42 protein-coding genes, 2 pseudogenes and 1 riboswitch (1 of these 45 only partly in view) are annotated in these 57,671 nt (G+C 73.0%); of the genes and pseudogenes, 31 read left to right on the forward strand and 13 right to left on the reverse strand.

Features of this window, described 5'->3' with window-relative positions; translation table 11 throughout:
• From QSK22_RS09345 to QSK22_RS09405, 13 genes are all read left to right on the forward strand, one after another.
• A protein-coding gene (locus QSK22_RS09345) for a (2,3-dihydroxybenzoyl)adenylate synthase (protein WP_285493628.1) crosses the window boundary here: on the forward strand, positions 1 to 1,134 show its 3' portion. Its footprint begins 519 nt before the window's first position; 1,134 of the gene's 1,653 nt are visible here — the last part of the coding sequence; its start codon lies beyond the left edge, outside the window; the stop codon is at positions 1,132 to 1,134.
• Between the two features lie 7 nt (positions 1,135 to 1,141).
• Positions 1,142 to 1,810 carry an isochorismatase family protein gene (locus QSK22_RS09350; RefSeq protein ID WP_285493629.1) on the forward strand — a complete coding sequence of 223 codons (669 nt, stop codon included), beginning with the start codon at positions 1,142 to 1,144 and terminating at the stop codon, positions 1,808 to 1,810.
• Positions 1,807 to 2,046 (forward strand): phosphopantetheine-binding protein, encoded by a 240-nt coding sequence (locus QSK22_RS09355; protein ID WP_285493630.1) that lies wholly within the window; start codon positions 1,807 to 1,809, stop codon positions 2,044 to 2,046. The genes QSK22_RS09350 and QSK22_RS09355 overlap by 4 nt, the downstream gene beginning before the upstream one ends.
• Positions 2,043 to 2,915: a siderophore-interacting protein gene (locus tag QSK22_RS09360; protein WP_285493631.1), complete on the forward strand. Its 873-nt coding sequence runs from the start codon at positions 2,043 to 2,045 to the stop codon at positions 2,913 to 2,915. Before QSK22_RS09355 ends, QSK22_RS09360 begins: the two co-directional genes overlap by 4 nt.
• 34 nt (positions 2,916 to 2,949) lie before the next feature.
• Positions 2,950 to 3,951, forward strand: a complete 1,002-nt coding sequence (locus QSK22_RS09365) for an ABC transporter substrate-binding protein (protein ID WP_285493632.1) — start codon at positions 2,950 to 2,952, stop codon at positions 3,949 to 3,951.
• On the forward strand, positions 3,948 to 4,979 hold the full coding sequence (locus QSK22_RS09370) for a FecCD family ABC transporter permease (RefSeq protein WP_285493633.1): 1,032 nt from the start codon (positions 3,948 to 3,950) through the stop codon (positions 4,977 to 4,979). Before QSK22_RS09365 ends, QSK22_RS09370 begins: the two co-directional genes overlap by 4 nt.
• Positions 4,976 to 5,995 (forward strand): FecCD family ABC transporter permease, encoded by a 1,020-nt coding sequence (locus QSK22_RS09375; protein ID WP_285493634.1) that lies wholly within the window; start codon positions 4,976 to 4,978, stop codon positions 5,993 to 5,995. The genes QSK22_RS09370 and QSK22_RS09375 overlap by 4 nt, the downstream gene beginning before the upstream one ends.
• Positions 5,992 to 6,840 carry an ABC transporter ATP-binding protein gene (locus QSK22_RS09380; RefSeq protein WP_285493635.1) on the forward strand — a complete coding sequence of 283 codons (849 nt, stop codon included), beginning with the start codon at positions 5,992 to 5,994 and terminating at the stop codon, positions 6,838 to 6,840. The genes QSK22_RS09375 and QSK22_RS09380 overlap by 4 nt, the downstream gene beginning before the upstream one ends.
• Positions 6,837 to 17,450 (forward strand): non-ribosomal peptide synthetase, encoded by a 10,614-nt coding sequence (locus QSK22_RS09385; protein WP_285493636.1) that lies wholly within the window; start codon positions 6,837 to 6,839, stop codon positions 17,448 to 17,450. Before QSK22_RS09380 ends, QSK22_RS09385 begins: the two co-directional genes overlap by 4 nt.
• Entirely contained in the window at positions 17,447 to 18,862 is a 1,416-nt protein-coding gene (locus QSK22_RS09390; protein WP_285493637.1) for a DHA2 family efflux MFS transporter permease subunit, read from the forward strand. The genes QSK22_RS09385 and QSK22_RS09390 overlap by 4 nt, the downstream gene beginning before the upstream one ends.
• A gap of 264 nt (positions 18,863 to 19,126) precedes the next feature.
• Positions 19,127 to 19,660 (forward strand): NUDIX hydrolase, encoded by a 534-nt coding sequence (locus tag QSK22_RS09395; protein ID WP_285493638.1) that lies wholly within the window; start codon positions 19,127 to 19,129, stop codon positions 19,658 to 19,660.
• A gap of 295 nt (positions 19,661 to 19,955) precedes the next feature.
• Positions 19,956 to 20,117, forward strand: a complete 162-nt coding sequence (locus QSK22_RS09400; RefSeq protein ID WP_285493639.1) for a hypothetical protein — start codon at positions 19,956 to 19,958, stop codon at positions 20,115 to 20,117.
• Between the two features lie 162 nt (positions 20,118 to 20,279).
• Positions 20,280 to 20,786 carry an HAD domain-containing protein gene (locus QSK22_RS09405; protein WP_285493640.1) on the forward strand — a complete coding sequence of 169 codons (507 nt, stop codon included), beginning with the start codon at positions 20,280 to 20,282 and terminating at the stop codon, positions 20,784 to 20,786.
• Between the two features lie 689 nt (positions 20,787 to 21,475).
• Here the strand turns inward: QSK22_RS09405 and metE are convergent.
• Positions 21,476 to 23,722: a 5-methyltetrahydropteroyltriglutamate--homocysteine S-methyltransferase gene (gene metE / locus QSK22_RS09415; protein WP_285493641.1), complete on the reverse strand. Its 2,247-nt coding sequence runs from the start codon at positions 23,720 to 23,722 to the stop codon at positions 21,476 to 21,478.
• A 109-nt stretch (positions 23,723 to 23,831) separates the two neighbouring features.
• Positions 23,832 to 24,055, reverse strand: a riboswitch (cobalamin riboswitch).
• 458 nt (positions 24,056 to 24,513) lie between these two features.
• On the opposite strand from metE, the pseudogene QSK22_RS09420 reads away from it, so the two are divergent.
• A pseudogene (locus tag QSK22_RS09420) lies at positions 24,514 to 25,710 on the forward strand (RNA-guided endonuclease InsQ/TnpB family protein); the annotation flags it as partial.
• A 34-nt stretch (positions 25,711 to 25,744) separates the two neighbouring features.
• On the opposite strand, the gene QSK22_RS09425 reads toward QSK22_RS09420, so the two are convergent.
• Positions 25,745 to 26,743 carry an MBL fold metallo-hydrolase gene (locus QSK22_RS09425; protein ID WP_285493642.1) on the reverse strand — a complete coding sequence of 333 codons (999 nt, stop codon included), beginning with the start codon at positions 26,741 to 26,743 and terminating at the stop codon, positions 25,745 to 25,747.
• A 101-nt stretch (positions 26,744 to 26,844) separates the two neighbouring features.
• Between QSK22_RS09425 and QSK22_RS09430 the strand changes: the two genes are divergently transcribed.
• Positions 26,845 to 27,828, forward strand: coding sequence for an AraC family transcriptional regulator (locus QSK22_RS09430; RefSeq protein WP_285493644.1), 984 nt, complete (start codon positions 26,845 to 26,847; stop codon positions 27,826 to 27,828).
• Between the two features lie 211 nt (positions 27,829 to 28,039).
• On the opposite strand, the gene QSK22_RS09435 is transcribed toward QSK22_RS09430, so the two are convergent.
• The 6 genes from QSK22_RS09435 to QSK22_RS09460 form a co-directional block, all read right to left on the reverse strand.
• The gene (locus tag QSK22_RS09435; RefSeq protein ID WP_502872291.1) at positions 28,040 to 29,449 is read right to left on the reverse strand and encodes a glycosyl hydrolase; all 1,410 of its coding nucleotides are present in this window, start codon (positions 29,447 to 29,449) and stop codon (positions 28,040 to 28,042) included.
• Positions 29,450 to 29,711: 262 nt separating this feature from the next.
• The gene (locus QSK22_RS09440; RefSeq protein WP_285493645.1) at positions 29,712 to 30,593 is read right to left on the reverse strand and encodes an ABC transporter permease; all 882 of its coding nucleotides are present in this window, start codon (positions 30,591 to 30,593) and stop codon (positions 29,712 to 29,714) included.
• Entirely contained in the window at positions 30,590 to 31,762 is a 1,173-nt protein-coding gene (locus QSK22_RS09445) for an ABC transporter substrate-binding protein (protein WP_285493646.1), read from the reverse strand. The genes QSK22_RS09440 and QSK22_RS09445 overlap by 4 nt, the downstream gene beginning before the upstream one ends.
• Entirely contained in the window at positions 31,759 to 32,499 is a 741-nt protein-coding gene (locus QSK22_RS09450) for an ABC transporter ATP-binding protein (protein WP_285493647.1), read from the reverse strand. The genes QSK22_RS09445 and QSK22_RS09450 overlap by 4 nt, the downstream gene beginning before the upstream one ends.
• Positions 32,481 to 33,542 (reverse strand): acyl-CoA dehydrogenase family protein, encoded by a 1,062-nt coding sequence (locus tag QSK22_RS09455; RefSeq protein WP_285493648.1) that lies wholly within the window; start codon positions 33,540 to 33,542, stop codon positions 32,481 to 32,483. The genes QSK22_RS09450 and QSK22_RS09455 overlap by 19 nt, the downstream gene beginning before the upstream one ends.
• Before the next feature lie 15 nt (positions 33,543 to 33,557).
• Positions 33,558 to 34,085: a DUF4242 domain-containing protein gene (locus tag QSK22_RS09460; RefSeq protein ID WP_285493649.1), complete on the reverse strand. Its 528-nt coding sequence runs from the start codon at positions 34,083 to 34,085 to the stop codon at positions 33,558 to 33,560.
• A 112-nt stretch (positions 34,086 to 34,197) separates the two neighbouring features.
• On the opposite strand from QSK22_RS09460, the gene QSK22_RS09465 reads away from it, so the two are divergent.
• Positions 34,198 to 34,587 carry an ArsR/SmtB family transcription factor gene (locus QSK22_RS09465; protein WP_285493650.1) on the forward strand — a complete coding sequence of 130 codons (390 nt, stop codon included), beginning with the start codon at positions 34,198 to 34,200 and terminating at the stop codon, positions 34,585 to 34,587.
• A 376-nt stretch (positions 34,588 to 34,963) separates the two neighbouring features.
• A pseudogene (locus QSK22_RS33720) lies at positions 34,964 to 35,302 on the forward strand (MmyB family transcriptional regulator); the annotation flags it as partial.
• Between the two features lie 176 nt (positions 35,303 to 35,478).
• On the opposite strand, the gene QSK22_RS09470 reads toward QSK22_RS33720, so the two are convergent.
• On the reverse strand, positions 35,479 to 36,537 hold the full coding sequence (locus QSK22_RS09470; RefSeq protein ID WP_285493651.1) for a LacI family DNA-binding transcriptional regulator: 1,059 nt from the start codon (positions 36,535 to 36,537) through the stop codon (positions 35,479 to 35,481).
• A gap of 274 nt (positions 36,538 to 36,811) precedes the next feature.
• Between QSK22_RS09470 and QSK22_RS09475 the strand changes: the two genes are divergently transcribed.
• The 13 genes from QSK22_RS09475 to QSK22_RS09535 all read left to right on the forward strand — a co-directional run bounded on the left by QSK22_RS09475 (position 36,812) and on the right by QSK22_RS09535 (position 51,599).
• Positions 36,812 to 37,972 (forward strand): Gfo/Idh/MocA family protein, encoded by a 1,161-nt coding sequence (locus QSK22_RS09475; RefSeq protein WP_285493652.1) that lies wholly within the window; start codon positions 36,812 to 36,814, stop codon positions 37,970 to 37,972.
• 95 nt (positions 37,973 to 38,067) lie between these two features.
• A complete protein-coding gene (locus QSK22_RS09480; protein ID WP_285493653.1) occupies positions 38,068 to 39,066 on the forward strand; it encodes a sugar phosphate isomerase/epimerase family protein in 999 nt (332 codons plus the stop codon).
• Between the two features lie 113 nt (positions 39,067 to 39,179).
• Entirely contained in the window at positions 39,180 to 40,187 is a 1,008-nt protein-coding gene (locus QSK22_RS09485) for a sugar ABC transporter substrate-binding protein (RefSeq protein ID WP_285493654.1), read from the forward strand.
• Positions 40,188 to 40,239: 52 nt separating this feature from the next.
• Positions 40,240 to 41,229, forward strand: a complete 990-nt coding sequence (gene iolC / locus QSK22_RS09490; RefSeq protein WP_285493656.1) for a 5-dehydro-2-deoxygluconokinase — start codon at positions 40,240 to 40,242, stop codon at positions 41,227 to 41,229.
• A gap of 23 nt (positions 41,230 to 41,252) precedes the next feature.
• On the forward strand, positions 41,253 to 42,116 hold the full coding sequence (locus QSK22_RS09495) for a Cgl0159 family (beta/alpha)8-fold protein (RefSeq protein ID WP_285493722.1): 864 nt from the start codon (positions 41,253 to 41,255) through the stop codon (positions 42,114 to 42,116).
• Positions 42,117 to 42,261: 145 nt separating this feature from the next.
• Entirely contained in the window at positions 42,262 to 44,127 is a 1,866-nt protein-coding gene (gene iolD, locus QSK22_RS09500) for a 3D-(3,5/4)-trihydroxycyclohexane-1,2-dione acylhydrolase (decyclizing) (protein WP_285493657.1), read from the forward strand.
• A 10-nt stretch (positions 44,128 to 44,137) separates the two neighbouring features.
• Positions 44,138 to 45,640: a CoA-acylating methylmalonate-semialdehyde dehydrogenase gene (locus QSK22_RS09505; protein WP_285493658.1), complete on the forward strand. Its 1,503-nt coding sequence runs from the start codon at positions 44,138 to 44,140 to the stop codon at positions 45,638 to 45,640.
• Positions 45,641 to 45,697: 57 nt separating this feature from the next.
• On the forward strand, positions 45,698 to 46,753 hold the full coding sequence (locus QSK22_RS09510) for an ABC transporter permease (protein WP_285493659.1): 1,056 nt from the start codon (positions 45,698 to 45,700) through the stop codon (positions 46,751 to 46,753).
• Complete coding sequence (locus QSK22_RS09515) at positions 46,750 to 47,643, forward strand: ATP-binding cassette domain-containing protein (RefSeq protein WP_285493660.1); 894 nt, start codon at positions 46,750 to 46,752, stop codon at positions 47,641 to 47,643. Before QSK22_RS09510 ends, QSK22_RS09515 begins: the two co-directional genes overlap by 4 nt.
• The gene (locus QSK22_RS09520; protein WP_285493661.1) at positions 47,640 to 48,521 is read left to right on the forward strand and encodes a sugar phosphate isomerase/epimerase family protein; all 882 of its coding nucleotides are present in this window, start codon (positions 47,640 to 47,642) and stop codon (positions 48,519 to 48,521) included. The genes QSK22_RS09515 and QSK22_RS09520 overlap by 4 nt, the downstream gene beginning before the upstream one ends.
• 95 nt (positions 48,522 to 48,616) lie before the next feature.
• Positions 48,617 to 49,807, forward strand: coding sequence for an MFS transporter (locus QSK22_RS09525; protein WP_285493662.1), 1,191 nt, complete (start codon positions 48,617 to 48,619; stop codon positions 49,805 to 49,807).
• A 247-nt stretch (positions 49,808 to 50,054) separates the two neighbouring features.
• Entirely contained in the window at positions 50,055 to 50,198 is a 144-nt protein-coding gene (locus tag QSK22_RS09530; RefSeq protein ID WP_285493664.1) for a hypothetical protein, read from the forward strand.
• A gap of 273 nt (positions 50,199 to 50,471) precedes the next feature.
• Positions 50,472 to 51,599: an FAD-dependent oxidoreductase gene (locus tag QSK22_RS09535; protein WP_285493665.1), complete on the forward strand. Its 1,128-nt coding sequence runs from the start codon at positions 50,472 to 50,474 to the stop codon at positions 51,597 to 51,599.
• Between the two features lie 384 nt (positions 51,600 to 51,983).
• Here QSK22_RS09535 and QSK22_RS09540 read toward each other — a convergent pair whose 3' ends face one another.
• The 4 genes from QSK22_RS09540 to QSK22_RS09555 all read right to left on the reverse strand — a co-directional run bounded on the left by QSK22_RS09540 (position 51,984) and on the right by QSK22_RS09555 (position 56,279).
• Positions 51,984 to 53,156, reverse strand: coding sequence for an alpha/beta hydrolase family protein (locus QSK22_RS09540; RefSeq protein ID WP_285493666.1), 1,173 nt, complete (start codon positions 53,154 to 53,156; stop codon positions 51,984 to 51,986).
• Positions 53,157 to 53,291: 135 nt separating this feature from the next.
• A complete protein-coding gene (locus QSK22_RS09545) occupies positions 53,292 to 54,260 on the reverse strand; it encodes a fumarylacetoacetate hydrolase family protein (RefSeq protein WP_285493667.1) in 969 nt (322 codons plus the stop codon).
• A 4-nt stretch (positions 54,261 to 54,264) separates the two neighbouring features.
• Entirely contained in the window at positions 54,265 to 55,203 is a 939-nt protein-coding gene (locus QSK22_RS09550; RefSeq protein WP_285493668.1) for a VOC family protein, read from the reverse strand.
• A 101-nt stretch (positions 55,204 to 55,304) separates the two neighbouring features.
• Positions 55,305 to 56,279, reverse strand: a complete 975-nt coding sequence (locus tag QSK22_RS09555; protein ID WP_285493669.1) for a cyclase family protein — start codon at positions 56,277 to 56,279, stop codon at positions 55,305 to 55,307.
• 115 nt (positions 56,280 to 56,394) lie between these two features.
• Here QSK22_RS09555 and QSK22_RS09560 point away from each other — a divergent pair, with 115 nt between their 5' ends.
• Positions 56,395 to 57,333, forward strand: coding sequence for a LysR family transcriptional regulator (locus QSK22_RS09560; protein WP_285493670.1), 939 nt, complete (start codon positions 56,395 to 56,397; stop codon positions 57,331 to 57,333).
• Positions 57,334 to 57,671: the final 338 nt, after the last annotated feature.

A 57,671-nucleotide genomic window follows, 5' to 3' on the forward strand; every position in this document is an offset into this window, starting at 1 on the left:
GACCTGGCCGCGACACCGCCGCGCGAGCTGCCCGACCCCGACCCGGAGGGCGTGGCGTTCCTGCAGCTGTCCGGCGGGAGCACGGGCGTGCCCAAGCTCATCCCGCGCACCCACGACGACTACATCTACAGCGTCCGGGAGAGCGCCCGGATCTGCGCGCTGCGCCCTGAGAGCGTCTACATGGCCGCGCTTCCGGTGGCGCACAACTTCCCGCTGAGCTCGCCGGGGGTGCTGGGCGCCCTGCATGCGGGCGCGGCGGCCGTCCTGGCGCCGAGGCCGGACGCCGACACCGCGTTCCGGCTGATCGAGACCGAGCGCGTGACGATCACCGGTGTGGTGCCTCCGCTGGCCGCGGCGTGGGTGCAGGCCGCGGCGCGCACCGAACGCGACCTGTCCAGCCTGCAGGTGCTGCTCGTCGGCGGGGCCAAGTGCGGCCGCGAGCTGGCCGAGCGGATCGGGCCCGCGCTGGGCTGCCGCCTGCAGCAGGTGTTCGGGATGGCCGAGGGGCTGGTCTGCTACACCCGGCTCGACGACCCCGACGACATCGTGCTCGGCACCCAGGGGCGGCCCATCTCGCCCGACGACGAGATTCGCATCGTCGACCCCGACGACCCCGCGGCCCCCTCCGACGCGGAGGTGGAGCCCGGCCGGGTCGGCGCCCTGCTGACCCGCGGCCCCTACACGATCCGCGGCTACTACCGGGCCGCCGAGCACAACGCGGCGGCGTTCACCCCGGACGGCTTCTACCGCACCGGCGACCTGGTGCGCCGGCACCCCTCCGGGCACCTGGAGGTCGTCGGCCGCGCCAAGGAGCAGATCAACCGGGGCGGCGAGAAGGTGGCCGCGGAGGAGGTCGAGAACCATCTGATGGCCCACCCCCAGGTGCTCGACGCCGCCGTCGTCGCCGTGCCCGACGAGTACCTCGGCGAACGGACCTGCGCCTACGTCATCCCCACCGCCGGCGCCCGCCCCACCGGGCCCGAACTGCGCCGCTTCGTCCGCGAGCGCGGCGTCGCGGCGTTCAAGGTGCCGGACCTGGTCATGGTCGTCGAGGAGTTCCCGGTGACCGGGGTCGGCAAGACCAGCAAGCGCGAGCTGCGGGCGGCGCTGGCCGCCCGCACCGAGAAGGGGTGAAGTCCTGGTGTCACTGCCGAGCATTCAGCCCTACCGGCCGCCCACCGCGGACGAGATCCCGGCCGGCCGGGTGGACTGGCGGCCCGACCCGGCCCGGGCGGCGCTGCTGGTCCACGACATGCAGCGCTACTTCCTGGCCCCGTTCGCGGGCGCCCCGGTGCCCGAGGTGACCGTTAACATCGGCAGGCTGCTCGCGGCGGCCCGCGAGCAGCAGATGCCGGTGTTCTACACCGCCCAGCCGGCGCGCCAGGAACCCGCCGATCGGGGCCTGCTCACCGAGTTCTGGGGCGCCGGCATCGGCGCGGTCATCGACGCCGACCCGCGGGCCGCCGACATCGTCCCCGAGCTGGCCCCCGAGCCGGGCGACCGCGTCCTGGTCAAATGGCGCTACAGCGCCTTCCAGCGCAGCACGTTCGCCGAGGAGCTGGCCGCGCGGGGATGCGACCAGCTGCTCGTCACCGGCGTCTACGCGCACATCGGCTGCCAGGCCACGGCCGTCGAGGCGTTCATGCGCGACATCCGCCCGTTCCTGGTGGCCGACGCGGTCGCCGACTTCTCCCGCCAACGGCACGACCAGGCCTGCGAGTACGTCGCGCAGCGCTGCGGCGCCGTGCTCACCACCGCCGACGCCGTGACCGCGCTCACGGCGTCCGCACCGATCGGAGGTACCCGATGAGCGGCACGCCCGCCCTGTCCGCCGACCGCGTCCGGGCCGACGTCGCCGCCCTGCTCGGCTGCGCCCCGGAGGAGATCGCCCCCGACGAGAACCTGTTCGACCGCGGGCTCGACTCCGTCCGGATCATGACGCTGGTCGAGCGGTGGCGCGCGGCCGGCGCCACCCACCTGGAGGTGCCCGACCTGGCCGAGCGGCCCGAGCTGGCGCACTGGACGGCCCTGCTGGAGGGCGCGTGAGCAGGATCGTCTCCCGAGACCGCCACCTGTCCCGAGACCGCCACCTGGAGCGGATCGCGCAGGTCCGGGCCGGAACACGGGCCGAAAAGGTGCCCTACCCGATCCGCATCCGCCGGACCGAGGTGGTGCGCACCGCGATGGTCGGTGCGGGCCTGATCCGGGTGACGCTCGGCGGCCCCGGAACGGCGGGGTTCGAGTCCCACGCCCCCGACGAGCACGTCAAGATCGTCTTCCCCGACCCGGACGGGACGCTGCGCCTGCCCGAACCGGACGGGCTGATGCTGCGGTGGCCGAGGCCGTCCCCCACCACCAGGGAGTACACGGTGCGCAGCTACGACGCGCAGACCGGTGAGCTGGCCATCGACATCGCCCTGCACGACGGCGGCCTGGCCTCGGACTGGGCCCGGTCCGCCGAGCCCGGCGACCCGGTGCACGTCGCGGGCCCGCCCGGCGGGCTGATCGTGCCGCACGCCTACGACCGGTACCTGCTCGCGGGCGACATCACCGCGCTCCCCGCGATCGCGCGGCGCCTGGAGGAACTGCCCCGCACCGCGGCCGGCTGGGCGTTCATCGAGGTCGCCGACGCCGCGGAGGAGATCGAGCTGTCGGCGCCCGAGGACGTCCAGGTGCGCTGGCTGCACCGCGGCGACCGGCCGCCCGGAACCGGCGACCTGCTGGAACGCGCCGTCCGCTCGGTCGCCGTCCCGGACGGGCAGCGCGTCTACGTGTGGATCGCCGGCGAGGCCGGAACGCTCAAACCGCTGCGCCGCTGGGTGCGCGACGAACTGCGCCTCGACAAAGGCGACTACGACATCACCGGCTACTGGAAACGCGGCGTCGCCGACTACGACGACGACCACGAGCACTGAACCCGTCCCCCAACCCCCATTCCCCGAGGAACACATGTTTACTGGTCGAACGGTACGTCGCTGCGCAGCCCTGCTGCTCGCACTCGCCCTGACGGCGACCGGCTGCGGGTCGAGCGGCGACGACGGCACTGCGGCGGCCGAAGGCGGCACCAGGGTGTTCAAGGCCGACAACGGCAGCATCACCATCCCGGCCAAGCCGCAGCGGGTCGTCGCCACCGGCTACGCCGTGCCGCCCCTGATCGAGGCCGGCGCGCCGCTGGTCGGCATCTCGACCTGGAAGCGCGGCGTGCCGATGATGGACGCCCAGACCAAGGCCACCTATGACCGGCTGCCCAAGGTCGCCGGGGAGCAGGCGGCCGAGACCAACTACGAGGCGATCGCCAAGGCCAAGCCCGACCTCATCGTCATCGGCGTGCCGGCACCGGTGCTCGGCGACATCGACGTCAACCGCCTGAAGTCCATCGCGCCCGTCGTGGCGATCGGCCCGACCGTCCCGCGCGCGTGGCGCGAACTGTCGCGCCGCCAGGCCGACGCGGCCGGGGTGCTGCAGAAGTACGACGCCACCAAAACGCAGTACGAGGCCAAGGCCGCCCAGCTCGCCGCCAAGTACAAGGACGTCCTGCCGAAGCTGAAGTTCGCCCACGTCGGCGCGTACGGCGAGGTCAGCAAGGGCAACTTCCAGCGCGAGTTCGACGGGTCCTGGGGCACCAACGTCGCCAACGACATCGGCGCCAAGTACTACGGCCAGGTCAAGCAGAAGGGAACCGGCTCGCGCAGCGTGAGCGAGTACCCCTCGATCGAGGAGCTGCCCAGCGCCTTCGCCGAGGCCGACGCCATCACCTACTCGGTCAACACCGACGGCTCGGTGCCCGAGTCCGTCAAGTACGTGCTCGACTCCGACCTGTGGAAGAACCTTCCCGCGGTCAAGGCCGGCCGCACCTACCCGATCCGCTACACCGAGGCCGCGACCTACCGGCAGGCCATGATGACCCTGGACGCGATCGACAAGTCGTTCGCGCCGCTGCTGAAGCAGTGACGGCCGCGGGCCGCGAGGCCGGAGTGCGGCGGCCCGAGCGGACGGGCGCGGCGGCCGGGCAGGCCGCCGTGCTCGCCGCGGGCGTGGCGCTGCTCGCCGCCGTCGCCGTGGTCAGCATCGGCGTCGGCGCCCACCGGGTCGCGCCCGGCGAGGTGGTGCGCGCCCTGGTCGCCTACGACGGCTCCGCCGACCAGATGATCGTCCGGGACGTCCGCGCGCCCCGGGCGCTGCTGGCCGTCGGCGTGGGCGCCGCGCTGGCCGTGGCGGGCGTGCTGGTCCAGACGCTGTCGCGCAACCCGCTGGCCGAGCCGGGCATCCTCGGCGTCACCGCGGGCGCCGGGTTCGCGGTGACCGTGGGGTCGGCGCTCGGGGCGGCCGCCGCCCCCGCCGGCCAGCTCGCGGTCGCCACGGCCGGGGCGGTGCTGGCCGCCGTGCTGGTGTACGCGGTCGGCCGGTCCTCGCCGCTGCGCCTGGTGCTCACCGGGGTGGCGCTGAGCGCGGTGCTGTCGGGCGTCTCCCTCGGCATGCGGCTGATGCTGCCCGACGTGTTCGACCAGTACCGGTTCTGGTCGGTCGGGTCGCTCGCGGGCCGGGAACGCGCCCCGCTGGCCCTGCCGCTGGCGGCGATCGGCATCGCCGTCGTCGGCGCGCTGCTGCTCGGCCGCGCGCTGAACGCCGTCGCGCTCGGCGACAACGTGGCGCACGCGCTCGGCGTGAGCGTCACGCGGGTCCGGTCCACCGCGCTCGTGCTGATCACGGTCCTGGCGGGGGCGGCGACGGCGGTGGCCGGGCCGATCATGTTCGTCGGGCTGATCGTGCCGCACGCGGTGCGCCCGCTGGCGCGCGGCTCGGTGCCGTGGCTGACCGTCCACGCCGCGGTCTTCGGCGCGGTCCTGCTGCTGCTCGCCGACATGGGCTCCCGGGTGCTGCTGCCGACGGGCGAGGTGCCGGTCGCCATCGTGACCGCCTTCATCGGCGGGCCCGTGCTGATCTGGGCGGTCCGGCGGTACGGGGCGGGGGCGTCGTGAGCGTGCTCGTGCTGCGCGCGGGCGGCCGCGCCGTCCACCTCGAACGCCGGACGCTGGTGCTGTCGGCGGCACTGGTGGCGGCGATGCTCGGCCTGGGCCTGCTCGGCCTGTGCTACGGCGCGGAGTGGGCCACTCCGGGCGAGGTCGCCGCCGCGCTGGCCGGGACGGGCGACGCCGAGGTCGTGATCCGGGACTGGCGGCTGCCGCGGGTGCTGGCCGCGCTGGTGTTCGGCGCCGCCCTCGGAACGTCCGGGGCGATCTTCCAGAACCTCACCCGCAACCCCATGGGCAGCCCCGACGTCATCGGCCTGGACGCCGGCGCCTACACCGGCGCGCTGGTGGCGCTGACCGTGCTGTCGGGGACGTCGACGCAGCTGGCGGTGTGCTCGGTGGTGGGCGGGCTGCTCGTCGCCGCGGTCATCTACCTGCTGTCGATGGACGGCGGGCTGTCCGGGCTGCGCCTGGTCGTCGTCGGCATCGCCGTCAACGCCGTGGTGACGGCGCTGAACTCCTGGATCGTGCTGCGCGCCGACCTGGAGGTCGCCATCGCCGCGGTGGGGTGGAGCGCCGGGTCGCTCAACGGCGTCGACTGGGCCGACCTGACGATCCCGCTGTGGGCCATCGCGGTGCTCCTGGCGCTGATGGCGGCCGGGTCCCACGCCATGCACCAGGCCGCGCTGGGCGACGCCGTCGCCACCGCCACCGGGGTCGGGCTGCGGCGGCTGCGGCTGCTGATGGTGGTGGCCGGGGTCGGCCTGACCGCGACCGTCACCGCGGTGGCCGGGCCGATCGCGTTCATCGCGCTGGCCGCGCCGCAGATCGGGCGCCGGCTGGCCCGGGCCCCCGGGGTGCCGCTGCTGCCCGCCGCGCTGACCGGCGCGGTGCTGCTGCAGGCCGCCGACCTGGCCGCCCAGGCGCTGCTGGCGCCCGTGTCGCTGCCCGTCGGCGTGGTCACCACCGCGATCGGCGGCTGCTATCTCCTCTGGCTGCTCACCCAGGAAGTGAGGCGACCATGACCGAGCCGAGCGGACGCACCGGGCGGCGCGGCGCCGCCCGGCTGCGCGCCCAGGACCTCACGCTGCGCTACGGGGACCGCGTCGTCTCCACGCGGCTGAGCATGGACGTCCCGGACGGCGCCTTCACCGCCATCGTCGGCCCCAACGCCTGCGGGAAGTCGACGCTGCTGCGCGCGTTCGTCCGGCTGCTGCGCCCCGCCGAGGGCAGCGTGCGGTTCGACGACCGCGACGTCGCCTCCTACCGGGGCAAGGCCCTGGCCCGCACGCTCGGATTCCTGCCGCAGGACCCGCTGGCCCCCGACGACGTCAAGGTCCGCCAGCTCGTCGCCCGCGGACGCTACCCGCACCAGGGGCCGCTGGCGGTGTGGTCGCAGCGGGACGAGGACGCGGTCGCCGAGGCGATGCGCACCGCAGGCGTCGCCGACCTCGCCGACCGGCCCGTGGCCGAACTGTCCGGCGGGCAGCGGCAGCGCGCCTGGATCGCGATGGCGCTCGCCCAGGACACCGAGTACCTGCTGCTGGACGAGCCGACCTCGTTCCTCGACATCACCCACCAGTACCGCCTGCTCGCGCTGCTCGCGCGGCTGCGGGACGAGGGCCGCACCGTCATCGCGGTGCTGCACGACATCAACCAGGCCTGCCGGTACGCCGACCACATAGTCGCCATGCGCGACGGCCGGATCGTCGCCGAGGGCGCCGCGGCCGACATCGTCGACGCCGCGCTGCTGCGCAAGGTCTTCGACCTGCCGTGCGTCGTCGTGCCGGACCCGGTCACCGGCACCCCGATGGTCGTCCCGGACCTCACCCACGAGCACCTCTCCACGGCCTCCAGGAGTGTGAGTTGAGCACCGTCCGCCACCAGACCCGCCCGCCCGCCGACACGTCGGCGACCGGCCCCGCCCTGGAGCTGACCAGCGCCCAGCTCGGCATCTGGAACGCCCAGCGGCTGGAGCCGGACTCGCGCTACTACCTGGTCGGCGACGTGGTGGAGATCTCCGGCGACCGGCCCGTCGACGCCCGGCTGCTCGCCGAGGCGATCCGGGCCACCGCCGCCGAGGCCGAGAGCCTGCGGCTGCGGGTGTTCGACACTCCCGACGGACCGCGCCAGGTGATCGGCGAGGTGCCCGGGCCGCCGGAGATCGTCGACGTGTCCGCCGAACCGGACCCCGCCGCGGCCGCGGCCGCGCTGGTCGCCGCCGAGCGCCGCCGCGCCGCCGACGCCGCCCGCGAGATGGTGGACCGCAGGCTGTTCTTCCAGACGGTCATCCGCCTGTCCGAGCGGGAGGTCTGGTACTCCCAGCTCGGCCACCACCTGGTCTTCGACGGCTACACCGCGGCGATGCTGGCCCGCCGGACCGCCGCGCACTACACCGCGCTGGCCACCGGCGCCCCCGCGCCGCCGTCGCCGTTCGGGCGGTTCGAGAACCTGGTCGAGACCGACCGCGCCTACCTGGCCGGCGAGCAGTTCGAGCGGGACCGCGCGTACTGGCTGGACCGGCTCACCCCGCTGCCCGACCTCGGGTCCGGCGCCGAACCGGCGCCCGGCCCCGCCGACCGTACGCTGAGCGCCCGCGCGGTCGTGTCGGCGGAGGAGTTCGCCCGGCTCCGCGCGTTCGCCGACGGGGAGGGCGTCACCTGGGGCGAGGCGCTCATCGCCTGCTATGCGGCGTTCCTGCACCGCCGGCTCGGGCAGACCGACGTCGTGTTCGCGCTGCCGCTGATGTGCCGGACGGGCCCGGAGCTGCGGACGCCCGGCATGGCGGTGAACGTGCTGCCGCTGCGGGTCGCCGTCCACGGCGGCGACCGGCTGGGGGAGCTGGCCCGGCGGATCGCGGCGGCGATGCGGGAGATGCGCGCGCACCAGCGGTACCGGGGCGAGAACCTGCCCCAGGACCTGGGCGTGCCCGGCGCCGGCGCGCTGCTGCACGGACGCGGCGTCAACCTCAAGGTGTTCGACCTCGCACTGGACTTCGCCGGCGCCCGCGGGGTGATGCGCAACGTCGCGGGCGGGCCGCCGGAGGACATGGGCCTGAGCGTCCTGCCGACCCCGGACGGCGGCCTGCTGCTGGGGTTCGAGGTCGACGCCCGCACCCACGACCAGGCGAGCGTCGACCGCAAGCCGGCCGAGCTGCACCGCCTGGTGACCGCGCTGACCGCGCCGGACGCTCCCCCCGTCGGCCGGGTCGAGCTGGTCGAACCCGCCGAGCGCGAGCGGCTGCTCGACGAATGGGCCAGCCCCGCCCCGCCCGGCGCACCCCGCGACGTGCCCGCCGTGCTGGACGAGCTGGCCGCGGCGCACCCCGACCGGACCGCTCTCGTGCACGGCGCGGACCGGCTGTCCACCCGCGACCTGGCCGAGCGCGTGCACCGCCTGGCCCGTGCGCTGCGCGCCCGGGGCATCGGCCCGGACGACGTCGTGGCGCTCGCCCTGCCCCGCTCCACCGACCTGGTCGTCGCGCTGCTGGCGGTGCTGGACGCCGGGGCCGCGTTCCTCCCGCTGGACCTGGAGCATCCGGCCGAGCGCACGCGCGAGCTGCTCGCCGACGCCGAACCCGCCCTCGTCCTCACCACCGAGGCCGCCGCGCACCTGGCCGGAGGCCTCCGCCTGGACGCGCCCGACACCCGGGCGGAGCTGGCGCAGCTGCCGGGCGAGCCGCTGGCGCCGGACGAACTCGCCGCCCCCCGCCACCCCGACCACCTCGCCTACGTGATCTACACGTCGGGGTCCACCGGCCGGCCCAAGGGCGTGCTCGGCCGGACCGGCGCGCTGGCGCGGCTGCTGCACCACCACCGCGCCACCGTCGTCGCCGAGGCGGAGCGGGCCGCGGGGCGGCGGCTGCGCGCCGCGCACACCTACTCGTTCGCGTTCGACTCGGCCCTGGACCAGCTGCTGTGGCTGCTGTGCGGGCACGAGCTGCACCTGTACGACGCGGCCCTGGCCCGCGACGCCGAGGCGCTGCTGGCCGCCTACGCCAGGGACCGGATCGACGTGGTCGACACCACCCCGTCGATGGCCGCCCCGCTGATCGACGCGGGCCTGCTCGACGGCGGCCGCCGGCCGTCGCTGCTGGTGCTCGGCGGGGAGGCCGCGCCGCCGGCGCTGTGGCGCAGGGTCGCCGCGTCCGGCGTCGCGGCGCGCAACATGTACGGCCCCACCGAGGCCACGGTGGACAGCACGACCGCCCGCATCGGCGGCGACGACCCGACGATCGGCCTGCCGCTGGGAGGCACCCGGATCTACCTGCTCGACAACGGGCTGCGGCCGGTGCCGCCCGGCGAGCGCGGCGAACTGTACCTGGCCGGGCCGCACCTGGCCCGCGGATACCTGAACCGGCCCGGCGCGACGGCCGAGCGGTTCGTGGCCGACCCGTTCGCGGGCCCGGGGCGGCGGATGTACCGCACCGGCGACCTCGCCCGCTGGGTGCCCGGCCGCGGCCTTGAGTACCTCGGCCGGGACGACGGCCAGGTCAAGATCCGCGGCCATCGGGTGGAGGTCGGCGAGGTCGAGGCCGCGCTCGGCGCGCTGCCCGGGGTGAGCGCGGCCGCCGCGGCCGTCCGGACCGACGGCGGCCCGGCCCGGCTGGTCGGCTACGTCGTCCCGGCGGCGTCCGGCGGCGGCCCGGTCACCCCCGAGTCGGTGCGCGGCGCGCTCGCCGAGCGGGTGCCCGACCACCTGGTTCCGGCGGCGGTGGTGGTGCTGGACGAGCTGCCGCTGACCCCCAACGGCAAGGTGGACCGCGCGGCGCTGCCCGCCCCCAGGGCCGCGGGCGGCGGCCGGGCCGCGCGCACCGAACGGGAGCGCGCACTCTGCACGGCCGTCGCCGACGTGCTCGGCCTGGAACGGGTCGGCGCCGACGACGACTTCTTCTCCCTCGGCGGCGACAGCATCACCGCGATCGGCGTCAGCAGCCGCCTGCGGGCGCACGGCCTGGACGTCCGGCCGCGCGACCTGCTCTCCCGGCGCCCCCTGGCCGCCATCGCGGCCGACGCCGAGGAGCGGACCGCCTCGGCCGCGGCGCCCGACGACCCGGTCGGCCCGGTCCCCGCGCCGCCGATCGTGCGCGCGCTGCTCGACCCGCACCCCGACGTCCGCGACATCGCCGGGTACGCGCAGTGGACCGCGCTCGCCGTCGACGAGCCGCTCGCCCTCGCCGACCTCGTCGACGGCGTGCAGGCCGTGCTGGACCGGCATGACGCGCTGCGGCTGCGCCTGGACGCCGCCGCGGACCGCCCCTTCGGGCTGGAGGTCCGTCCGCGCGGCGCGGTGTCGGCCGCGCGGATCGTCACCGAGACGGGGGAGGGGGAGACCGGTGCGCTGGCCGGGCGGCTGGCGTCCGCCCTCGACCCGCAGACCGGCGACATGCTGCGGGTGGCGCTGCTGCGGACCGGCGAAGGGGCGCCGGACCGGCTCGTGATCGCAGCCCACCACCTCGTCATCGACGGGGTGTCCTGGCGCGTCCTGCTGCCCGACCTGCACGCCGCCTGCACCGCCGCCCGCGACGGACGCCCCGCCGACCCGCCGCCCGCCGGCACGTCGTGGCGGCGCCATGCCGCCCTGCTCGCCGAGCAGGGCGAGACGGGCGCCCGCCGGGCCGAACTCGACCACTGGCGCCGCGCCGTCGACCCCGCCTGCCGCCCGCTGGGCTGCCGCCCCCTGGACCCGGCGCGCGACACCGCCGCCACCGCCGAGCGGTCCACCACGACCGCCTCCCCCGAGGTCACCGCCGCACTGCTCACCACGCTGCCCGCCGCCTACCGCGCCGGGGTCGACGAGGTGCTGCTGGCCGCGCTGGTGCTGGCGCTGCGGTACTGGCGCAGGCGCCGCGGCCTGCCCGTGCAGGACGCGTTCACCGTCACGATGGAAGGCCACGGCCGCGAACAGCTCGCCGCCGGCACCGACCTGTCCCGCACGGTCGGCTGGTTCACCAGCGAATACCCGGTGCGCGTGCCCGCCGACACGGTCCGCGCCGAGGACGACCTCGTCGACGCCCTGGCCGGAGGCGAGGCCGCCGGGCGGCTGCTGCGCGCCGCCAAGGAGGCCAAGCGCGCCGTCCCCGGCGGCGGCGTGGGCTACGGCGTGCTGCGCCACCTCGACCCGGTGACCCGGGCGGAACTCGCGGCCGCGCCGCCACCGGAGGTGCTGCTCAACTACCTCGGCCGGTTCGCCCCGCTGCCCGGCACCGGGTGGCGCCTCCCCGAGCGCGACGCGTTCGCGGTGAACGAACCGCCCGGCAAGGCGCTGGAACAGGTGCTCGCACTCAACTGCTTCGTGCACGAGCCCGGCGAAGGCAGCAACGCCCCGCGGCTGGCGGTCGAGTGGACCGCCGCCACGCGGGTGCTGGACGCGGACGCGGTGGCCGGCCTGCAGAGCGCCTGGGAGGCCGCACTGGCCGGCCTCGCCGTGCACGCCGCCGGGATCGGACCGGACGGCGGCGGCCTCACCCCCTCGGACCTGCCCCTGGTCACCCTGGACCAGGCCGACATCGACGCCCTCGAACGCCGCCGCCGCATCGCCGACGTCCTGCCCGCCACGCCGCTGCAGGTGGGGCTGTCCTTCCACACGCTCGCGCGCGGCGACGAGGACACCGACGTCTACGTCGTCCAGGCGGTCACATCCCTGCTCGGCGAACTGGACCCCGAACGCATGGCCGCGGCGGCGCGGGAGCTCCTGCGCCGGAATCCGGCGCTGCGGATCCACCTGGCCGTCACGGCGGCGGGCGACGTCGTCCAGGTGGTGCCCGCGGACGTCGACCTGGCCTGGCGGCACGTCGACCTGTCCTCCTGCGACCCCGGCGAACGCGCCGACCGGCTCGCCGCGCACCTCCAGGTGGAGCTGGACCGCCCGTTCGACCCGGCCGAGCCGCCGCTGATCCGCTTCCTGCTGTGCACGCTCGGGCCCGACGACCACCGGCTGGTCATCACCAACCACCACGCGCTGCTCGACGGATGGTCCATGCCGCTGGTCGGCCGCTCCCTGCTGGCGATCTACGCCGAGCTCGGCGGCGGCCCCGCGGCACCGCAGGCGCACCCGCCCGCCGAATACTTCCGGTGGCTGGCGGGCCGGGACCGGCAGGCCGCGCTGCGGGCGTGGCGGGACGCGCTGGCGGGCGTCGAGGAGGGCACCCGGCTGGCGCCCGCGGCCGCGGACGCCCGGGTCGAGCGGCCCGGGCGGGTGACCGTCGACCTGGGCGCCGAGCTCAGCGAACGGCTGCGCGCGCTGGCCCGCGCCCGCGGGGTGACCCTGACCACGGTGCTGCAGACGGCCTGGGGCCTGCTGCTCGGCAGGCTCACCGGACGACGCGACGTCGTCTTCGGCTGCCCGGTCTCCGGCCGTCCCCCCGAGATCGACGGCGTCGAGGCGATGATCGGCCAGTTCGGCGGCACCATCCCGGTCCGCGTCCGGCACGCCCCGGGCGACACCGTGGCGGACGTGCTGGCCGAGGTGCACGCGCAGAGCGTCGCGCTCGCCGAGCACCACCATGTCGGGCTGCCCGACATCCAGCGCGCCGCGGGCGTCGGCGACCTGTTCGACACGATGCTGGTGATGGAGAACTTCCCGCTGTCGAGCAGGCGGCGGACCACCCTGGCGCCGGGGCTGGACCTGGCGGGCGTGGACATCACCGACGCCACGCACTACCCGCTCACCGTCATCGTCATCCCCGAGGACGAGATCACCGTCGGCCTCGGCTACCAGCCGCACGCCTTCGACGAGGACACCGTGCGGCGCTACGGGCGCTGGCTGCGCAACCTGCTGCGGGAGATGGCCGGCGACCCGGCGCGCCCGGTGGCGCGGGTGCCGATGCTGGACCCCGGCGAACGCGACCGCCTGCTGCGTCTCGGCGACGGCGGCGCGCCCGCCCGGCCCCGGCGCGGCTGCCTGGAGGAGTTCGCCGCGTGGGTGCGCCGCAAGCCCGGCGCCGAGGCGGTGGTGTGCCGCGACCGCAGCCTGACCTACGCGGAGCTGGACCGCAGGGCCAACCGGCTCGCGCACGCGCTCACCGCCCACGGCGTCCGGCCCCAGGACCCGGTCGCGGTGCTGCTCGGCCGCGACGTGGAGATGGTGGTGGCGCTGTTCGGCGTGCTCAAGGCGGGCGCGGTGTACGTGCCGATGGACCCCGGCTACCCGCCCGGCCGGCTGGCGTACATGCTCGGCGACATCGCACCCGCCGCCGCGGTGACCACCGGCGACGCGCTGGAGCGGCTCGGCGGCCGGCTGCCCGCCGAACGCCGCATCCCCCTGCTGCGGCTGGACGACCCGGCCGCCCTCGACGGCCCGGCCGCCTGGGACGCCGACCCCGCCGAGGCGCGCCGCGGCCTGACCGAAGACGCGCTGGCCTACGTCATCTACACCTCCGGCACGACCGGCCGCCCCAAGGGCGTCGCGGTCCCGCACCGCGGCGTGCCCTACCTGGTCGCGCTGCAGGAGGAGGTCGTCGGCGTCACCGAGCACGACCGGTACCTGCACTTCGCCTCGACGAGCTTCGACGTGGCGTTCTGGCAGGCCATGGTGCCGCTGCTGTCGGGCGGCACGTCCGTCATCGTGCCGGAGGAGGCGCGGGTGCCCGGCGACGAGCTGCTCGACTACATCACCGAGCACCGCGTCACCGGCGTGAACCTGCTGCCGTCGTTCCTGGCCGCGATGCCAGACGACCTGACCGTCGACCCCGAGGTGTTCTTCGTCGTCGGCGCCGAGCGGCTCGATCCCGCACTGGCCCGGCGGTGGGGCGACCGGCGGGCGCTGTTCAACGCCTACGGCCCCACCGAGGTCACGGTCAACTCGGTGACCTGGCAGTACGACCCCGACGACGCGGGGCCGCTGCCCATCGGGCGGCCCGACCCGGGCGTGCGCGCCTACGTCCTGGACGGCGGGCTGCAACCGGTCGGCGTCGGCGTGACCGGCGAGCTGTACCTGGCCGGCCCCAAGCTCGCCCGCGGCTACGTCGGCCGGCCCGGCCTGACCGCCCAGGCGTTCGTCGCCGACCCGTTCGGCGGCCCCGGGGAGCGCATGTACCGCACCGGCGACCTGGTGCGGTGGCGGCCCGACGGGCAGCTGGTGTTCCTCGGCCGCGCCGACCACCAGGTCAAGATCCGCGGGTTCCGCATCGAGCCGGCGGAGATCGAGACCGTGCTCGGCCGGCACCCGCACGTCCGGGCCTGCGCGGTGATCGTCAGGGAGGACCGGCCGGGGGACCGCCGCCTGGTCGGCTACGTCATCCCGGTCGACGGCGCCGACCTGGACCCGGACCGGGTGCGCGACGACCTGGCCCGCGAACTGCCCGACCACATGGTGCCGACCGCGCTGGTGGTCATCGACAGGCTGCCGCTGGGCCCCTCCGGCAAGCTGGCCCGGGACGCGCTGCCCGCCCCCGAGCTGCGCGCCGCCGCCCCGGCGCGCGAACCGGCCACGCCCGCTGAGACCGTCCTGCTCGGCGTCGTCCGCGACGTGCTGGGCACCGCCGAGGTCAACCTGGACGACGCGTTCCTCGACATCGGCGGGGACAGCATCGCGTCGCTGCGCCTCGTCTCCCGGGCCAGGCGCCACGGGCTGCGGCTGAGCCCCCGCGACGTCTTCGAGGGACGCACCATCGCCGGGATCGCGGCGCGCGCACAAGGCCCGGACGGCGGCGCCGCCCCGGACGCCTCGGGTGGTCCGGCCGTCGGTGACGCGCCGCTCACACCGGTCATGCGCGACCTGCTGCGCCGCTGCGCCGCGAGCGGCGCGGCCGCGGACGGCTTCTGCCAGTGGACCGAGACTTGCGTCCCGGCGGGCGGCGACACGGCCGTGTGGCGGGCGGTGCTCGACGCGGTGCTGGAGCGGCATGACGTGCTGCGGGCCCACCTCGCCCATCCGGACGGGGCGGACGAGCCGGTGCTGCGCATCCCGCCGGTGGGCGCGGTCACCGCCGCGCAGGTGCTGACGCACGTGCGTGCGGGGGACGGCGACGACCTGCGCACGCTGGTCGACTCCCACATCGCCGCCGCGCGCGCCCGGATGGACCTGCGCACGGGACCGCTGCTGCAGGCCGTGTGGGTCGATGCGGGCCCGACCCGGCCCGGTCGGCTCGCCCTCGTCGCGCACCATCTGATCGTCGACGGCGTGTCCTGGCGCATCCTGCTCGACGACATCGCGCACGCCTACGACGCCGCCACCGCCGGCGGGCGGGGGAGCGCCGCCGTTCCCGAGCTGCCGCGGCACGGGGAGTCCTTCCTCGGCTGGGCACGGTCGCTGCGCGCCGCCGTGGAGCAGCGGCGGGCGGAGCTTCCGCACTGGCGGCGGATCGCCGAAGCGAGTGCGCAAGAACCGCTCACCGGCAAGCCGCGCGACCCCGCCCGGGACACCGCCGCCACCGCGGTCCACCATGAGATGTGGCTGGAACCGGACGTGACGCGGACGCTGCTCACCGCCCTGCCCGCCGCCTACCGCACGACCCCCGACACCGTGCTGCTGACCGCGCTGGCCGCCGCGGTGGGCGACTGGCGCGGCGGCGAGCCGCGGCTGCTGGTCACCCTGGAAAGCCACGGCCGCCCGCCGCACACCCCCGACCGGGCGCGCCCGGTGGACCTGTCCCAGACCGTCGGCTGGTTCACCGCGACCTACCCGGCGCTGGTGGAGCTGCCCGGCGACGGCGGGTTCCCGGAGGCGCTCAAGGCGGTCAAGGAGCAGCTCAACGCCCACGGCGACGGCCTCGGCCACGGCGTCCTCGCCGCGGCGGGGGAGCTCGGCGACGCACCGGAACCGGAGATCAGCTGGAACTACCTCGGCCGGTTCCCCGCGGCCCTGGGCGCGGAGACCGCGTGGCAGCCGCCGCCGGACGCCGAACCGCTCGGCTCGGGCGCGGGCGACGACCTGCCGCTGCCGCACAGCCTGATGATCAACGCGCTGGCCCGCGACGACGGCTCCGGCGACGGCGGCGGCGCCCTGGGCATCCGGTTCACCTGGCCCGCGGCGCTGTTCACCGAGGCGGAGATCACGGCCCTCGCCGACCGCCTCCGGCACGCCCTGGCCCGGCTGGCGGACCCCGCCGTGCTCGACGCGGCCGGGCTCACCCCGTCCGACCTGCCGCTCGTCCGCCTGGACCAGGCCGCGATCGACGCCCTCGAACGAGGCCACCGGGCCGTCGACGTGCTGCCGCTGTCCCCGCTGCAGCAGCTGATGCTGCGGCACTCCCGGACGGCGCGGGCCCTGCACGCACCCGACCCCTACACCGTGCAGTCGACCTTCTCCCTCGCCGGGGCCCTGGACGTCGACGCGCTGCACGCGGCCGGCGCCGACCTGGTCGAACGCCACCCGAACCTGGCGGCGGTGTTCCCCGACGCCCCCGGGCTGGACAACGTGCAGGTGCTGCCCGCCGAGCCCTGCCCGGACCGCCGCGTGATCGACGTGTCCCACCTGTCCGATCCCGACGCCCAACAGCGGCAGGTCGACCGTATCCTCGCCGACGACCTCGCCGAACCCTTCGACCTGGCCGCCGGGCCGCCGCTTCGGCTGACGGTGATCCGGCGCGGCCCCGACCGGGCCGACCTCGTCCTCACCAGCCACCACGTGCTGTCCGACGGCTGGTCGGCGCCGCGCATGCTCGCCGAGCTCTTCGCGTGCTACACCGCCCGCGTGCGCGGCGACGCACCCGGCGACGCCCTGCCCGCCCCGGTCCCGTTCGCCGACTACCTGCGCTGGCGCGCCGCCCGCGACCGGCAGGCCGACCTGGACGCCTGGCGCGCCGAGCTCGACGGCCTGCCCGAGGGCGACCACCTGACCGGCGACGAGCGGGCCGTGCCGGTGGCGCGGCGGCACCCGGAACCGGTGCTGCTGCAGTTCGACGCGGAACTGGTCGACGCGGTCACCCGGACGGCGGCCCGGCACGGGCTGACCCCCAACACGATGCTGCAGGGCGCGTGGGCGGCGGTGCTCGCGGCGCGCTCCCGCCGCCGGGACGTCTGCTTCGGCGCCATGGTCTCCGGCCGCACCCCCGAGGTGGACGGTGTCGAAGAGATCATCGGGCTGCTGGCCAACACCGTGCCGGTGCGCGCCCGGTTCACCGGAACGCTCGCCCGGACCCTGGCCGACCTGCAGGCGCGGCAGCAGGCCATGATCGAGCACCATCACGTCGCGCTGGCCGACCTGGAACGGATGACCGGGCGCCGCAGGCTGTTCGACAGCCTCGTGGTGTTCGAGAACTACCCGGTGGACCCGGACGCCCTGCGCGAGCCCGCCCCGGGGCTGACCGTCATCGCGACCCGCTTCCGGGAGACGACGCACCACCCGCTGACCGTGACCGTCATGCCGGAAGGCGGCGGCTGGACGGGCGTCCTCGGATACCAGGCGGAACTGTTCACCGCCGCCGAGGTGCGCGGGCTGGCCGACGACCTGCTGCGCGCCGTCCGGGCGCTCGCCCGCGCCGAAACCCTCGACGAGGACGCCGCCGCCGTCCTCGCCCGCCTCCAGGGCACGCGGTGACCGGCGGGCACGACGGCGCGACGAAGATCGACGCGTCCCTGCTGCGCACCGCGTTCATCCTGGTGCTCGGCACGTTCATGGCGTCACTGGACGGCACGATCGTCACCGTCGGCGTCGACACGCTCGCCGAGGAGTTCGGCGCACCGGTCACCCGGATCCACTGGGTCACCACCGCCTACCTGCTCGCCGTGGTCGCCGCGGTGCCCGCGTCCGGCTGGCTGTCGGACCGGTTCGGCGGCCGCCGGACCTGGCTCGCCGCGGTGGCGGTGTTCGTGGCCGGATCGGCGCTGTGCGCGCTGGCCTGGTCGGTGCCCAGCCTGGTGGCGGCCCGGGTGCTGCAGGGCCTCGGCGGGGGGCTGCTCCCGCCGACCGGACAGGCCCTGCTCGCCCGGGTCGCCGGCCCCCACCGGACGGGCCGCCTCATCAGCGTCGTGGGCGTGGTGCCGCTGCTGTCCCCGGTGCTGGGCCCGCTGGCCGGCGGATCGGTCCTCGCCGTGGCCGACTGGCGGTGGCTGTTCCTGGTCAACCTGCCGGTCGGCCTGGCCGCGCTGCTGCTGGCGCGCCGCCATGTGCCCGCACCGCCGCCGACCGCGCGGGGAGTCCCGTTCGACGTGCGCGGCGCGGTGCTGATGTCGCCCGGCCTGGCCCTGCTGATGTTCGGCCTCACCATGTACGGCGACCGGGCGTCCGCGTCGGCTCTGGCCGCCGTGCTCGCCGGGCTGGCGATGCTGGCCGGGTTCGTGGTGCACGGCCTGCGCACGTCCGGCGTGCCGCTGATCGACCCGCGGATGTTCACCCGCCCGCCGCTCGGCGCGGCGGCGCTGGCGCTGCTCATGCTCGGCGCCGCGGTGTTCGGGACGATGTTCCTGCTGCCGCTGTACCTGCAGAGCGGCGACGGCCTGTCGGCGTTCCAGACGGGCCTGCTGCTCACGCCGCAGGGCATCGGCGCCGTGGCGGGATCGTTGCTGGTGCAGCGCATCATCAACGGCACGCCCCCGCGCAGGCTGGTGCTGACGGGGCTGGCGCTGGTTGTGCTCGGCACCGCGCCCTTCACCCAGCTCGCGGACGACCCGCCGTACGCCGTCATCGCGGGCGCGCTGCTGGTGCGGGGACTGGGCGCCGCCATGATCAGCGCGCCGGTGATGAACCTCGTCTACAGCCGCATCGACTCGGCGCACCTGGCACGCGCGTCCGGGGCGCTCAACCTGCTCAACACCGTAGGCGGAACGGTGGGCACGGCGGCGGTCGCGGTGATCCTGAACAGCCGCCTGGACGCCCGCGGAACAGACGTCCCCTCGGCCTACGCCGACACCTTCTGGTGGGTCCTGGCCTTCGGCCTCCTGGCAACCATCGCCGCCGCCCGCCTCCCCGGCACCCCACCCGCCGCCCACCTTCCGCAAGGCAAACGCTGACCCTGAACACCACCCGAAACCGCCGAGGCCCGATACCGCCAAACCTCGCCGAGCAGGTCCAAGGTCGCACTCCCACCCGGCGCCGGCGACCACAACGCCCCTGCCAGCCGTGCGGCATGCTCTCCGTCGTTCTCCCGAGACGGGGCAACAACACCAGATTGCGGCCACCGGCTTGTTCATCGGGTTCGAGCGTGCAGCGGACCACCCCGGCACACCCCCTTAACGTGGCGGAGGGTCCGTCAGCAAGGTAGAAAGCACCGCCGTATGCGTTGGAAAGTGCACTCCGAGCAGCCGCTCTACCAGGACCCTTGGCTCGACATCCGGCTCGCCGATGTGGAGATCACCGGCGGTCGGCATCTCAGCCATCGCGTGATCCGCACGTCCCCGGGGGCGGGTGCGGTCGTGGTGGGCGAGCATCAGCGCGTGTTGCTGATCTGGCGCCACCGCTTCATCACCGATACCTGGGGCTGGGAGATCCCCCTCGGAGGAATCCACCCGGGCGAATCCCCTGAGGGTGCGGCCGCTCGTGAGGTGGAGGAGGAGACCGGGTGGCGGCCAGGGCCGATGCGGCCTCTCACCGTCGTCCAGCCGACCCCGGGGATCAGCGACAGCCGGCACATGATCTACCTGGCCGACGGGGCCACCCACATCGGCGCACCGACCGAGGACTGGGAGGCCGAGCGGGTCGAGTGGGTCCCGCTTGCCGATGTTCCGGAGCTGGTGGCCCGGCAGGAGATCGTCAGCGGTACGAGCATGGCCGCGCTGCTTTACGCGTTCACAACGGCGTCTGAGAAGTGACCGCCAGGTGCCGACCATACGCGGCGTCCCTGAGGCCCATGCGAGACCTCGCCGCAGGGTCGCCATGCTCCGGCTGTCCCAGGGCCCTGTCCGGTGGATCATGGTTGATCGGCAGCAGCACGGTGATCAGGGCGGTTCCGGCCCGGTGATGACCGGCGAGCGTGGCGTGGCGGGCGGCGACACCGCTGCCGGTCACATGATCAGTGCGGCAAGGGTGACGGCAGTTCGGTAGGAGCGGGCGGTCTTGCAATAGCGGGTGGCGATGCGGTCACTGCTTGAGACGGTCGGAGGGCTCGTGCTGCCGGTGGATACGCACGTCGAAGACAGGAGGGTGGCCCGCAGTCTCCTTGCGCAGCCGGTTGCTGATCTGACCGGGGCGTTCTCCGACGGCGGCGCCTCCGTGCTCGCGAAGAAACAGGCGCGTACGGGCGCGGGCGTGGGATTTCTTTGCGTGTGAAGAGCTCTGGTGGGCCCTGTATGCGGCTGGCGGGCGCTGTGCGCAGGACTTCAAGGCGATTCCGGCTGAGGAATGGCGGCGGCAGCCGAGCATAGGGATCTCGTAAGATCGACGCGAGGGGCCGCCGGCGCATCGCCACGAGCGAGGTAGGGTCATCGCGGCATGACCTTCCACACCGAACGTCCGCTGCTCTTCCTCGACGTCGACGGCCCGCTTCTTCCGTTCGGTCAGCCCCCGCGACATGGATCTTGGGACACCACTCCAGACTCGCACCTGACGCGGCTCAGCTCCGAGGTCGGGCGCCGGTTGGCGGCGCTGCCGTGTGCACTCGTCTGGGCCACGACCTGGGAAGACGCGGCGAACACCGAAATTGCGCCCCGGCTCGGGCTGCCGCAGCTGCCGGTCGTGCACTGGCCGGACACACTCGACGAGCACGAACGCGAGGACCGATGGTTCGGGCTCAGCTGGAAGACCCGGCCCCTGGTGAACTGGGCGGCCGGACGCCCCTTCATCTGGGTCGACGACGAGATGACCGACGCCGATCGAGACTGGGTCTCCACGCACCACAGCGGTCCGGCTCTCCTCCACCACGTGGCGGCGTCCCGAGGACTCACCGACGAGGACTTCGCAGCACTCGAGGAATGGCTTCGAGTGCTGTCCGGTCGCTGATCGGCCCGCGTTCCGCACACGAGGCGGCTGATCGCTGTATACCGGGGATGGTGTGTGCGGGATACACCATCGCCCCAGAACGGGCGCGGATGGATACTGCTGGAGCGGTCCGTGTCGGCGATCAGGCGCCTGAGCCACACGCGTGGGCGGTCCGGATGACCCGACCACCTCGACCAGGCGGGTGCAGTCATCGACGTTGCCGGCGGTGACCACGAACGCCGACGGCAGGCCGCGCCCGTCGCAGGCCAGGTGGATCTTGTCGGCCCGTTCGTCGCGTGATGGTCCGGGCGCCTGCTGCCCTCCCTTTCCGATGCTGGTGGCATGACGGCGGGCGCGGACGACGGGGCAATCGACCACAGCGGACCGACAAGAGCCACCGGACACGCCCTAACTGCGGTCGGGTAGGCGGTAGGTGCTGGAGGTTTGCCACGCGTCCGGCCGGTCGGTCGAGCCGGTGCGGTGGGAGGGCGGCGCTCCGGCGCGCCGAGCGCTGTGGGGGCGCCTGACGCGGAGCCCACGACTGCTGTCGGCCGGGCGAGCGGGCTGCCGCGATGGTATCGCCGTCACGATTCCGGTCCCGGGCGCCAAGGCCCGGCACCGGCGGTGATGGTCGTCCGCCGCCGTCGAGCCGGTTCCGCGGTGCATGGCCCGCGGACAGGCCCGGGCCATGCACCGACCGGTCCTTAAAGTCAGCCCGAGAGGCTCTCCCGGACGCGCCGCGCGGCGGCGACCAGGTTGCGCAGGGACGCCTCGACCTCGGGGTAGTCGCGGGTCTTCAACCCGCAGTCGGGGTTGGCCCACAACCTGCCGGGTTCGACGGCCTGCAGGGCACGCCGAAGGTTGTCCTCCATCTCCTGCACCGAGGGGATCCGGGGGGAGTGGATGTCGTAGACGCCGGGGCCGATGCCGTTCCGGTATCCGGCGGCGCGCAGGTCGGCGACCAGCTCCATGCGCGAGCGGGCCGCCTCGACGCTGGTGACGTCGGCGTCGAGGGCGCCGATCGCGTCGATGATCTCGCCGAACTCCGAGTAGCACATGTGGGTGTGGATCTGGGTGGTGTCGGCCACTCCCGAGGTGGCCAGCCGGAACGCGCCGACGGCCCACTGCAGGTAGGCCGAGTGCTCGGCGCGGCGCAGCGGCAGCAGTTCCCGCAGGGCGGGCTCGTCGACCTGGATGATGCGGATCCCCGCCGACTCCAGGTCGCCGATCTCGTCGCGCAGGGCGAGGGCGACCTGGCGGGCGGTGTCGGCCAAGGGCTGGTCGTCGCGGACGAACGACCAGGCCAGCATGGTGACCGGGCCGGTGAGCATGCCCTTGACGGGCTTGTTCGTCAGGCCTTGGGCGTAGGTGGTCCACTCGACGGTCATCGGCCGGGGGCGCGCGACGTCGCTGTGCAGGATCGGCGGCCGCACGCAGCGGGAACCGTAGGACTGCACCCACCCGTGCTCGGTCGTGGCGAATCCGTCCAGTTGCTCGGCGAAGTACTGGACCATGTCGTTGCGTTCCGGCTCACCGTGCACGAGCACGTCGAGCCCGATCTCCTCCTGCAACCTGATGACGCGGGCGATCTCGTCCTTCATCGCCTGGATGTAGGCGTCTTCGCCGATGCGCCCGGCCCGGCGGTCGGCGCGGACCTTGCGGATCTGCGGAGTCTGGGGGAACGAACCGATCGTGGTCGTCGCCAAGTCGGGCAGGCGCAGCGCGGCCCGCTGGGCGGCGAACCGGGCGGCGCGGTCGCCGCGGCGCGCGTCGCCGAGCATGTCCAGGCGGGCGCGGACGCGGTGGTCGATCCCGGCGGGAGGCGCCGGGATCTCGGAGGGGGCCGGGGCGTCCTCGCGCAACGCCCTGCCGAGCGCGACGACCTCGGCGACCTTCTGCCGGGCGAACGCCAGCCGTTCCCGCACGGCCGGGTCGAGCGAGGTCTCGGCGTCCAGGTCGATCGGCACGTGCAGCAGCGAGCACGAGGTGCTCACCGTCACCTGACCGGCCAGCCCCAGCAGCGCGGCGCACGTGGCCTTCGCGCGGCGGGAGTCGACCCGCCAGACGTTGCGGCCGTCGACCACGCCCGCCACGACGGTCCTGCGGGGCAGGCCGCCGATCGATGCGAGCACCTCGAGGTTGTCCGGTCCGGTGACGAAGTCCAGCCCGACGGCCTCGACCCGGCTGTCGGCCAGCACGCGCAGCGCCTCCGCGCCGACCCTGCCGAAGTAGGTGGCGACCAGAAGGCGCGGCCTGCTGGGCAGTGCGCCGAGCCGCGCGTAGGCGCGGGCGAGCGCGGCGATCTCCGCTTCTGTCCGGTCGGCCACCAGCGCGGGTTCGTCCAGCTGCACCCATGCGGTGCCCGCCCCGGCCAGCCGTTCCAGCAGCTCGGCGTACACCTCGACCAGCTCGTCGAGCAGGTCGAGCGGGCGGAACCCCGCGGGCGCGTCCACCGCGGGCTTGGCCAGCAGCAGATAGGTGAGCGGTCCGACCAGCACCGGACGCGTCTCGATACCGAGGGCCTTGGCCTCCCGGTACTCGAGCAGCGGTTTGGCCGCCGGCCCGTCCGCCAGCCGGAACCTGGTTCCCGGGGAGAGTTCGGGGACGATGTAGTGGTAGTTGGTGTCGAACCACTTGGTCATCTCCAGCGGCGGGACGTCCTGGACGCCCCGCGCCATGGCGAAGTACCGGTCGAGGCCGGTCAGGTGGCGGTAGCGGTCCGGAACGGCGTCGACCAGGACGGTGGTGTCCAGCACCTGGTCGTAGAAGGAGAAGGTGTTCGACGGGATCGCGTCCAGGCCCGCGTCGCGCAGCTCGGTCCAGACGGCGGCGCGCAGATCGGCGCCCGCCTTCTCCAGCGCGGCGGCGTCGATGCGCCCGGCCCAGTAGTCCTCGGTGGCGAACTTCAGCTCGCGGCGCGCCCCGATGCGGGGGTATCCGAGGATGGTGGTGTTCATGGCGGCTTCCCTCGCTAGCCGTAGGCGGCCACGCGAAAGGAGCAGCGCAGGGTACGACGCGCGTACCGGCCGCAGGCCCTCCCGCGAGGCCGCAAACCACCGCACGCCGGTCGGCGCACGGGCGGAGGCAGGTCTTCGGACTCGCGGGCGTCGCTCCTACCGACGTAGGAGCGTCCTACTGGCCGTCGCTTCCCAGGCCGTACGGCCCAGTGCGTGATGACGGCGGTCGTTCCCGCTCACCGCTGCGGGGCAGTCCCGGACTCTCACCGGGTTCCCTCTTACGACATCCGACCCCGCCCGGGGCCGGATGAACCATCCGCGCAAGCGAGTGTAGCGACACACGACCACCGCGCGGCCGCCCGTCTTCCGACCGCAACCACGTCGGTGCGGCTGCGCCACGAGTTCCGGAGGCGGCGGCCGCACCGACGTCGCTCCCAGGTTGTGTGCGGTGCATCTTGACGGCCGCGCCCGCCTCCGATGCAGACACCGCACAGTGGTCGAAAGCCGCACCGACCGGCAGCGAGGCGCGACACCGCCACCCCTGGCGCGAGGCTCGGCCCGTCACCACCGGGCAGGAGCAGCCCGGCGACCGCGCTGCTGCGGAATCCGCCGGACACGCTCCATCGGCAACGGCTCACCGTCATCGAAAACCTCCGAGGAGACCCCCGCCTTCAGGCGGGGGAGGAATCGGACCCCTGCGGAGCAGGGCAAGGGCAGGCGATTCGCCGCCAGGCGAACCGCCGTTGAGAACACACACGAGCCTTAACTGATCTTGCGATAGAATGTGAGGCATGGCGCAGATCGTGAAGCGGGCCTACAAGTACCGCTTCTACCCGACCCCCGGGCAGGCCGAAGAACTGCTCCGGACGTTCGGCTGCGTCCGCCTCGTCTACAACAAGGCCCTCGAAGAGCGCACCCGCGCCTACACCCTGGAAGGCCGCCGCGTCTCCTACGTGGAGACCTCGGCGATGCTCACCGCGTGGAAGCGCACCGAGGAGCTGGCATTTCTGAACGAGGTGTCCTCGGTGCCGCTCCAGCAGGCGCTGCGGCACCTGCAAGCGGCGTTCGCGAACTTCTTCGCCAAGCGGGCAAAGCACCCCACGTTCAAGAGCAGGAAGAAGTCCCGGGCGTCGGCCGAGTACACCCGGTCGGCGTTCCGGTGGCGCGACGGCCATCTGTACCTGGCAAAGATGGACGGCCCGCTGAACATCGTCTGGTCGCGCCCCCTGCCGGAGGGTGCACAGCCGTCCACGGTGACCGTCTCCCGGGACGCAGCAGGACGCTGGTTCGTGTCCCTCCTGGTCGAGGAGAAGATCCGCCCACTCGCCCCGGTGGACCACTCGGTCGGTGTGGACGCCGGGATCACGGCGCTGGTGACGCTCTCCACCGGAGAGAGGATCGTCAACCCGAAGCACGAGCGCCGGGACCGGCGCAGGCTCGCCAAGGCTCAGCGTGCCCTGGCCCGCAAGGAGAAGGGGTCGAACAACCGGGCCAAGGCCCGCCTGCGGGTGGCCCGCGTCCACGCGCGGATCACCGACCGCCGCCGGGACTTTCTGCACAAGGTCACCACACGGCTTGTTCGCGAGAACCAAGTGATCGCCGTGGAAGACCTGACCGTCCGCACCATGGTCCGCAACCACTCCCTGGCCCGCGCCATCTCCGACGCCTCGTGGCGTGAGCTGCGCTCCATGCTGGAGTACAAGGCCGCCTGGTACGGGCGCACCCTGGTGGCGGTGGACCGCTGGTTCCCGTCGTCGAAGCTGTGCTCGGCGTGCGGGACCTTGCAAGAGACGATGCCGCTGCACGTCCGGTCGTGGACGTGCACAGCGTGCGGCACCGCCCACGACCGGGACGTCAACGCAGCCAAGAACATCCTCGCCGCCGGGCTGGCGGAGAGGTAAAACGCCTGTGGAGCCGGTGTAAGACCTCAACGAGAGTCCTCTCGGACGAGGCGGCTGGCTGTGAAGCAGGAAGTCCTGCGGGCGACCGCGGGAATCCCCCTCCTTCAGGAGGGGGAGGATGTCAACGGCGCAGTCCTGCCCTGGCGGAACCGCAGCGACGACGCCACGGTGAAGGGTCACTCGGAGAGTGGCGTGGTCTCTCCTTTGGCATGGCCGCCGCCCAGGGGCCGAGGGCGAAAGCGGCGCCGTTCCGGCGGACTTCCAGGGCGCCCGCACCGCCGAAGTGCGCGGGGACGAGCAGCTCCCGTTCATCCGCCGCCCTCCCCAGGATCAGCCGACGGCTGTTCACGGCCTGTTCCGGGTCCATGCAGGCGTTGCTGTTGCAGCAGGGTTGGAGGATCTGCACCGGGCTGTGCAGCAGATCTCCGACGAAGACCGCCCGGTCGCTCCCGGACACGAGCCGCAGCACCGACGAGCCGGGAGTGTGGCCGGGCGCGGACTCCAAGGTGAGGTGCTCGTCGATGCGGTGGAAGCCGTCCCACAGCACGGCCTGCCCGGCCTGGTGGATGGGCGCGATGCTGTCCTCGTAGATCAGACGGTCGACCTCCCGCGCACCGTTGCCGTACGCGTTGTCCGGGCCGAAATAAAAGTCGTCGGCGGTCGGGATGAGGTATTGGGCATTGGGGAACGTCGGTACCCACTGCCCGTCGGCGTCGACGGTGTTCCAGCCGACGTGGTCGACGTGGAGGTGGGTGTTGACGACGACGTCCACATCCTGCGGGCGGACACCGGCCTTCGCCAGCAGACCGGGAAGATCGCTCTGGGCCCGGTGGAACGGCCCCATGCCGGGTCGCTCGCGCCCGGCGCCCGCTCCGGTGTCCACCAGGACGGTTCGCCCACCGCTGCGCAGCACCCAGCTCTGCAGGGCGGCCACCACCCTGTCGGTGTCCGGCTCCCAGTGGTCCGGTGCCAGCCAGTCCTCGTTGTCCTTCCACACCTCGGCGGCGACGGCGGGGAACATGGCGGAGGTGGGCATGAACGGTTCGTGCCACTCGACGACACGGATGACCTCGACATCCCCCAGCGACATGCTCTGCACGCTCGCGTTCACGTTCGTCATGCGCTCGACCCTAGGAACACCGAACGATCCGCTCAATGCGTATCGAGCTCAATAAAATAAGAAGCCATCTCACAAATGATGCCTGTGGATAATCTGGGCGCATGGACGTGGTGAGTGACGCCATCTCCGCCGTGCGTCTCGGTCACCCCCGGTTTCGCCGAGTGCGGACGAGCGGGACCTGGTGTGTGCGGCTGGCCCCCTACGACGGCGCGGGCTTCCACGTCGTCTTGAAGGGCGGCTGCTGGCTGCTGACCGACGGCGACGCCCGGATATCCCTCGGCGTGGGCGACGCGGTGCTGCTGCCTCACGGCGCAGGCCATGTGATCGCCGATTCCCCCGTCGACGCCGCGGTCGCAGGGGAGAAGGCGGAGCCGTTCGAGCAGTGGCTTATGGCGACAGAGGCGCAAGCCCGACCTGGTCGTGAGGAAGCGGAGATGCTCTGCGGCAAGTACCGGCTCGACTGCAGCCGCATGCACCCGCTGATGACGGAGCTGCCCGAGGTCGTCCACATTCCGAACCGGGTCGGCGCCCACCTCGAACTCCGTGCCGCGATCGATCTGCTCGTCGGTGAGCTGGACGAGGTGCGCCCCGGCTCCTGCGTGGCCCTCCCGAACCTGCTCGACCTCCTCCTCATCTACATGATCCGGGCCTGGATGACCGAGGCCACCACCGGAGCATGGCCCACCGCGCTGGACGACCCGGTGACCGCCGCCGCCCTGCGGGCGATGCACACGAAGCCGGCCGCGCCGTGGAGCGTCGAAAGCCTGGCCGCGGAGGCGGGCGTCTCCCGGGCCACCCTGGCGCGCCGGTTCACCGCACTGGTCGGCCGCCCTCCGATGGCCTACCTGACCTGGTGGCGTCTGGTCCTCGCCGCCACCATGCTCCGCGACGGCAAGGAAACCCTGGCCGCCATCGCCGGCCGGGTCGGCTACGGCAGTCCGTACGCGCTCTCCCACGCCTTCGAGAGGGAATTCGGCGTCACACCAGGGCGGTATCGGGTACAGGCCGCAGAGCGTTCCGGCCCCACTGCGACCCCTCAACCGGCGTCACAGAGAACCGACGACGGAAACCCGGCCAGGCAATGACTCCACGACCAATGTGAAACAGCACCACCGCAGGCGGTGGACGGCGCGGTCGGCGCTGCACCGCCTCCGGCGGTCCTGCATCTCAAGGCGCGCCGTCTTCCCTCATGGGACGCGAGATGCCACGCATGCAGATGAGCGTCTCCCGCTCACGGCCGGCAGAGCCGTTCCGGTCACAGGACACGGCGGGAGGCGCTCATCTGCAGCATGCGGGTCAGCGGGAGACGGTGGCCTCGACGTAGGGCTGGAAGACCACCGGGCCCAGGAGCCCGTAGGCGAGTTCCGGCCTGGCGGACCAGGCCTTGTAGTCGGCGTCCCCGGTGAGGGCCTGGGTACGCAGGGCGTTGTTCAGCGTGGTCGACAGTTCGATCTTCACTTGGTTGGCGCCCGGACGCAGCACCTTGGTGACGTCGACGGGGTCGGCGTTCGGCACCTGGGAGACGGGGATCTCCGTGCCGTTGATCCAGGCGCGGACGGCACCGGCGAAATCGCCCAGCGACAGGCGGACACCGGTCTTCCCGGTCAGGTAGGAAGCGGGGATCTGGACGGAGGTGGCGTACACGGCCGTGCCCGAAGTGCCCTTGAGCTGGGGGATGTCCGTCCAGGGCTTCAGGGTGGAGGTCAGGTCGACCGAGCGTTCACCGGCCGGTGAGGTCGTGGTCGCGCTGATCTTCCACGTCCCCGACGCCGTCACGGGTGCGGGTGCGGCGGGCAGGGTCACGGTGCGGCGGGTGCCGTCGGGCAGTGCCACCCACTTGGGGCCGCCCTGCCGGTCGCGTACGACGAGCCGTCCGTCCGACCGGACGACCTCGTCGGCGTTCGTGTCGGTCACCGCGGCGGCCGTGTCCCCGGCCGCGCCGAACACCAGTGCCGCGGTGTCGCCTGCCGGGACGTGGACCCGCACGGTGACCTCCTGGCCGGTGCGGCGGTAGAGACCGAGGCGGGTGGCCTCGCCGGTCCACAGGTCCAGCAGGGTCGGTGCACCGGTGGTCCGGAAGGTCAACTCACCGGTGAAGGGACGGGTGGAGTTGTTGAACAGGAACCACGCGTCGCCGGTGGCGGTGCGCCGGTGGACCGGCACGATGTCGGCCACGCCCTGCCCGGACAGGTCGGCGCGCACGCCCAGCTGGGCGAGGGCGGCGGGGACGGACGCGGCGTCTTTCACGAAGCGCACGTTCGCGAGCTTGCGCAGTGTGCCGATCGCCCGGTCGACGCGTCGGTCTCCGTCGGCGCCGCCGGTGTATCCGGCCGCACGGCTGGGGACCGCGCCCTGCACGACGACGGGAAGGCCGGCTCGGGCCAGGTGCACCAGTCTCTCGGCGGTGTCAGGGGGCAGCGCCTCCTGGTCCTGCACGATGACGGCCTTGTAGGCGGGACCGTCCGGCAGAAGCCGGCCCTTGGCCACCTTCGCGTGCGACGGCACGCTCGCCGGTGTCACGGAGTCCCAGGTGTAGCTCGCGCCCGACAGCGCCTTGCGGAAGGCGTCCTGCGGGGTTCCGGTCGGGTCGGGCGCCTGGGCGCCGTTGACATCGGAGGTGGAGTTGAGAACGGTGAGGTCCACTCGGGGACGTCCGGTGCTGACCACCGCGTCCGCGCGGGCCAGGTAGTCCGTCAGGCGGGACAGCGCCTTGAACTGCGGCCAGTCCTGGTTCCAGGAGTCGGCGAACCACTGCGATCAGCAGTCCGGCCGCGAAGCCCGCGAGCCCCGTTCCCCACGCCTCCCACACCACGCGCTCAAGCCTGCCTCACGAACGCCGCACGGTGGGCACCGGCACGTTGCCCGCCGCCGTACCGTGCGCCGAGGCTGTGCAGGGACGCCTCCGACACGCGGATCGGACGCGTCCCTGCGCGCCCACGCGAAGGCGCCCGAGCGGTCACTGTCCACGTCACGTGGCTGACGAAGGCCGTCCTGTCGACGGCGTCGCGTATTGCTCGGCGGTCTCGGCGCCGCCGGATTCCGGTCGTTTGGCGGGGGCCGTCTTCCGAGGGCGGGTCTCGGACGGCGGCCGCGTGTCGCTCGCCAGCAGGGCCCGGAAACAGGAGTCCATCAGGTAGCCGAGCAGGCCGATCCAGAGGATGACCGCCATGAGCCGGTCGAAGGCGAGCTGGTCGCGGGCGTTGAGGATCGCATAGCCCAGCCCGGAGTCGACGCCGAGCATCTCCGCCGGGACGATGACGATCCACGCGGTTCCCAGCGCCAGGCGCAGTCCCGTCAGCAGCGGCATCCGCACCCCTGGCAGGACGATCGTGCGGAGCCGTTCGGCCGGTGTGGCCCCCAGCGAGCGGGCCACCAGCAGGAAACCGGGGTCGATCGCCTGCACTCCGGCGGCGGTGTTCAGCATGATCGGCCACACCGCGGCGACGGCGACCAGGAAGTACACCGGGCGGTGGCCGATCCCGAACAGGGCGATCGCGACCGGCGCCCACGACAGCGGCGAGATCATCCGCAGGAAGTGGAACAGCGGCCGGGTGGCCCGCTCGACGGCCGGGACCAGCCCGACCAGCAGCCCCAGCGGAACCCCGCACGCCGCCGCGATCGCCAGGCCGAGGAACAGCCGCCACAGGCTGGCGGCGGTGTCGGGGAACAACTGGCCGTGCACGGCCGCCTCGTACAGCGCGGGCACGGCCCGCTGCGGGGCGAACCCCGACAGCACGACGTGGCCGGACGCCGGCACGGAGGTCAGCAGCCACCACAGCGCGACCAGTACCAGGATCGGCACCAGCACCGTCAGTGCCCGGCGCGGGGGCCGCTCGGTTCCGGTGGTCATGACACGTTCACCTCTTCGACGCGGGTGAGTGACGCGGGCAGCCCGAACGCCGCGGGGGACCCGGACGTCGCGATGGCCCGCCGTACGAAGGAGTCGTCGACCAGGTCCCCGTGCACCCGGGCCGGGTCCAGCCCGTCGAGGAAGCGCGTGTCGACGTCGACCAGGGTCCGGCCCATCGCCTCGACCAGCGCCGAGGTGTAGCTGGGGAAGGGGAAGGGGGAGAAGCCGATGCGCTGCCCCTCCCAGTCGCCGCGGCGGATCGCGCCGGTGCGCTCGTAGTCCTCCCTCCGGTAGCCGAGGGCCTTGCCGATGGCCGGCCGGGGTTGCGGCAGGTAGCCGTCGGCGAGGGCGGCCGCCGCGGCGGGCCGGTTCGCGGCGATGTCGAGCTGGGCGGCGGCGAGCGCGTTGGTGAAGCGCTGGACCCGGTCGGGGTCGGCGGCGATCGTCGCCTGGTTCACCACGACCACGCAGCACGCGTGGTCGCGCCACAGGTCGCCGAGGAAGCGGTGGATCCTGCCGACACCGCGCACCTCGGCCATGGCGTTGAACGGGTCGGCCACCACGTATCCGCTGATGACGCCGTTCGACATGGCGGGCAGCATGTCGCTGGGGCTCATCACCACCAGCCGCACCTCGCCCCTGCTCCGCGACGGGTTCCGGCGCAGCACCGGCCGCAGCCCGCCGGCGCGGAACAGCCGCTGCGCGATGATGTTGTGGATCGACCACCAGTAGGGGATGGCGAACGTCCGCCCGGCCAGGCCGCCGAGGTCGGCGATGCCGTTCGCCAGGGTGATGGACGAGCCGTTGGTGTGGTTCCAGGCGAGCATCCGCACCGGGGCGCCCAATCCGTACCGCAGCTGCACCGCGAAGGGGGCGAGCAGGTGGACGACGTCCACCTTCCGCGCCACGAACGCCTGGGCGAGCTCGGCCCAGCTGCGGAACCGCACCGGCCGGGCCACCCGGACCCCGAACCGGTCGTAGAGCCCGCGGCGGTGGGCGACGAGCAACGGGGAGGCGTCGGTGATCGGCAGGTAGCCGATGCGCAGCGCCCCGCCCGCCGTGCCCGCACCGGCCGGCCGCCCGGCGGCGACGGCGGCTCCCAGCCCGGCGGCCAGCCCCAGCCCCAGTCCGCCGCCGAGCAGCGCGCGGCGGTCCACGGCGGCGCTCATGTTCCCGCCCGGGCGGGCAGGACGCTCTCGTACCGGCCGAGGATCCGCGCGCGCAGCTCCTCCGCCCGGACCGAGTCGCGGTCCCCGGGTGCGCCGTTCCACTCGTGGCCGACGGCGCCGGTGCCGTCCAGCAGCGCGATCCGGTCGCCCAGGTAGATCGCCTCGGCGACGTCGTGCGTCACCAGGACGGCGGTCAGCCCCATCTCGACGATCAGGGCGCGCAGCCGGTCCTGGAGCGCCTCGCGGGTCAGCGGGTCCAGCGCGCTGAACGGCTCGTCCAGCAGCAGCACGTCGGGACGGATCGCCAGCGCGCGGGCGATCGCGACGCGCTGCGCCTGGCCGCCCGACAGCCGGTCGGAGGGCGAGTCGGCGAACTCGGCCAAACCCAGCCAGCCGAGGATCTCAGGGATCCGGCCGGGATCGGCGGCCCGGTTGGCCTTGTAACGCAGGCCCAGCTCGACGTTCTCCCGCACGGTCAGCCACGGCAGGAGCAGGGGGCGCTGGAACACCATGCCGATGGACGGGCCGGCGCCGCCCGGGCCCCCGGAGACCAGTTCGCCCTCGTCCAGTTCCTCCAGGCCGGCCAGCAGGCGCAGCAGCGTGGACTTGCCGCTGCCGCTGGCGCCCAGGACCGCGAGGGTGTGCCCCTGCTCCACGCGCAGGTTCAGGCCGCTCAGCACGCGGCGTCCGGAGTACGCCTTGTGCCCGGCGCGGATCTCTAGCGTTCCAGATCCCACCGCAGGTGTCCTTCCGTGGGCGATTGGACGGGCAGGAACACCGCCTCGCGGACCCGCCGCGCGGTGTGACCGGCCGCCAGGAACCCGGCGCCGCCCTTCACCGCCGATTCCAGCCGGGTCGCCGCGACCGCCGTGCCGGCCGCGTCCAGCCGCAGCCGGGTGACCTCGGCCGGCGCCGGCGGCGCCGCGGCGTACCGGGCGAGCCGCTCGCGCACCGAGGCCAGGGCGGCCTGGAGTTCGCGCAGGTCGTCGGCGAACACGACGTCGGGTCCGTCGAGGGACCGTTCGGCCTGCGCCAGCGACTCGGCGGCCAGGCCCGAGCAGAAGGCGGTCTGGATGAGCAGGAAGGTGGTGCGCACGCTGGAGCAGAACGAGGGCAGGTCGGTCGACAGGACCGCCTCCTGCGGGACGAACACGTCCCGCAGCTCCACCGAGGACGAGGCCGTGCCGTTCAGCGCCAGCAGAGCGGGGAACGGGCGGACCCGCACCCCCTCGTCCCCGACGCGCAGCGCCACGATCACGCGCTCCTCGCGCCCGGGGGAGTCCAGGCGTGCGGGCAGGACGACGACCGCGCCAGGGAACAGGTTGGACGCCCACGGGATCGGCCCGTCGACCCGGTACCCGCCGTCGACCTTCCGCGCCACCGCCGGGATCCGGCCGAGCCCGGACAGCTCCTTCAGGGCCGGCGCCATCGCGCTCGCCCCGGTCACGCGGCCGGAGCGCAGCCCGCCGAGGAACTCCTCGGTCAGCGCGGTGGGACGCGCCCGGCTCAGGTACTCCACCGTCATCCGCTGCGCCCACAGCGCGAACGCCGAGCTCAGGCAGCCCCTGGCCACGCTCTCCACGGTGCCCAGCAGCGGGAGCAGCCGCCCGTCCCCGCGATCGGGGGCGCCGACGTCCAGCAAGTTGCGCTCGCCGAGCCAGCGCAGCCCAGGGCGGACGTCGTCATCGCCCCGGTCGACGGCCGCGGCGCGGGCGAGGAAGTGCACCGTGACCTCCTCGTCCTGCCGGGGGAGGAGGCCCGCGGTACTCGTGGTGCTCATCGCCGTCGCTCCCGCTCAGGAACGCCGGTCGAGTTCGTGCAGCCGGTCGATGGGCGTGTCGACGGCCTTGCGGGCGCGTTCGACCGCCGCGGCGTCGGGCGCGTCGTAGAAGCACAGGCACTTGCCCATGTCCTCGCGCACATAGGTGCGCAGGAACCGGGTCTCGGGGACCTCGGCGTACAGCGGCGCCTTCTCCGCCTTGCGGGCCAGGTAGCTGTCCATGCTGAGACCGGCCGGCAGGTCCCACTCCACGAGGTAGCCCGCCTTGCCGGCGTGCGCCTTGACCTCCGCGAGGTCGGCGCCGACCAGGCGGACCTCGGCGATGTCGTCGAACACGATCCCCGCCCGGCGCAGCGCGTCGGCGACGGTGTCGGGGGCGGGCTCGTCGGCGATCAGGAACACGTGGTCGTGGCCGACGGGCACCTGGGCCTCGATCAGTTCCGCGCCGCCGGCGCGCAGGGCGTCGGCGGCGGCGCGGATGAGCCGGTCCGCGGCCGCGCGGGTGGCGTCCTCGACGGTGAACTCGACGAGCTGGAGTGCCATGAGATACCTACTAAATCTATCGGTATTGCTTAGTACGATGTTCACCGTACCTCATGTCCGCTCCGGAAGGTAAGGTGCGCGTCGTACCTCGACGAGGAGTGGACCCGCGCCGATGACGACCGAGACACCGCAGAACGCGCCGCCGCAGGACGCGCCGCCGCAGGCGCTCAGACACCCGCGCCGGGAGGAGCTCGACCTCACCGAGATCCTGTGCGCCCTGGCCGACCCCAACCGCCTGCGGGTGGTCGCCGCGCTGGTGCGGGAGCCGCCCGGAAGCGTCCGCCCCTACTCGTGGTTCGGCCTGCCCGTCGGCAAGGCCGGGCGCACCCACCACTTCCGGGTGCTCCGGGAGGCAGGACTGATCACGGTCGAGCAGTACGGCAACCGCACCGCCGTGAGCCTGCGCCGCGACGACATCGAGGCCCGCTTCCCCGGCCTGCTGTCCGCCATCCGCGCGGGCACGGCCCCCGACGAAACTCCCGACGAGCCCGCCGCCCTGTGAGACGACGCCCGCCGCACCACCGGGCGACCGCCGAACACAAAAATCACAGCAGGCGGATGACGGCGCACAAAGCATTCCCCCCGGTCTCGACGGCCGAAAGCGCCAGAAGCCTTTCGACACGCACGCGGGAGCGGCGTCAGTGAGCCCACCCGGGGACGCCGAGTGCGAGCGTGGTGACCAAGAGGATCTGCGGCAGGGCTTCCGTACGTCACTCCCAAGGGCGCGAGCACCGGTTCTCCCTGGCTGCGGCCGCCGGGGCCGGTCTCCGCCGCCGCACGCCGCCGACCGGAGTGCCGTCCACGGTCCGGCTGGTGCTCGACGCGATCACCGAGGCGCTGGCCTGGGGGGGCGCAACGGCCGCTATGACATCGTCGCCATGAACCGCCTCGCGCGAGCGTTCTTCGCCCCCGCCTTCGCCGCCCCCCGCCGCCTGGCGAACACCGTGCGGTTCCTCTGCCTGGACCCGGCCGCCCGCGATTTCTACGTCGACTGGGACCGGATCGCCGCCGCCGCCATGTTCCGGCTCGAGGCGGGCCGCAACCCGCACGACCGGGCGCTGATCGAACTGATCGGCGAGCTGTCGACGCGCAGCGAGGACTTCCGGCGGCGCCGGGCCTGCCACGACGTGCGGTTCCACCGGAGCGGTCGCAAGCGGCTGCGGCACCCGGTGGTCGGCCGGCTCGACCTGAACTTCGGCACGATGGAGCCGGCCTCCGCGCCCGGTCTGGTCCTCAACGTCTACATCGCCGCCCCCGGTGGCCCCACGGCCGACGGGCTCGGGATGCTCGCCGACTGGGCGGCCCCCAGGAGCTCGCCGAGGCGCGGCAGGCGACACCGGAGCAGACCTGACCGGCGCGCGCATCCCCGGGCGTCGCCGGTGGCCGTGGGCCGTCAGCGGGGGGCGCCGGTGGTGCCGCGGATCACCAGCCGCGGTTTCAGGACGACGTCGCGGCGCGTCGTGCGGCCGCCGTCCAGGCGTTCGACCATGGCCTGCAGCGCGTGGCGTGCCTGGTCGAGGGGTTCCTGGCTGACGGTGGTGAGGTTCACGTGGGCGAGCCTCGACAGCGGGCTGTCGTCGTATCCCGCGACGGACACGGCCTTGGGGGCCTCCACGCCGCTGCGGGCGAGGATGTCGAGCAGGCCGACGGCGGACCGGTCGTTCACGGCGACCACGGCGGTGGGCAGGTCGGGGCCGTCGAGCAGGGCGCGCGCGGCGGCCATGCCCGCATCCTCGGTGTAGCCGCCGGTGACGAGCCGTATGTGCTCCTCCAGGCCGTTGCGCTGCATGGCCTTGCGGTAGCCGCGGCGCCGGTCGGAGGCTATCGTTCCGGCGCCGCCGTCGAGGTGCGCGATCGAACGGTGCCCCAGTTCGGCGAGGTGGTCGACCACCTGGCCCACGCCCTGGTCGTCGGCCGTCCGCACCACGTCCAGGTCCGGTGACGCGATGCGGCGCCCCACCACGACGACGGGCAGCTGCCGCCCGAGGGCGGTCAGCCTCGGTGCGGGCAGTTCGGCGCCGATCAGGACGAGGCCCTCGCAGCGGAACTCCAGCAGGTTTTCGATGGCCCGGCGCTCGTCATGGGTGCGGGTCACGGTGCTCAGGGCCAGTTCGTAGCCGAACTCGTCGGCGACCGCCTGGAGTTCCTCGAACAGCTCGGCATGGAAGGTGTTGCGCAGCGTCATCGTGACGCCGAGCAGGTGCGTGCGGCGGCGGGCGAGCAGGCTCGCCGTCCGGTTGTGCCGGTAGCCCAGCTCGGCGGCCGCCTGCATGACGCGCGCCCGGGTCTCGGCGCTCGCGCCGGGTGCGTTGCGGAACACCAGCGACACCAGCGCCTTGGACACCCCGGCCCGGGCGGCCACGTCCCGCATCGTCGGGCGCTTGGCCGGTTCTGACGCGCCGGCGGCCGCCTGGGGGGCGTCGGATCCTGTCGCGTCCAGCTTCTCTCCCACCGAATCCCATTCTCCCGATGTGCCGCCGAGAGTATCACGTCCCGGCCCGGCGAGCGATTTCTTATAGACCGGTCTAGTTCACCCCTTGACGGGGTCTTCTAGACCGGTCTAGTTTCTTGGTCCCGAGAGCGAGTGATGTACATCACTGTGAATGTTTTTGCAGGTCATGTCGCTTGCGTCAAGGTGTGCCGGCGAGCCTCGGCGAGGCGGAACGCCTGGGTACGGTGCCGTGGCCGGCGCGGCCGCGGGCAGGTTCGAGAGTAAGGGGAGCGCTGTGAAATCGTCGATCGGGGTCGCGGTGATCGGTGCCGGCATGGCGGGCCGCGCGCACGCGCAGGGGTACCGGTCCGCGTCGACCGTGTTCGCGGCCGGCCTGCCCGAGGTCCGGCTGGTGGCCATCGCCGACGCCAACGAGACCCTCGGCGCGGACGCCGCCCGGCGCTACGGCTACGAGCGCGCGGAGACCGACTGGGAGGCGATCGCGGCGGCGCCCGACATCGACGCGGTGAGCGTCGTGGTGGCCAACACGCTGCACCGGGAGATCGTCGAGGGGCTGCTGGCGGCGGGCAAGCACGTGCTGTGCGAGAAGCCGCTGGCACCGACCGTCGAGGACGCGCGGGCCATGGTGCAGGCCGCCGAGAAGGCCGACCGGGTCGCCGCCGTCGGGTTCAGCTTCCGCAGGTCCCCGGCGGTCGGCGCGATCCGCGAGCGGGTCGCCTCCGGGGAGCTCGGCCGCCCCCTGCACTTCAACGGCCACTACTGGTGCGACTACGGCTGCTCGGCCGACGCGCCGATGAGCTGGCGCTACAAGGGCGGACCCGGGTCGGGCGCCCTCGCCGACATCGGCAGCCACCTGATCGACATGGCCGAGTTCCTCTGCGGCCCGGTGGAGTCGGTGCACGGTGCGGTGCTGTCCACCGTGATCCCCGACCGCCCGGTCCCGCTCGGCACCGCGATCGGCCACGCGGGCGGCGTGGAGCTGAGCGACCGGCGCGAGGCGGTGGAGAACGAGGACATGGCCACGTTCACCGCGACGTTCCAGAGCGGGGCCGTCGGCACGTTCTCGGTGTCCCGGGTGGCCCACGGACTGCCCAACGCGCTGGGCTTCGAGCTGTTCTGCGCCGATGGCTCGGCCGCGTTCGACGTGTCCCGTCCGGCCGAGTTCACCGTGTCCGACCGGGTGTCCGGCGACCACCGCCGGGTCCTGACCGGCCCGGAGCACCCGTACATCGCCGGAGGGCTGGCCATGGACTTCCCGGGCGTGGCCCACGGGATCAACGACTTCTTCACCTACCAGGCGAGGGCCTTCCTGGAGGAGATCGCCGGAGTGGACGGGCTGCCGCGCTGCGCCGATTTCGCCGCGGGCTTGCGCAACCTGGAGCTGCTCGACGCCGTCGTGCGGTCCGCCGGGTCGGACGGCTCCCTGCCCGGCTGAGGCGACCCGCGCCGGGCGCACGGCCGTCCGAAACCCGTTCACTTCTCACCCTGGCGGGCCCGCCCCGCCGCCACCACGACACGGAGGCAAGCATCATGAAGCTGGGCGCCTACACCGCGTGCCTTGACGACAAGCCGCTGCCGGAGGCCCTGAAGATCCTGCGGGAACTCGGCCTGACCGGCGCCGAGATCAACGCCGGCGGATTCCGGCCCGCGCCCCACATCCCGATCGCGCGGCTGCGCGAGAGCGTGGCGGCGCGCGAGGACTACCTGGGCCAGTTCGAGGACGCGGGCATCGCCCTGACCGGGCTGAACGTCAACGGCAACCCGCTGCACCCCGACCCCGAGGTCGGCCCACGGCACGCCGACGACCTGCGGCAGGCGATCATCACGGCCGGGCTGCTGGGCGTGCGCCGCGTCGTGGCGATGTCCGGGCAGCCCGCGGCGCACCCCGGAGGCACCGCCCCGTCGTGGGCCGTGATCCCCTGGGACAGCGCCTACCTGGACGTGCTGGAGTACCAGTGGCGCGAGGTGGCGATCCCGTTCTGGACGGAGATCGACGCCCTGGCCCGGGACGCCGACGTCAAGGTGTGCATCGAGATGCACCCGCATAACCTGGTGTTCAACCCGGCGACGCTGGAGCGGCTGGTCACCGAGACCGGCGCCACCCACGTCGGCGCCGAGATGGACCCCAGCCACCTGTTCTGGCAGGGGATCGACCCCGTCGCGGCCGTCGAGCACCTGGGCCCGCTGGTGTTCCACGCCGCCGCGAAGGACACCCGAATCAACGACAAGTGCCGTGTGTACGGCGTGCTCGACGACCGGTTCACCCGGATCCCCGCCGAGGAGAACCCCCTGGGGATCGGCGGCCGCTACACGGTGACCCGGTGGCCGGCCGAGTCGTCCTGGGACTTCGTGGCCGTCGGACGCGGCCACGACCAGGACTTCTGGAGCCGGTTCCTGCGCGCGCTGCACGCCGTCGACCCCGACATTGCCGTCAACATCGAGCACGAGGACGAGGAGTTCGACCAGGTCGAGGGGCTGCGCCGGTCGGCGGAGAGCCTGCTCGCCGCGGCGGCCGCCGCCGGTCTGTGACCGCCCGGCCGGCGCTCACCGGACGAGACCCACCCCAACCCAAGATCCCACCCCACCACGTCACCGGCCGGGCGGCGGTCCCGGCCGGGACGGCCAGAAAGGCAGGAACGCCAATGAGAACGCCGGCGAGGATCCGATCGGGCAGACGGGCCGCGAGCGTCGCGCTGGTCGCGGCGCTGGCCCTGGCCGCGTGCAGCAGCACCGGCGGCAAGCAGGCGCAGGAGGAGGGCGCCGAGGTCGCGGCGGGCAAGGCGAACACGCCGCGCATGAAGATCACCATGGTGACGCACGCGCCGTCCGGCGACACCTTCTGGGACATCATCCGCAAGGGCGCCGAGGCCGCGGCCGCCAAGGACAACGTCCAGTTCCAGTACGCCAACGACATCGATCCCGGTAAGCAGGCCACCCTCATCCAGAACGCCATCGACAGCAAGGTCGACGCCCTCGCGGTGACCCTGCCCAACCCCGGCGCGCTGACCCCCGCGGTCAAGAAGGCCGTGGCCGCGGGCATCCCGGTGGTGGCGTTCAACGCCGGAGTGGACGACTGGCAGAAGTCCGGCGCGCTGATGTTCTTCGGCCAGGACGAGAGCGTGTCCGGCGAGGCCGCCGGGAAGCGGCTGAGCTCCGAGGGCGCCAAGAAGGTGCTGTGCGTCGTGCAGGAACAGGGGCAGGTGCAGTTGGAGGCGCGCTGCGCGGGCGTGCAGAAGGGCTTCTCCGGCACGACCGAGAAGCTCTACGTGACCGGCACCAACATGCCGTCGGTCAAGTCGACCATCACCGCCAAGCTCCAGACCGACAAGAGCATCGACCACGTGGTCACCCTGGCGGCGCCCATCGCCCTGACCGCCGTCCAGTCGGTCAAGGACGCCGGCAGCCAGGCGAAGGTGGTCACCTTCGACACCAACACGCAACTGGTGAAGGCGCTGCAGGACAAGGACGTCGAGTGGGCCATCGACCAGCAGCCCTACCTGCAGGGGTACCTGGCGATCGACTCGCTGTGGCTCTACAAGGCCAACGGCAACGTCATGGGCGGCGGCCGGGCCACGCTCACCGGCCCGTCCTTCATCGACCAGAGCAACCTCGCGCAGGTCGCCAAGTTCGCCTCCGCAGGCACTCGATAGCAGGCGCGGGCCCCCACACGGTGGCGGGCCCGCCCGCTTCAGAAGGGACGAGATGAGGACCGGAGCCGAAGGCGCCGCCGACACCGCACCGGACGCCGCCGACCGCTTCGACGTGATCACCATGGGCCGGGTGGGGGTGGACGTCTATCCCCGGCAGGTCGGCGTCGGCCTGGAGGACGTGGAGACCTTCGGGAAGTATCTGGGCGGCAGCCCCACCAACGTCGCGGTCGCCGCCGCGCGGCACGGACGCCGGGCCGCCGTGATCACCCGCACCGGGGACGACCCGTTCGGGCGGTTCGTCCGCACGGCGCTGCGCCGGTACGGCGTCGACGACCGGTTCGTCGCCGCCGTACCGGACCTGCCGACACCGGTGACGTTCTGCGAGATCTTCCCGCCCGACGATTTCCCGCTCCACTTCTACCGGTTTCCCAAGGCGCCCGACCTGGAGATCTGGGCCGACGACCTGGACATGGACGCGATCGGCCGGGCCCGGGTGTTCTGGGCCACGACGACCGGGCTGGCGCAGGAGCCGAGCCGCGAGGCGACGCTGGCCGCGCTGGCGGCCCGCGACCGCAGGCCGTTCACGGTGCTGGACCTGGACTACCGGCCGATGTTCTGGCCGTCCCGGGAGCACGCGCGCTCCTGTATCGCCAAGGCCCTGGCGCACACCACGGTGGCGGTCGGCAACCTCGACGAATGCGAGGTCGCCGTGGGGGAGCGGAACCCGTACGCGGCCGCCAAGGCCCTGCGCGACCGCGGCGTCGCCCTGGCCGTCGTCAAGCAGGGGCCGAAGGGGGTCCTGGCGATGGACGACTCGGGCGCCGTCGAGGTGCCGCCGGTCCCGGTGGACGTCGTCAACGGCCTCGGCGCCGGGGACGCGTTCGGCGGGGCGCTGTGCCACGGACTGCTCGCCGGATGGGACACCGAGCGGGCGGTGCGCTTCGCCAACGCGGCGGGCGCGATCGTCGCGGGGCGGCTGGCCTGCTCGGACGCGATGCCGACGCCGGCCGAGGTGAACGGACTTCTCGGGGAGGATGCGTGAGTGCGCGAACCTTCGCCGACCGGATGTCGGCTCTGGTCGAGGCGCGGGCCGTCCGGCCGTCGGCAGTCGGCGAGGCGGCCCGGCGGCGGGTGCGCCGAAGACGGCTGCTCGGCCCGAGCGGACGCCTCATGATCGTCGCAGCCGACCATCCGGCCCGGGGCGCGCTCGGCGCGGGCCCGCGCCCGCTGGCGATGGCCGACCGGCGGGACCTGCTGGAACGGCTGTGCACGGTGCTGGACCGCCCCGGCGTGGACGGCGTGCTCGGCACCCCGGACATCATCGAAGACCTGCTGCTGCTCGGCGCGCTGGACGACAAGGTCGTCATCGGCTCCATGAACCGCGGCGGTCTGGCCGGGGCCGCCTTCGAGATCGACGACCGCTTCACCGCCTACACCGCGGAGGCGATCGCGGCCGGCGGGCTGGACGGCGGCAAGATGCTGCTGCGCATCGACGACCGCGACCAGGCCACGCCCGCCACCGTGCAGGCGTGCGCCGGGGCCGTCTCCGAGCTGGCCGGGCGGGGCCTGATGGCGATGGTGGAGCCGTTCATCTCGCACCGGGTGGACGGGCGCATCCGCAACGTCCTCACCCCCGAGGCGATGATCCGCGCGATCGCCATCGCCTCCGGCCTTGGCGCGACATCCGCCTGCACCTGGCTCAAGGTGCCGGTCGTCGACGACATGGAACGGGTGATGGCCGCGACCACACTGCCCACCCTGCTGCTGGGCGGCGAGGTGCCCGCCGACCCGGACGCGGCGCTGGCCGGCTGGCAGCAGGCGATGCGGCTGCCCAACGTCCGGGGCCTGGTCGTCGGCCGCAGCCTGCTGTACCCGGCCGACGACGATGTCGCGGGCGCCGCCGACGCCGCCGTGGAGGTGCTGAAGTGAAGCACCACCTGCCCGCCGGCAGGGCGGCCGAGCCTTCTTGGCCATCGTGGGCAGCCGGCATGGAAGCCATGCCCGCCTCACCAGCACCACCCGAGCATTTCGCCCTCACAGGCGTCTCGGGCATCAATCAGGAAGGCAGGGCATCATGAGGCTCACCGTCGCCCAGGCCATCGTCCGATTCCTGGCCCGGCAGTGGACCGAACGCGACGGCGAGGAGCAGCGCCTGTTCGCCGGCTGTTTCGGGATCTTCGGGCACGGCAACGTGGCGGGCCTGGGGCAGGCGCTGCTGGAGGCGCACGGAACCGGCGTCGGTCTGCCCTACTACATGGCCCGCAACGAGCAGGCCATGGTGCACGCCGCCGTCGGCTACGCGCGCATGAAGGACCGCCTGCAGACCTTCGCCTGCACGTCCTCGATCGGGCCGGGCGCCACCAACATGGTCACCGGCGCCGCGCTGGCCACGATCAACCGGATCCCCGTCCTGCTGCTGCCCGGCGACGTGTTCGCCACCCGCGTCGCCAACCCCGTGCTGCAGGAACTGGAGGACCCCCGCTCCTACGACGTCTCGGTCAACGACGCCTTGCGGCCGGTGTCGCGGTTCTTCGACCGGATCGGCCGGCCCGAACAGCTGCCGTCGGCGCTGCTGGCCGCGATGCGGGTGCTCACCGACCCGGCCGAGACGGGCGCGGTGACCCTGGCGCTGCCGCAGGACGTGCAGGCGGAGGCGTACGACTGGCCGGAGGAGCTCTTCCAGCGCCGGGTCTGGCACGTGCCGCGGCCGCTGCCCGAGCCCGCGGCGCTGGCCCGCGCCGCCGAGGTGCTGCGGTCCGCGCGCCGGCCGCTGATCGTCGCGGGCGGCGGTGTGATCTACAGCCGGGCCACCGAGGCGCTGCGCCGCTTCGCCGAGGCGACCGGCATCCCGGTCGCCGACACCCAGGCGGGCAAGGGCGCACTGCACTGGGAGCATCCGTGCGCCGTCGGCGGGGTGGGCGCCACCGGCTCGGCCGCCGCGAACGCGCTGGCGCGGGAGGCCGACGTGGTGCTCGGCGTCGGAACCCGCTACAGCGACTTCACCACCGCTTCGCGGACCGCGTTCCAGCACCCCGGCGTGCGGTTCGTCAACCTCAACATCACCTCGTTCGACGCCGCCAAGCACGCCGGCGCCATGCTGGTCGCCGACGCCCGCGCCGGGCTGGAAGCGCTGACCGAGGCGCTGGCCGGGCACCGCGTGGACGAGGCGTACGCGGCGCGGGCCCGCGAACTGGCCGCCGGATGGGCGCGGGTCGTCGACGGCGCCTACCGGCTCGGACACGGCCCGCTGCCCGCGCAGACCGAGATCCTCGGCGTCCTCAACGAGGAGTCGGACCCCCGCGACGTGGTCGTCCAGGCGGCCGGCAGCATGCCCGGCGACCTGCAGATGCTGTGGCGGGCCCGCGACCCCAAGGGCTACCACGTCGAATACGGCTACTCCTGCATGGGCTACGAGATCGCGGGCGGTCTCGGCGTCAAGATGGCCGACCCGACCCGCGAGGTGTTCGTGCTGGTGGGCGACGGGTCGTACCTGATGATGGCGCAGGAGATCGTCACCGCGGTCGCCGAGCACGTCAAGCTCACCATCGTCCTGGTGCAAAACCACGGCTTCGCCTCGATCGGCGCCCTGTCGGAGACCGTCGGCGCCGAACGGTTCGGCACCGCCTACCGCTACCGCGACCCCGCAACCGGCCTGCTCGACGGCGGGCTCCTCCCGGTGGACCTCGCGGCCAACGCCGCCAGCCTCGGTGCCGACGTCATCCGCGCCCGCACGGTCGAGGAGTTCCGCGCGGCGCTGCGGCAGGCCAAGGCCTGCGACCGGACGACCGTCGTGCACGTCGAGACCGACCCGCTCGCGCCCGTCCCGTCCTCGGAGGGCTGGTGGGACGTCCCGGTGGCCGAGGTCTCCGCGCTCGACGGCACCCGCAAGGCGCGGGCCGACTACGAGGCCGCCAAGTCCGCGCAACGCCCCTACCTCTAAGGAAAACCCCATGCGCACCATCCAGCATTGGATCGCCGGAGCGGAGACCACCGGCACCGCGCCCCGGTTCGGCCCCGTCTACAACCCCGCGCTCGGTGCCCGGCAGGCCCAGGTCGCACTGGCCGAGCCGGCCGACGTCGACACCGCCGTCCAGGCCGCCGCCGAGGCGTTCGGGCAGTGGCGGGAGGTGTCCGTCTCCCGGCGCGCGAAGATCATGTTCGCGTTCCGCGACCTGGTGGAGCGCCACATCGACCGGCTCGCCGAGGTCATCGCCGACGAGCACGGCAAGGTGCTGTCGGACGCCCGCGGCGAGGTCGTCCGCGGCCTGGAGGTGGTCGAGTTCGCCTGCGGCATCCCGCAGCTGCTCAAGGGCGAGTTCTCCGAGCAGGTGTCCACCGGTGTGGACGCCTGCTCCTTCCGCCAGCCGCTGGGCGTGTGCGCCGGGATCACGCCGTTCAACTTCCCGGCCATGGTGCCGCTGTGGATGCACCCGATCGCGATCGCCGCCGGCAACACCTTCGTCCTCAAGCCCAGCGAACGCGACCCGTCGGCGTCCAACCTGATCGCCCGCCTGTACGCCGAGGCCGGGCTGCCCGACGGCGTGTTCAACGTGGTGCACGGCGACAAGGTCGCGGTGGACGCGCTCCTGGACCATCCCGATGTCGCGGCGGTGTCGTTCGTCGGCTCCACGCCCATCGCCCGGTACGTGCACGAACGGGCGTCGGCGAACGGCAAGCGGGTGCAGGCGCTCGGCGGCGCCAAGAACCACGCCGTCGTGCTGCCCGACGCCGATCTGGATATCGCCGCCGACCAGATCACCGCCGCCGCATACGGCTCGGCCGGGCAGCGCTGCATGGCCATCTCCGCCGTCGTCGCGGTCGGTGACGCCGGCGACGGCCTGGTCGAGCGGCTGCGCGAGCGGGCGCTGGCCGTCCGCGTCGGGCCGGGCCGCGACGCGGCCAGCGAGATGGGCCCGTTGATCACACGGGAGGCCAAGGACCGCATCGCCGGATACGTCGAGCGCGGCGCCGCGGCGGGCGCCGAACTGGTCGTCGACGGCCGCCGGCTGCGCGTCGACGGGCACGAGGACGGCTTCTTCCTCGGCCCCTGCCTGTTCGACCGGGTCACCACCGACATGGACGTCTACCGCGACGAGATCTTCGGCCCCGTCCTGGCCGTGCTGCGCGCCGACACCCTCGACGAGGCGGTCGACCTGGTCAACGCCAACCCGTTCGGCAACGGCACAGCGATCTTCACCTCCAGCGGCCGGGCGGCCCGGACCTTCCAGCACCGGGTCCAGGTCGGCATGATCGGCGTCAATGTGCCGATACCGGTGCCGATGGCCTTCCACTCGTTCGGCGGCTGGAAGGACTCGCTGTTCGGCGACACCCACGTCCACGGCCCCGAGGGCGTCCGCTTCTACACCCGGGCCAAGGCCGTGACGAGCCGCTGGCCGGAAGCCGACCACGGCGAGCGGCACCGGGCGCACCTGAACTTCCCCACCGCCGGCTGATCCGCCGGGTGACGCCTTCCGACAACCACCCACCCCATGCCTCTCGGAGGTGTTTCCATGAGTGACACGCTCGACGTCGGCGTCCGGCCGCCGACGCGGGACGAGCGCCTGACCGAGCAGTCGCTGCCGGCCCGGATCCTCGTCCGGCCCGAGGTCGGCGCGCTGGTCGGCGCGATCGGCGTCTACATCCTGTTCTTCGCGGTCGCCGAGCCGTTCCGCGGCCTGGACGCGCTGGCGACCATCCTGTACGCCGGCTCCACGCTCGGCATCCCGGCCGTCGGCGTCGCCCTGCTGATGATCGGCGGCGAGTTCGACCTGTCCACCGGGGTCGCGGTGACCAGCTCCGCGCTGGTCGCCTCGATGTTCAGCTTCCAGCTCACCGCCAACCTGTGGGTGGGCATCGCCGTCTCGCTGCTGGTGGCACTTTGCATCGGCTGGCTCAACGGCTACCTGGTCATCCGCACCGGCATCCCCAGCTTCCTGGTGACGCTGGCCATGTTCCTGATGCTGCAGGGCCTCAACCTGGCCGTCACGAAGATCATCACCGGCAATGTCGCCAGCCCGAACATCTCCGACATGGAGGGCTTCGACTCCGCACGCAAGATCTTCGCCCAGGAGTGGAGCATCGGCGGCGCGAACCTGCGCATCTCGGTGCTGTGGTGGCTGCTGTTCGTCGCCCTCGCCACCTGGGTGCTGCTGCGCACCCGCATCGGCAACTGGATCTTCGCCGTCGGCGGCGCCGCCCACAGCGCCCGCGGCGTGGGCGTCCCGGTGAACCGGGTGAAGATCGGCCTGTTCATGACCGTGTCCGCGCTGACCTGGTTCACCGGCATGAACCTGCTGTTCTCGTTCAACTCCGTCCAGTCCGGCGAGGGTGTGGGCAACGAGTTCCTGTACATCATCGCCGCCGTGATCGGCGGGTGCCTGCTGACCGGCGGGCACGGCTCGGCGGTGGGCGCGGCGATCGGCGCGTTCATCTTCGGGATGACCACCCAGGGCATCGTCTACGCGGGCTGGAATCCCGACTGGTTCAAGTTCTTCCTCGGCGCGATGCTCCTGGCGGCCACCCTGCTGAACCTCTGGGTCCGCCGCAGGACGGAGGTCACCGAATGAGCGACACGACCGCAACCGGCACCCGGACCCCGCTGCTGCGGCTGACCGGCTGCGCCAAGCACTACGGCAACATCATCGCTCTCACCGGCGTCGACCTGGAGGTCTGCGCCGGGGAGGTGACCTGCGTGCTGGGCGACAACGGCGCCGGCAAGTCCACCCTCATCAAGATCATCTCCGGGATGCACCAGCACGACGCGGGCACCTACGAGGTCGAGGGCGAGCCGGTGCGCTTCGCCTCCCCGCGCGACGCGCTCGACCGCGGCATCGCCACCGTCTACCAGGATTTGGCGGTGGTCCCGCTGATGCCGGTGTGGCGCAACTTCTTCCTCGGCTCGGAGAAGCGCAAGGGGTTCGGGCCGTTCAGCCGCCTGGACGTCGACCTCATGCGCAGGACGACCAAGTCCGAGCTGGCCGCGATGGGCATCGACCTGCGCGACGTCGACCAACCCATCGGCACCTTGTCCGGCGGCGAACGGCAGTGCGTGGCCATCGCGCGGGCGGTCTACTTCGGCGCCAAGGTCCTCATCCTGGACGAGCCGACCGCCGCGCTGGGCGTCAAGCAGGCCGGGGTCGTGCTGCGCTACATCGTCCAGGCCCGCGAACGCGGCCTCGGCGTGGTGTTCATCACCCACAACCCGCACCACGCCTACCCGATCGGGGACCGCTTCCTCATCCTCAACCGGGGCCGCAGCATCGGCTACCACACCAAGGACGAGATCACCCGCGAGGAGCTCACCTCCCTCATGGCCGGCGGCGCCGAACTGGAGCAGCTCAGCCACGAACTGGAACAGGCCGCGACCGCGGCGGCGAACGGGGCCGCGTCGCCGAGCGACGCGGCGGGGACGACCGGCCGAACCGCACCCGCCGCCGAGAAGGAGGAAGCGAAGTGAAGATCGCGCTTGACCCGTACATGCTGCGGCACGTGCCGCTGACCGAGCTGCCCGGCCTCGTCGCCGACCTGGGCTACGAGTACATCGAACTGTCGCCCCGCGAGGACTTCCTCCCCTTCTACCTGCACCCGCGCGCCGACAAGGCCACCGTCACCGCGTTCCGCAAGGCCCTGGACGGCGTCGGCGTGCAACTGGCCTCCGTGCTGCCGCTGTACGAGTGGGCCAGCCCCGTGGAGGAGGACCGCCAGGCGGCCGTGCGCTACTGGAAACGCGCCATCGAGATCACCGTGGACCTGGGCTGCCCGGTGATGAACTCCGAGTTCAACGGCCGGGCGGTGGCCCCCGCCGACTGCGAGCGGCAGTTCTGGCGGTCGCTGGAGGAGCTGCTGCCGGTCTTCGAACGCGAGGGGCTGGAACTGCGCCTGGAACCGCACCCCTACGACTTCGTCGAGGACGGGCACGCCGCCGTCGACCTGGTCCGGGGGATCGACGCCGACTTCGTGTCGTTCGTCTACTGCGCCCCGCACACCTTCCACCAGGGCGGCGACATCGCCGGGATCATGAAGCACGCCGGGCCGCTGCTGACGCATCTGCACATCGCCGACTCCTTCGACCACCGCGCGTCCTCGGGCAACCGCTACATCGTCAACCCGCCGAGCCTGGCCGACCAGATCCGGATCCACCAGCACCTGGACATCGGGCAGGGCGAGGTCGACTGGGACGTCTTCTTCCAGACCCTGGCGGAACTGGACTTCGACGGCACCGCCACGGTCTGCGTCTTCGCCTGGGAGGAACGCTCCCGCGAGTCGGCCGTTCACAACCGCGACCGGATCCAGCACTACCTCGCCGAATACAAGAAGACGGGCCGCGCCTCGTGACCGTGTTCGGATGCACCATCGTCCCTCGCACGGCCAAGGAGAGGCGTAACCGATGACCGTCCGAACACCGGCCACGGGGCTCCGCGGGTAGGCGGATGGCGACCCTGGCGGCGGCGCGGAGTACCCGAAATCCGCGCCTTCTTCTGGCGACGATCCTCCTGCTGGCGGTCAACCTGCGCACCACGGTCGCGTCGTTGCCGCCGCTGCAGGACGACATCGAACGCGACCTGGCCCTGTCCGGCTGGGCGTCCGGGCTGCTCACGGCGCTGCCGGTGGTCTGCATGGCGTGGTTCGCGCCCGCCGCGCACCGGCTCGTCCAGCGGTTCGGCCGCGACACCACGACCCTGGTCGCGATCGGCTGCGTCGCGGTGGGCAACGGTGTGCGCGCCGTCGACGCCGCGCCGCCGCTTCTGGCGGGCACGCTCGTCGCGGGGATCGGCGTTGCGGTGTGCGGTGTGGTGCTGCCCGGCGCGGTCAAGGAGGCCTTCCCGCTGCGGTCCGGCATGGTGACGGGCGCCTACACGGTGGCGATGATGCTCGGGGCGGCCATTGCCTCCGCACTGGCCGTCCCCCTGGAACGGGAACTGGGCTCATGGCGATGGTCTCTGGCGGTGTGGACCCTGCCGGCGGCCATCGCCACCGCGGCGTGGCACCGGTCGCGCGGGCGGTCCGCCCGGCAAGAGGCTGCCGCCGAGGCGGGCATCGGCCGGTTGCCCTGGCGCAACCGCGGGGCATGGCTGCTGGCCGCCTTCCTGGCCGCGCAGTCCTTCCTCTCCTACGCCTACCTCGCGTGGCTGGCGCCTGCCTACCGGGCGCACGGCTGGAGCCCCGGCGCGGCCGGCGCGCTGCTCGCCGTCAACAACCTCGCCCAGCTCGCGGGCGCCCTGGCGCTGCCCGCCCTCGCCGACCGGTGGACCGACCGGCGACCCGCGCTGATCGGCGCGGTCGCGTGCACGGTGATCGGTTCCCTGTGGCTGTTCGCGGTGCCGGACCGGCTGCCCTGGGCCGTGACGACGGTGCTGGGAGTCGGCCTGGGCGGGGCCTTCTCCCTCGCCATGGCGCTGATCGTCGACTACGGCACCACTCCGGCCGCCGCCAGCAGGCTCGCCGCACTGGCCTTCGTGGCCGCGTACGGCACGGCCGCCCTCGCCCCGATGATCGTGGGTGCCCTCAGAGACGCCACCGGCGGGTACGCGACGCCGTTCGGCCTGCTCGCGGCGGTGGCCGTGGTCCAGCTGGCGCTCGGCACCCGCCTCAGCCCACGGCACCGCGGCACCGTCACCTGAGAGCCCGCCGGCGCCATGGCGGGTGGGCGGGCTCCCGGCCATCAGGAGCGTGACGCGACTCGGTGCCGGGGCGCATGTTGACGGGGACGACTATCAGTCAGCGGGTGGGCGCTGTCCGATTGATCTGCGTTTTCGCGATCATCATCGTTGTGGATGCAGCGGGCGGCCGATGATCGCGTGCTTCTTGCGGTGTCCCGGGCCACCGCGTCACGGAGCCAGAGCGCGCGGCGTCGTGGGTGTGGGCGGGATGCCGCCACAGGGCTTCCTGCAGCCGAACGGCCTTGTAAGGCGCTTCCATGACGCGCACCGCGGCGAGGGCGCGCAGCCGGTCGGCGAGCAGTTCCCGGACGAGGGCGACCCTGCGGGGCCCGGCGACGAGAACCGACAGTGACCGGGGCCTGCCCCGTGCGGGCACGCTGCGGAAATCAATCGCATGGATAATCCGGATCCGAACAATCGATTTCCCTCATCCACTGCGGTGGGACCAGCATTGATACCGCCGTGACATGGGGGACAGCCACATGAAACCTACAGCCGGAGCAGCGGAGTTCTCCTGTCCGCCCATCCCCGGACCCTGCCCTGCGGCGGGGGACTCCGGGGCCGGCCGACCAGCGCGCCGTCCCGTCACCGCCATGACCGCTCGATGACCCAGAAGGAGCCGACAATGCCCAGCGTCCGGAATGTCCTCGTGGTGGGGGGAGGAACGGCCGGCAACGCGATCGCCATCCTGCTCCGCCGCGCCGGTGTCGATGTCGACCTGGTCGAGATCGAGCCGGGCTGGAACGTTCGCGGATCCGGCATCACCCTTCAGGGCAACGCCCTGCGCTGCCTGCGCGAGATCGGTGTGTGGGACCGGGTCCGCGAGCACGGCTTCGGCTTCGACACCCTGGGATTGACCGCTCCCGACGGGACCGTGCTGCATGTCGCCGAAGAGATCCGCACCGGCGGTCCCGACCTGCCCGCCACCGTGGGCATGCGACGCCCCACGCTGCAGCGGATCCTCGTCGACGCGGTCGGCGACCGCGGCGCGCGCGTCCGCCTCGGCGTCACCGTCAAGAGCCTCGACCAGTATTCGGCAGGCGTCGACGTCGCCTTCACCGACGGCACCACCGGCCGCTACGACCTCGTCGTCGCCGCCGACGGCCGCGGATCGGCGACCCGTTCCCTGATCGGCATCCCCGACCGGCCCGAACCCACCGGCATGGCGATCTGGCGCGTCCCCGCCCCGCGTCCGGAGAGCGTCGAGCGGACCGACCTGACCTACGGCGGCCCCTGCTACATCGCCGGGTACTGCCCGACCGGGCAGGACACCATCTACGCCTACCTGGTGGAGCCCAAGCGCTCGCGTGAAAGCCTCGACCCCGCGACCTACGCGGACGAGATGCGCCGCCTCGCCGAGGGCTACGGCGGCGTCTGGCCGCAGATCCGCGCGTCCATCACCGACCCGGACCAGGTGAACTACACCTGGTTCGACCGCATGCTGGTGGAGGGCTCTTGGCATCGCGGCCGTGTCGTCCTGGTCGGGGACGCCGCGCACTGCTGCCCGCCCACCCTGGCTCAGGGCGCCGCCATGTCACTGGAGGACGCCCTCGTCCTCGCCGAACTCCTCACCACGCGCGACACGCTCGACGACGCGCTGCTCACCGAGTACTACGAACGGCGCGTCCCCCGCGTCCGGACGGTCGTCGACGCCTCCATGCAGCTGGTGCGGTGGCTGTTGGACGGCGTGACGGACGCCGATGTGCCCGGTCTGATCCGCCGCACGACGACCGTGCTGAAAGAGCGCCCGTGACCCACGCACCGGCCGTACCGCGCACGTACGGGTCATCCGCAGGCCCGACGTGCGTCGACGGACCGGAGGCGCTCGCCGTCGGCGAGACGGCGGTGCCATGCGCGTCTTCGGGACGCATGTCGCTGCGGCCCCGTCGGTATCGGCGTCGTGCACCACCTTGACCGCGCAGGCCCGGCGGTGGCGCCGCCCTGCCGAGCCCCTCAGCCGCCGGAGTGCCGGCGGCGTCGCAGAAGTCGGGGGAGCAGGTCGAGCATCGGTGCAGGCAGGACGCTCGCTTCGGTCACGTCTGGAACCGGTGGGCCGATGGCGGGCGCCGCTACCGAGCCGACTCCATGACCGGCCGAGCGGCCTGGGCTCAACGGGCGCGGCGCCCCGGCCGTCGGCTCAGGAGCGGGACTTCGGCCACTCGGCGAAGGTGTCGGCCACCCAGTCGCTGATGTAGGCGCTGACGTGGGAGAGGTGGTCGAGGCCGATGTGCTCGGCGCCGCCCTCCGCCACGCTGAAGATCCGCAGGTCGCGCTTGGGGCTGTTGACGGCCTGCTCGTAGGAGCGGTGGGCGTAGGACAGCGGGATCTGCCGGTCGTTCTCGCCGTGGGCGATCAGGAACGGCACGGTGATGTTCTCGACGACGCCTTCGAGCGTGACGCCGGCGGCGAATTCGATGAACTCGTTCAGATCGGTGTGGCCCCAGACCCACAGGACGTGCTCCCAGTAGTGCGGGACGGGCCGTTCGCCCTCGCGCTCGAGGCGCCGCCGCTGGACCGCGCCCCAGTCGTGGTTGGCGCCCCAGGCCACCACCAGCGCCAGCCGCTTCTCGAACGCGGCGGCCCGCGGGGCGTAGTAGCCGCCGAGCGACCATCCGACGAGCCCGATGCGCTCGGGGTCGACGTCGTCGCGGGTGAGCAGCCAGTCCACGCATGCCGAGGCCCAGGCCTCGGTGTCGATGCGCGCGGTCAGCCCCTGCAGGCGCAGCGCCTCGCCGGAGCCGGGGCAGTCGACCATCAGGCACGAGATGCCGCGGGCGGCGAGCTCCTGCCAGTGCCCGGACGAGTACATGTGCTCCTTTGTGGAGTCCAGCCCGTTCCAGTGGATCATCACCGGCACCGGGCCGTCGTCGGCGGCCGGGGCCTGGCTGAAGTACGCGGGAAGCGTGGTGCCCTCGTAGGGGATCTCGACCCTGGTGACGCGGCCGCGGTCCTTGAGGTCGATGGCCTTCTGCTGCAGCTGTAGGACCCTGCGGTAGGTCGGCAGGCGGTTCGGGTCGGAGTTGGACAGCATCCGCTCGGCCTGGCACAGGTAGTTCGTGGCCCGCGCGTACAGCTGACCGGCGGTGCGGGTGTGTCCGGCCCTCTCCTCGGCCTCGGCCTGGCCGACGAGCCGGTCGGTCAGGGCGGTCCACGCGCGCAGGAAGTCGGGCGTGCCGGCGTCCTCTCCCTGGGCCGCCGCCTCCCTGATCGGCCGGCAGGCCCGGTCGACCTCGTCGATCAGCCCGCCGGAGCCGAGCGTGGCGACGACGGCGAGGTTCCAGACGTAGTTGCCGGGAAAGTACTCGAACACCTCTGTTCCTTCCTGGTCACACGGGTTTTGAGGAGGCGCGGACGGCGCCCCGGGCGAGGAGCCCGCGGACGTCGGGTCCGCCGGGACGGTCCCACCGGCCGCGGGGGGGGAACGGCCGGTGGGACCTGCCGGCCGTCAGGACGGACGGGTGCGGGCCCGCGACCGCGGGCGGGCCGGCCGCACCGGCGGCAGGTCGAGGCCCGGCACGACGCGGTTGCGGATCGTGCCGATGCCTTCCACGCTCATCTCCACGACGTCACCGGGTCGCAGCGGGGCGGGATCGAGCCCGCCGCGCCGTCCCCACAGCTCGGCGAGGCACCCGCCGTTGCCGCAGGTGCCCGAGCCCAGCACGTCTCCCGGCCGGAGCGTGGTGCCGCGGGAGGCGTAGGACACCAGCTCCTCGAACGGCCAGCCCATGTTGGACAGCAGGTCGCGGCCGATCTCGACGCCGTTGACCGATACGCGCATCTCCACCGCGAGAAAGCCGTCGTCGTCGCGGAACCGCTCCAGCTCGTCCGCCGTCACCAGCCACGGGCCCAGCGTGGTCGCCGAGTCCTTCCCCTTCGCGGGACCGAGCAGCACCTTCATCTCGCGGCGCTGCAGATCCCGTGCCGACCAGTCGTTGAGGATCGTGTACCCGAAGATCGCGTCGCGCAGCCGCTCCGGCGGCTCCGACGCCACCTCCCGGCCGACCACCGCGGCGACCTCCAGCTCGAAGTCGAACAGCTCCGAGCCCGGCGGCACCGGCACGTCGTCGTGCGCACCGTAGAGCGGGTAGGGGTTGGTGAAGTAGAAGGTCGGCGCCTCGTACCACTCGGGTACCACGCCGCTGCCGTCGCCGACGCTCATCACGACCCCCTCGACGTGTTCCTCGAAGGCCACGAAGTCGCGGATGGCCGTGGGCTGCAGCGGCGGCAGCAGCCGCACTTCGGTGAGCGGGACGCAAGGCCTCGACAGGGCCTCCGTCCCGGCCTCGATCGCGGCGGGCAGGCCCGCGCCGACCAGGTCGAGCACGGTGGTGTCCGGAGGCAGGGGGTGCAGCCCTTCCTCGCCGACGACTCCAGCAGTGACGGTTCGTCCGTCGTCCCATGTGGCGAAACGCATCGGATCACACCGGGGGAGCGACGAACAGGCCGTCGTCAGGGTCGTTGAACGAACGGCTCGCGACGAACTCGTTCATCGCGTTGGCCGTTCCCCACTGGTCGCTGACCTCGGGCTTGCTGAAGTCGTAGACGTGCGGATGCCAGGTGTCCTCGTCGAGGATCTCCAGCTCGGTGGTGTACTCGACGGTGTTGCCGTGCGGGTCGAGGAAGTAGCTGAAGGTGTTGTTGCCGGCGAGGTGCCGGCCCGGTCCCCAGATCTTCTCGACGCCGGCGCGCAGCAGCCGCCCGGTTCCGCGCATGTACTCGTCCAGGCCGCGCATCTCGAAGGAGGCGTGGTGCAGCGAAGCATGCGGTCCGCGTGCGATGGCCAGGCTGTGGTGCCAGCCGTTGACCCGCATGAACCACATCATCTCGCCCATGCGGGGGTGCATGAGGGTGTCCGACAGGGCGAACGACAGGTGCTTCTCGTAAAAGGCCCGGGTCCCCTCCGGGTCGGCCGAGTTGACGACGACGTGGGAGAGCCGGACCGGGATGTCCTCGCCCTCCTCGATCGCGCGGTGGCTCCGCACGTCGACATCGGAACTGATCTCGACGGTGCGCCCCTCGTTGTCGAAGAACCGGAAGCCGTAGCCGCCGCCGGGCGTCTGGAGGTCGCCGGGCTCGTTGATCAGCTGCACGCCGTCCCGGGCGAGTTGCTCGGCGAGCGTGTCGACGTCGGCGGCGTTCGCCGCGCCGAACGAGATGAGGTCGATCCGCTTGCCGGGGGCCTGGCGCAGCCGGACCACGTACTGCTCCGGGCTGCCCGCGGCGGCCAGGAAGGCCACGCCGGTGTCGGTGTGCTCGGTGACCAGTCCCCACGTGTCGGTGAAGAAGTCCAGTTGCTTGCGCAGGTCGGGCACGGCGAGGGCGACGTGCCTGAGATGGGTGATCAGGCGTTTGGACAATGAGGCCTCCAACCGGTCTTTGTTTCGAGTGCATGCGGCCGGCGCCGGGCGACGCGGCGCGCGGGGGCCGGGACGCGGGCCTGCTGGGGAGGCGACGCCCTTCACTTCACGGCGATCGGGTTGACCGGGGCGCCGACGGCACCGGTGACGGGCAGCGGTGCGGCGCAGAGGAAGAAGTCCCACACCCCGTCCGCGGCGCAGTCGGCCGCCAGAGCGTCGAAGTCCCACATCTCGCCGATGAACAGGCCCATGTGGGGGATGCAGACCTGATGCAGCGGCTGGAACGCGTCGTGGAACTCGTTCGGCCGGACCTCGAAACCCCACGTGTCGGTGGCGATCCCGGCGATCTCGGTGTCGTGCAGCCAGTCGGCGGTGGTGAACGACAGGCCGGGTGAGTCACCGCCGGCGTAGTCCCCCCAGCCCTCCCGGCGGGCGCGGGACAGCCGGCCGGTGCGCACGCAGACCAGGTCGCCGCGGCCCACGCGCGCCGACTCGCCCTGGGCGGCGATGGTCGCCTCCAGGTGCTCGACGGTGATCGCGAAGCCGTCGGGCAGCTCGCCGTCGGTTCCCATCGCCCTGCCGACGTCCAGCAGGACCCCGCGGCCGACGATCGAGCCGGCGGCGGTCTCGATGCCGGTCACCCGGTCGCCGGCGGCGGTGACCACGGCGCCGGCGCGCCGGCCGTTCCAGGCCATCCCGTGGTCGAAGATATGGCCCAGGCCGTCCCACTGCGTGGATGCCTGCAGCGGCATGAACACCACGTCGTCGGCACCGCCGAACCCGTGGGGGAAGCCCTGGTCGCCGCGCTCGGCGTCGGTCCCCGTGTCCAGCATGGTGTGCACCGGGTTCGTCCGGCGGCGCCAGCCCTTCTGGGGGCCGTTCATGTCGAACGGCTGCGCGAGCGAGAAGCTCACGCCGCGGCGGACCAGCGCGGCGCCCTCCCGCCTCTTGGCCTCGTCCAGGAAGTTCAGCGTTCCGAGGACATCGTCCGTCCCCCACCGCCCCCAGTTGGAGCAGCGCTGCGCGGCCGCGGCGATCGCGCCCGCGGGGTCGGTGCGGTCGAGCTTGTCAGGCATACGGGGCCTTTCTCCAACCCTCCGGGTGACGCACCCTACGTTCACAGATGCGGGGGGTATCAGGGAAGAGCAGATGTCTTATGGTGCACATCAGTCTCATCGATACACTTCGCGAGTGGCCGGTCTTTCGAACCTGGATCTGAACCTGCTGGTCTCGCTGAACGCCCTGCTCGAGCAGCGCAGCGTCACCCGGGCCGCCCAGCAGGTGGGCCTCAGCCAGCCGGCGCTGTCGGCGGCCCTGGCCCGATTGCGCCGCCACTTCGGCGACGAGCTCCTCAGCCGCGTGGGCAACGAGTACCGGCTCACGCCGCTGGCCATGCAGCTCAAGCCGTGGGCGAGGCTGGCCCTGCAGAACGTCGACCGGGTCTTCAGCGCCCAGCTGGAGTTCGACCCGGCGCAGTCCACCCGCGAGTTCAGCGTGGGGATGAGCGACTACGGCTGCGCCCTCCTCGGAAACGCCCTCAGCGAACTGCTCGCCGAGGAGGCTCCGCTCGCCCGGCTGCGGATCGTGCACAACACGCCCTACGTGGTGGACCACGCCGAGCAGACACTGCTGACCACCGACCTGTTCGTCCTCCCGCACGGCTTCATCTCCGATCTGCCGCACCGTGACGTGCTCTGGGACAACTGGGTGCTGGTCGTGTCCGCCGACAACGACGAGGTCGGCACGTCCCTGACCGTGGAGCAGATCTCGGCGATGCCCTGGGTGGTCACCTACCACGGCCCCACCGCCTCGACCCCGGCCGCCCGCCAGATGCGCATGCTCGGCATCGAGCCGCGCGTGCAGGTGGTATGCGACGGCTTCCTGACCATCCCCGGCCTGGTCGCCGGCACCAAGCGCATCGCCCTGCTCCAGGAACGCCTGGTCGGCAAGCTCCCACCCGACGTCGGCATCCGCGCCCTGCCCTGCCCCTTCGACGTCGGCCCCCTGGTCGACGCCATGTGGTGGCACCCCTTGTACGACCGCGATGCCGAGCACACCTTCTTCCGCGAACTCCTCGCCAGGGCCGCAGCACAAGCGACCGGCACCGAAATCCCACCGAACCGCGGCTAACCCACTGCCCGCCGTGGCCGACGCACGGCGAGGCTCCGCGACAACACCACACAACTGCAGCCCACCGGCTCCCAACTTCCGGCATGCGGGGGGACGGCACCCGTGTGCTCTGCCGCTTTTCGATCCACGCCGGGCACAAGCCAGACGAACTGGGCGCCCTGCCGCGGGTGGTGTCGGAGACGGGGCAGCGGGCTGTTTCGGACCGGGCGACCAGGGCGGGCATGCCCCGAACAGCACACCTAGGGTGTGAGTATGCCGCTGCGCGGTCTGCCCGGCCCGCATCGCCTCAGCAGTGTCAACCGAAGGCTGCTACACGGCTGGCTACACCGACGTTTCTC

Source organism: Actinomadura sp. NBRC 104425 (genome assembly GCF_030269545.1).
Lineage (GTDB): Bacteria > Actinomycetota > Actinomycetes > Streptosporangiales > Streptosporangiaceae > Spirillospora > Spirillospora keratinilytica.

Excerpts from the sequence above, each read along its gene's own strand:
- QSK22_RS09405 (WP_285493640.1), top strand. The coding sequence starts at position 20,280 with ATGACCTTCCACACCGAACGTCCGCTGCTCTTCCTCGACGTCGACGGC.
- QSK22_RS09515 (WP_285493660.1), top strand. The coding sequence starts at position 46,750 with ATGAGCGACACGACCGCAACCGGCACCCGGACCCCGCTGCTGCGGCTG.
- QSK22_RS09530 (WP_285493664.1), top strand. The coding sequence starts at position 50,055 with ATGCCGCCACAGGGCTTCCTGCAGCCGAACGGCCTTGTAAGGCGCTTC.
- QSK22_RS09395 (WP_285493638.1), top strand. The coding sequence starts at position 19,127 with ATGCGTTGGAAAGTGCACTCCGAGCAGCCGCTCTACCAGGACCCTTGG.
- QSK22_RS09480 (WP_285493653.1), top strand. The coding sequence starts at position 38,068 with ATGAAGCTGGGCGCCTACACCGCGTGCCTTGACGACAAGCCGCTGCCG.
- QSK22_RS09525 (WP_285493662.1), top strand. The coding sequence starts at position 48,617 with ATGGCGACCCTGGCGGCGGCGCGGAGTACCCGAAATCCGCGCCTTCTT.
- QSK22_RS09365 (WP_285493632.1), top strand. The coding sequence starts at position 2,950 with ATGTTTACTGGTCGAACGGTACGTCGCTGCGCAGCCCTGCTGCTCGCA.
- QSK22_RS09380 (WP_285493635.1), top strand. The coding sequence starts at position 5,992 with ATGACCGAGCCGAGCGGACGCACCGGGCGGCGCGGCGCCGCCCGGCTG.
- QSK22_RS09455 (WP_285493648.1), bottom strand. The coding sequence starts at position 33,542 with ATGAGCACCACGAGTACCGCGGGCCTCCTCCCCCGGCAGGACGAGGAG.
- QSK22_RS09440 (WP_285493645.1), bottom strand. The coding sequence starts at position 30,593 with ATGACCACCGGAACCGAGCGGCCCCCGCGCCGGGCACTGACGGTGCTG.
- QSK22_RS09535 (WP_285493665.1), top strand. The coding sequence starts at position 50,472 with ATGCCCAGCGTCCGGAATGTCCTCGTGGTGGGGGGAGGAACGGCCGGC.
- QSK22_RS09445 (WP_285493646.1), bottom strand. The coding sequence starts at position 31,762 with ATGAGCGCCGCCGTGGACCGCCGCGCGCTGCTCGGCGGCGGACTGGGG.
- QSK22_RS09465 (WP_285493650.1), top strand. The coding sequence starts at position 34,198 with ATGACGACCGAGACACCGCAGAACGCGCCGCCGCAGGACGCGCCGCCG.
- iolC (WP_285493656.1), top strand. The coding sequence starts at position 40,240 with ATGAGGACCGGAGCCGAAGGCGCCGCCGACACCGCACCGGACGCCGCC.
- QSK22_RS09485 (WP_285493654.1), top strand. The coding sequence starts at position 39,180 with ATGAGAACGCCGGCGAGGATCCGATCGGGCAGACGGGCCGCGAGCGTC.
- QSK22_RS09430 (WP_285493644.1), top strand. The coding sequence starts at position 26,845 with ATGGACGTGGTGAGTGACGCCATCTCCGCCGTGCGTCTCGGTCACCCC.
- QSK22_RS09545 (WP_285493667.1), bottom strand. The coding sequence starts at position 54,260 with ATGCGTTTCGCCACATGGGACGACGGACGAACCGTCACTGCTGGAGTC.
- QSK22_RS09510 (WP_285493659.1), top strand. The coding sequence starts at position 45,698 with ATGAGTGACACGCTCGACGTCGGCGTCCGGCCGCCGACGCGGGACGAG.
- QSK22_RS09425 (WP_285493642.1), bottom strand. The coding sequence starts at position 26,743 with ATGACGAACGTGAACGCGAGCGTGCAGAGCATGTCGCTGGGGGATGTC.
- QSK22_RS09355 (WP_285493630.1), top strand. The coding sequence starts at position 1,807 with ATGAGCGGCACGCCCGCCCTGTCCGCCGACCGCGTCCGGGCCGACGTC.
- iolD (WP_285493657.1), top strand. The coding sequence starts at position 42,262 with ATGAGGCTCACCGTCGCCCAGGCCATCGTCCGATTCCTGGCCCGGCAG.
- metE (WP_285493641.1), bottom strand. The coding sequence starts at position 23,722 with ATGAACACCACCATCCTCGGATACCCCCGCATCGGGGCGCGCCGCGAG.
- QSK22_RS09495 (WP_285493722.1), top strand. The coding sequence starts at position 41,253 with ATGTCGGCTCTGGTCGAGGCGCGGGCCGTCCGGCCGTCGGCAGTCGGC.
- QSK22_RS09505 (WP_285493658.1), top strand. The coding sequence starts at position 44,138 with ATGCGCACCATCCAGCATTGGATCGCCGGAGCGGAGACCACCGGCACC.
- QSK22_RS09555 (WP_285493669.1), bottom strand. The coding sequence starts at position 56,279 with ATGCCTGACAAGCTCGACCGCACCGACCCCGCGGGCGCGATCGCCGCG.
- QSK22_RS09460 (WP_285493649.1), bottom strand. The coding sequence starts at position 34,085 with ATGGCACTCCAGCTCGTCGAGTTCACCGTCGAGGACGCCACCCGCGCG.